The organism is Desulfurobacterium crinifex (assembly GCF_054656775.1).
This window is the reverse complement of sequence record NZ_BAAHXO010000004.1, coordinates 1,009,438-1,066,467: the sequence shown is the minus strand read 5'-3', so window position 1 is coordinate 1,066,467 and position 57,030 is coordinate 1,009,438. Positions and strand designations below refer to the sequence as shown.

The window sequence follows — 57,030 nt, the reverse complement described above, 5'->3', positions numbered from 1 at the left end:
TACCTGCTGGTTGTAAACAAGCCTCCATTTATAAACAGTAACAGAAATGCTCCGGACATTGAAACGATTCTGAGAAAGAGATTTAAAAACGCCTGGGCAGTTCACAGGCTGGACAAACAGACAACGGGAGCTCTTATCGTTGCAAAATCAAAGGAGGTTTTTGAGCTCTTTATAGAAAATTTCAGGAGACGTGAGATAAAGAAAAGCTACTTGGTTCTTACAGCTGGAAATTTGAGGAAAAAATCGGGAAAAATAACTATCCCAATTGATGGAAAAGAAGCCATATCGATCTACAGAGTTGTTAAACAAACAGGAAAGACAGATCTTCTGGATGTTGAGATTCCAACAGGCAGGAAGCATCAGATTCGAAGGCACTTTGCTTTTTTAAGCCATCCAGTAGTTGGAGAATTTATCTACTGGAAAAGGAAATTTCCTGAAGAGATTCATCTCTTCGCACCGAGAATAATGCTCCATGCGGAAAAACTGGTATTCAAGCATCCTGTCAAAGGAAAGAAAATAGAAATCAAAGCTCCATTATTTGAGGACTTTAAAAACTACATTGAAATTCTGGAGGGTAAGAAACCCCTCCAGATATTAACGCTCTAAGAATATACTTAAATCAATGTCAAGGCCACAATTCTTGAGCTTTCTGAGAGCTTTTGATTCTATTTGCCTTATCCTTTCCCTTGTAACCTTAAGTTCTTTTCCAACCTGCTCTAAGGTATGTTCTGGATAACCATCAAGTCCAAAACGAAGCTTTAAAACAAGGGCTTCTCTCTCGTTGAGCTGCGAGAGCAACTGGGAAACCTTCTCTTGAAGATCTCTTTTGATCACTTCATGCTCAGGAATTGGACTCTTAGAATCCTCTATGAAGTTTCCAAGAGTGCTGTCCTCATCATCTCCTATTGGTGTTTCAAGGGAAACAGGCTCCTGGGCAAGCTGCATTATTGAGCGAACCTTCGAAGCAGGCATTCTGAGTCTCTCTGCAATCTCTTCTGGCTTAGGTTCTCTTCCCATTTCAAGAAACATTTGCCTTGAGGTCTTGATTACCTTATTGATGGTCTCAATCATGTGAACGGGAATTCTGATAGTCCTTGCCTGATCTGCAATTGCCCTTGTGATTGCCTGCCTAATCCACCAGGTAGCATAAGTGCTGAACTTATATCCTCTTCTATACTCAAATTTATCAACAGCTTTCATAAGGCCTATGTTCCCTTCCTGAATCAGGTCAAGGAAGTGAAGTCCCCTGTTTATGTACTTTTTAGCAATACTTACAACAAGCCTGAGGTTTGAACGAACCAAAATCTGCTTTGCTTCTTGAGAGTCTTTTTTGTAGAAGTAGATCTTTTCCGCCAGTTTGTAGAAAGTGTTCCTTGGCATTTGAAGGGAATCAACAACTTGCTTGTAGGTCTCTTTAGTATCAAGGTATTTTTTGACCATTTTCTTTATTTCTCTTGTTGTGTACTTTGAAGCATCGATCTTTTCTCTTATTTCGTCATCGTCCAGTTTCTGACAGATTTCCTCTATTGAAATACCGAGGAAAGAAAGCTTTCCACTCAACTTCTGAAGGCTTCTTTCGCTCTTTTTGAGAATCTTGTACTTACGATAAATATCATCTGCCATGAGTTCATAAATAGAGTAGGAAAGGGGAAGCTGTCTCAAGAGTGAATTTATCTTAGCCCATACCTTCAAATACTCTCTCTTCAACTGTGCATTTTTTTTGTTTCTCTGATACTGCTTCTGGAGTTTCTCAAACTGAGGAAGTAATTCCTTGATTTCATCCACTATTGCAAAGAACTTCTTCTTTCTCTGAGCTTCTCCTCCCTCTGCAAAGTCATCGGGAGAACGCATAATATCTCTTACCTTTACCTCTCCATTTTTGATTTTTTCTTCCATTTCCAGAATGTAATCCAGAACAACCCTTGTTTTTAGGAGATACCTTAAAAGAGCCTTTCTTCCAAGTTCTACCCTCTTTGCGAGAGCTATCTCCTCGTGCCTTTTGAGTAGAGATATACCGCTCATCTCCCGCAAGTACAGTCTTATAGGATCATCAGATCGGGGCATAGTATCAGGAGCAATGGTGATCTGGAGCTTGGAAAGATCTACGTGGTCTTCACCCTCTTTTGGTATAATGTGGATATCGAACTCGTCAAGTTGGGTTATAAGCTCTTCAATGAGCTCCGGTGTGAGTACCTCTTCGTCGAGGTGCTCCATTAGCTCATCAAATGTGATGTAACCTTTGTCCCTTCCTAAGGCAATTATCTCTTCAAAGTTAGGCCTTTCCAAGGCTTCCTCCTTTAACCGGTTATTTTAAGGACAGCACTGTTAAGCTTTTCAAGATTTCCTCTTTTTAAATCAAAAACCAACCTTTTAAGTTCTTTTTTCTCATGAAGCTCCTGAGTTCTTTTTATTCTTCTCTCAATTTCTTTGCTAAGTGTTCTACACACTGCCATTTTTAACTCTTCCTCTGAGAACTCAGAGATAAGGACTTCTGCCAGAAAATCGGAAAGCTCAGGAAACTGGAGCTGGATAATTCCTGGATCTCTTCTGTCCATTGTCCTCAATACGGAGTAAATACGGGAAACCTCTTCGGAAACAAATATGTTGGGAGAAATCTCAATTGGAAGAGGAAAACGGTTCTCAATGAACGCCCTTAAAAACGCTTTCTCATAATGTGGAATAGGAGAAAATTTCTCATCTTGCTTATCTTTTCTATATCCTACAACGTTAAGACGAATCCAATTTTCATCGATCTCAAACTCAGCAGCTAATTTAGAAACAAAAGATTTATACTTGAAAGGATCCACCATTTTAAGCGGTGAAATGGCATGAATGACTTCCTTCAGAACTACCGATTTCTCTTCATCAGGAAGTTCCTTAACTGTTCTTATGCTCCACTCTATGAAACGTAGAGGATTAGATAGCAAATCATTCAGGAGCTCTGGATTTTTTCTTGCCATTGAGTCTGGATCTTCCCCTGATGGTAACTGTACAACAAGAGGCTCTATTCCTTTAGAAAGGAAAAACCCTGCACTCCTTATCGTTGCTTTCTTTCCTGCACTATCTCCGTCAAACATCAGAATTGGAGAAGAAGAGTATCTCTTTACAATCTTTACATGGTTCTCAGTAAGGGACGTTCCCATAGGAGCTACAGCATTTCTTATTCCAGCCTGATGAAGAGATATAACATCAAAATAACCCTCAACTAGGACTACTTTCTTCTCTTTCAGAATTGTTTCCCTTGACTGATAAAATCCGTAGAGGATAGAGTTCTTCTTGAAAAGCTCGCTCTCCGGACTGTTTATGTACTTGGGAATGGATTTGTCATCCTTTAAAGTTCTTCCTGCAAAAGCCACAACCTTTCCAGAGTGGCTAAATATAGGAATCATTAACCTTCCAGCAAAGAACTCTTTTCCTTTGCTATTTATTAAACCCAGTTCTTTTGCAGCGAAAGAGTTGATATTTAGTTCTTTTGAGTATCCCGATGGAGCATACCCAATCAAAAACCTTTCAATAGAACTCTCTGTTACTCCTCTGCTTTCAAGGTAGTCTCTTATGTGAGAAATCTTTGAATTAAAGTATCTTGCAGTCTTATAACCTGCTTCCTCAACTAAAGAGATCTTCCTCTCTTCCTTAAACTCAGATGGAACTTCTATACCGGCAAGCTCGGCAATTCTCCTTACAGCCTCAGGAAAGCTTAAGTTTTCATACTTTTCAACAAAGGTAATTGCATTCCCCCCTACACCACACCCAAAACACTTAAATATCTGCTTTTCAGGGCTTACAACGAAGGAGGGAGTTTTTTCGGGATGGAAGGGACAAAGAGCTGTATAGTTCCTGCCTACTTGCTTTAGCTGGACATAATTTGATACTATATCTACGATGTCAACTCTTGAAAGAAGCTCCTGAACAAAAGAGTAGGGGATTTTTGAGCTCCCCAATTATATCACCTCTTGTCAATGGTCTGAGTGCCTACCTAAAAATTATTCACGATCAGAACAAAGTCAACTTGAGACTGTTTGAAAAATAGCTATGAACTTTAAGAGATCCTTCGGGTTTCACCCTCAGGATGACTTTCTTCGTCATTCTGAGGCTGCTTTACAGCCAAAGAATCTCAATATCTTTTAGAGCCAAAATAAGAATTTTCAAACACCATCAGTCAACTTATCTTCTGGAATAGGAAAAGAGGACAAGAAGGCAACCCAGAAAAACAGAAACATCTGCGACGTTAAATGTAGGCCAGTGGTAGGAAGCGATATAAAAATCCAGAAAATCGATAACCTTTCCGTAAACAATCCTATCGTAGAGGTTTCCTGCTGCTCCGCCAAGTATTAATCCTAATCCCAAGCCAAAAAGTTTGTTGTTCATAGGTTTAAAGAGAATGTAGTAGAGAATCCAAACAGCAACTATGGCCGGTATAACTAGAAGAAACAGTTTTCTAACTACATCATTACTGCCGGAAAAGATACTGAATGCAGCTCCCCGGTTTTCTGCATATCTGAGATCAAACAAACCGGGAATTACAGAAAGAACTTTTCCAAACAGGAACTTCTCCGCTGCCAATTTAGTTACTCTATCCAAGATAAATGATAAAACAGCAACCATCAAAGCCTGAGATCTCACAAGGCCTCCTTAGCAATAAACAAATTGATAGACAACATCAGAGATCCAGTGAAAAATTATAGGAGCCAATATAGAACCGCTTCTTTCGTAAAGGTATCCCATTATAAGAGAAGGAAAGAAAACTTTAAACATAACAGGGTTGAAGTAGATAAGGGCATGAGCAGTAGCAAAGAAAAAGCTGGAGACGAAATTGGCCTTTGAAATAGGCCCCAGAAAAGGTTCATTCTCCATTTCCGAGTAGAAATATCCCCTAAAAAAGGTCTCTTCAGCAACAGCGACCGTAAGGTAAAAAAGAACGATATTTAAGGAATTTTCAAATGACAAGAGAGAGGTATTTCCTATCTTACTGCAAACTACAGCATAGAGAGGAAGAATCAGGAGAGAAATACCGATTCCCCAGATAAGTCCTTTGAGAAAGTTTCTGTAACCCAATTCTTCTGGAGTCTTTTTTAGAATCAAAACAGGAATGCCAACCATTAGAAAAAGGTTGATCATAGCTGAATACTCTTTGAAAAATTTTATCGTTATAGCTGATACGATAATCACCGCAAAGTAGAGTTTCACAAAACCGCAGCTTTTACACTTCTTCAAATTCAAATTGAGGCACTCCTTTTGCTAAAATTCCCAGAGTAGATTATGCAACAAAGAGGTGAAAAATGGCAAACTACTTTGTGAAGATTTTTGTTACCTACAGGAAAGGAGTTCTTGACCCACAGGGAGTGGCAGTAGAAAAGGCAGCCCATAGCCTTGGTTTTGAAAAGGTTGGGAACGTCAGAGTCGGGAAGTACATAACCATGAACATTGAAGCAGGATCTCCTGAAGAGGTCAAAAGAGAAATTGAGGAGATGGCAAAGAAGTTCTTGGTAAACCCTGTAATAGAGGAATACACCTACGAAATTGAAGAGGTGAAAGAATGAAATTTGGAATCCCTGTCTACCCCGGCAGTAACTGTGACAGAGACGTAGGATGGGTTATTGAAAAGGTTTTAGGACACGAGGTAAGGTACCTGTGGCATAAAGAGAGAGACCTATCCGGTATTGACTGTATCATCGTACCTGGAGGATTCTCTTACGGCGACTATTTAAGAGCAGGTGCAATGGCAAAGCTCTCTCCTGTTACAGAAGCCATCTGTGAATTTGCAGAGAGAGGCGGCCTTGTAATGGGAATCTGCAACGGATTCCAGATTCTATTAGAAGCTGGCTTGCTACCAGGCGCAATGTTGCCCAACAAGACACTCTCCTTTATATGCGAGTTTGTCTATCTGAAGGTTGAAAATAACGAAATTCCCTTTACTCATCTCTATGAAAAAGGAGAAATCCTGAGAATTCCAATAGCCCATGCAGAAGGAAACTATACTTGTACTCCTGAAACGTTGAAAGAACTTGAAGAGAATGGACAGGTAGTTGTTAGATACTGTTCACCTGAAGGAATTGTTTCGGAAGAGTTCAATCCTAACGGTTCTCTCAACAACATAGCCGGTATTTGTAATAAGAAAGGAAACGTTTTTGGATTGATGCCCCACCCGGAAAGAGCCTCTGAGGCTATTCTGGAAAGTGTAGATGGTTATAGAATGTTTGAATCTATAGTGAGGTCTGTTCTTGTTTAATTGGTTGCGGGGGCGGGATTTGAACCCGCGACCTTCGGGTTATGAGCCCGACGAGCTACCGGACTGCTCTACCCCGCGTCATTCTACCTGAGAAGTTAGTAATATTGACAAAATTTTCAATTGTTTGTTCTGGTTCAGTTGGTAAACTTTTTAAAGTTGCAAATCAGTATCTATTCCCAAAATTTCCCGATTATATCCGATATCCCTTCATAGTAACTTGTTTTGAGCACCTTCTCAAGGTGCTTTAATCTTAACTTTAGGATGTTATCAACTATAGTATAGTTATAACGTATAATTTCCCTCTCCATACTTTAAAAGGAGTTTAACAATGAAAGTTCTTCTACTTTCAGAAAACATACCCCAACTGAATGAAAGTAAAGAAACACTCTTGAGACACGCTCACTTTACGTTCTTAGTTGATGGAATATCAAGAGCTTGCTCCCATCAGCTTGTGAGACATAGACCAGCATCTTACAGCCAGCAATCCCAGAGATATGTCGCGATGAAAAACTTTCCCTACGTTACCCCAGATTCTGTTAAAGAGAAAACGGTTGAGATAGAGGGTAAAAAGTACAGTTACGATGACCTCATGGCTTTCATTGGCAGATTTTATGAGGCCTTGGTTGAGGAAGGTGTTCCAAAAGAGGATGCAAGGTTCGTTCTCCCCAATGCTTGCACAACAAGAATCGTTTTCACAATGAACGGTGAAGAACTGGTTCACTTCCTGAGACTGAGAACCTGCACACGAGCTCAGTGGGAAATCAGGAAAATGGCCATAGAAATGCTTAAATTATTACAGAGCAAATATCCAGAACTTTTTAAAGATGTGGGACCGAACTGCTACCATCTTGGTTATTGCACAGAAGGGAAAAAGAGCTGTGGCAGACCAGAAGAGGTAAGAGCTTACTTTGCCTCTCTTTGTAAGGAGGAAAAATGATAAAACTGATAGAGAAAACAGCAGGGATACTGAAGAAACAGGATGTTGAAAACTTTGACATCTACGCTGTTGAATCTTCAGGTTTTACAGTCGAAGTGAAGGAAGGAAAAGTCGAGAAGATAAAAGTTCCCGTAAAAAAAGGACTGGCCATAAGAGCTGTTGTAAACGGAAAGTTGGGTTTTGCCTACACAACTGATGTTTCAGATGAAGGCATAAGAATTGCTATTGAATGCGCAAGAGAGAATGCTAAAAGTGCTTCTCCAGATGATTATTCATTTTCCATGCCTGTCAGTAATTCCCTCGATTTTCTTCTCTATGATGAACGGTACGAAGAAATCCCAACTGAAAAAAAGATAGACCTTGCGCTGGAACTGGAATCCAAGGTCTATTCTTTCGATCCAAGGGTTAAAAGGGTAAGAAAAGCTTCTTACAGTGACTCCATTTCAACGGTTTACTACTACAACTCAAATGATCACAGTTTCAGTTACACAAATTCAAGCTTTGCTTTAAGTGTTCTTCTTGCAGCAGAAGAGAATGGCGAATCACAAATGGGCTGGGACTATGACGTTAAAAGGTACTTTACCGATCTCAATGTGGATCTTGTAGCAGTCAGGGCAGCAGAGAATGCTGTAGAGCTCCTTGGAGCAAAACCTTTAAAGACAAAGAAAATTTCCGTAATTTTCAAAAACACGGTATTTGCAGAGATCATAGAGGCTCTATCTCCTGTATTCCTTGGGAATAACGTCCTGAGAGGAAAATCCCTTTTTGCAGATAAGCTTGGATACGAAATAGCAAACCATGTACTTAACCTTTACGATGACCCCACCCAGAAAGACGGAATGGGAACAATGCCTTTTGATGATGAAGGAGTTGCTACCAGAAAAAAAGCAATCATTGAAAGGGGTACTCTGAAAAACTTTCTTTTAGATATCTATTCGGCAAAGAAACTTGGTATGAAGCCAACCGGAAATGGAATAAGAGCTTCTTTATCGTCACTTCCTCAACCCGGAATTACAAACTTAGTTGTTGAAAAGGGAGCTTTAGGACTGGAAGAGCTGATAAAAACTCCTGAAGAGGTTCTGTTAATAACAGATGCCATGGGAATTCACACAATAAATCCTATATCTGGCGAGTTCTCCATCGGTATAAGCGGTATATACTTCAAGGACGGTGAAAAAGTTCAACCTGTTACAGGAATGACCGTTGCTGGAAACATTAAGGAGCTTCTTAATGGCATAACAGAAATTGGAAGAGACCAGAGGTGGCTTGGAAACATTTGCAGCCCCTCAGTACTTGTTAAATCACTAACTGTGAGTGGAGAATGAAAGAGAGAAGAAGAGAGAGGCTAAGATCCCTCTTAATAAGGGAGCTTTCAGACATCATAAGAACTGAAATTGATTTGCCGGACAACGTTTTTGTTACAGTTCATGACGTCCATCTCTCAAAAGATGGTAGCAGAGCAACAGTTTTCATTTCCGCTCTGAGAAAAGAGGATGCATTAAAAGCACTTGAGATACTCAACAGAGCTGCCGGTTATATCCACCATATTCTTGGCAAGAGATTAAAATTGAGAGTTGTTCCAAGACCAGAGTTTGTCATATCCTTAGGAGATCTACTATGAACCTATCAAGAGAAGAGATTGCAAATCTTATAAGGGATCTACAGGGAAAAATTTTGATAACAACTCACAAAAACCCTGACGGAGATGCAATAGGAAGTTCCCTTGGCTGGTACAACTATCTAAAACGGCTGGGAAAAAACGTAAAGGTAATATACAGGGACAGGATACCTTTCTTTTTCGACTTCCTTCCCGGCATTGAAGAAATAGATGTAGCTGAGGAAATAACAGAAGAGTTCGACTGGGTTATCATTACAGACGTTTCCGAACCCAAAAGAACGGGCTTTGAAAATATACCGGCAAGGAAATCGATAGTAATTGATCATCACATAACAGCAGAGCCTTTCACTGATTACTCAATTGTCGAACCAGAAATATCCAGTACCTGTGAACTCTCTTACGAGATAATGAAACTGATCGATCCAGCTCTCATAGGATATCCGGTCGCCCTTCCCATATACACAGGAATCGTTACAGATACAGGGGGGTTCAGTTACAACAACACATCTCCAAGAACTCACACAGTTGCTGCTGAACTGATAGAAAAAGGAATCAATCCCTATTTAGTGACAAAGAAAATCTATGAGAGAAACAGAATAAATAGGTTTAAACTTTTAGAGCTCGTGCTGAAAACACTTGACTTTGCCGTCGGAAATAAAGTTGCCCATATAACACTTTTTAAACGATTCTTAGAAGAGACAGGTGCTTATCCTGAAGAATCTGAAGGATTCATAAACTATCCCCGCTCCATAATGGGTGTTGAAGTTGCAGTATTCTTCAAAGAGATAGAACAGGATAACTGGAAAGTATCTCTCCGTTCCAAAGGAAACGTAAATGTGGCGGAAGTTGCTAAAAAGCTTGGTGGAGGGGGACACAAAATGGCAGCAGGTTTCGAGGCAAAAGGCTCATTAAAAGATATAAAGGAGAAACTCTTCCAGGAATTAGAGTTAGCCCTTGAGTCTGCAGAGTTCGAAAAAATCAAAAGTTGATTTTAAGATACATTAAAGTGCCTGCTCTTTAAGAGCAGGCAACGTTAGATTTCTGTAATTTCATCCTTGAAGTCTTCATATTCTTTGTAATTTTCGTTCTTCAGTACAGATGAAATGAACTTATCGATGTCCTCTTTCTCGAGAAATGTTCCCGTTAGAAGCCTACCGGTGTACTTGTTGTCCTTTATTTCCCAGAACATATAAAAATCAGGATAAAGCTTCTTGAGTTCTTTATAAGCAACTCCATACTTACTCGGTTTTTCAGGATTCTGTTCTAAGAAGAAATGGCTGGGAGAAATAACTATTCTCCACAGCTCCACTCCACTTTTGGTTACAACTTTTTGAAGCCTAAGTTCTGTGCTTTCCTTCACTTTCATTTTTTGCAACCTTTGCAGAGGAAATAATCAGTAGCTGTTTTAGGAACTTCCTCTGCTTTAACTGGTCCTACTTTCTTCGGTTTTACTCCAAGAGGTGGAGGAGTTTTTAGAGCTTTTCTTCTGGCTTCTATGATATCCTGACAGGTAATGTCTCTTGGTATTTTGAGGTTCTGCCTTGGGAATATAAGATGCGGATTCTTGATCTTGTCTCTGTTCGCCTTAAATATGAGAGGCCATTGCCATGGGTCGCCATAAATGAAGTCTTTTGCAGCAATTCCCCAGAGAGTATCCCCTTTCTTAACAATGTAGTTCTTGGGAAGTGCTTCCCATTTCTGGAGGAGCTCTTCACATTTTCCGACTTTCGATCTTGCCATTTCTTCAAGTCTGCGAAGCTTTTCAAGGAGAGCTTCCCTTTCTGCAATTTCTCTTCTAAGCTGTTCAACTTCTGAAGAAAGAGCTCCATAACGTTCTCTCAACTCAGTCTCTTTGGCTTTGAGAAGAGACAATTCCTTCTTGCATTTTTCCAGTTTCGCCAGTAATTCTTCGTGCTCTGCTTTTGCTTTTTTATACGCTTTTATCAAGGACTCTGGATAGAACGCAAAATCAGGTGGATAGAGGACATACTCTTCAGTTGGAGAAGGACACCCAGCTTGTACACCAGAAATATTAACAAATAAAGCTATAGATAAAGCTGTTATCAATTTTCTCATTATTCCCTCCCTAAGTCATTCTCTAAATTTTGAATTTTAATCAAGAGTTCCTCTTTCGATGGATAAGATCTCAGCTTATTCTGGAGCTCTACCTTTATCATTTCAAGCTGATCTATTTCTGATTCCAGTCTGGAAATCTCTGCTCTTACAGTTTCCTTTTCTTCCATGCAGTTTTGGAGTTTTTCTTTAAGTTCTTCATTTTCTGCTTTTAGCTTCTTGTACTTTACAGGAAGCGTTTCTGTCTTTGACTCAGCTTCAGGTTTTGTACTGCAAACACCCGCGAAAGTAGTTGAAGAAGATAGGGATATGCCTAAGATGATTACACCCATTATCAATTTTTTCATAGCTCCTCCCAGCTTAATTCTTTGGAAAAATTATAACATAATTAAAATTAAGATATATATCCGGAAAATTAAAGGATACTCAGTTCAAGGGTATTCAGTTCAAAAGTTGTTAAATTTCCCGTTCGTAACTGTGAATGGTGAACTGTGAACAGTAACTTCTCACCACTTACTCTGCTTACCATTCACTACTTACTGTTCATTAAAATTCCTTGTTTAAAGAAGTAGGAAACGTTTTAGCAGTTTTTGAAGAGGAATACCGAGTGATGAGTAACAGGTAACAAGTAACGAGGATTGATTTCAAAGACGAATTCGCCCCACAAGGGGCGAAAAAAATTAAAGTCTCTCCCAGTTTCTCTTCTCAAGCATGTAGTATATTACCGGAATTACAATCAGTGTTAGCGTTGTTGAAGCAAAAACACCAAAAAGAAGGGATACTGCCAGTCCCTGGAAGATAGGATCCAGCAGGATAACAGCTGCACCAACCATAGCAGCAGCTGCTGTAAGTACAATTGGCCTGAATCTAACTGCTCCAGCTTCGATTATGGAATCTTTCAGAGGAGCTCCCTCTCGTTTTTTCATCAGAATAAAGTCAACAAGGATGATGGAGTTTCTAACGACGATACCGGCAAGTGCAATGAAACCTATCATTGAAGTTGCAGTAAAGTATGTAGTCTTTCCAAGTATCTGTGTCATTAGCCAGTGTCCGGGAACAATACCAATCATCGTCAGAGGAATAGGAATCATGATCACCATTGGAATAATAAAGGACTGAAACTGCCCTACTATCAGGAGATAGATGAGAATCAGAGCAACCATAAAGGCTGCTCCCATATCTCTAAAGGTCTCATAGGTAATCTGCCACTCTCCATCCCACTTCATCATAGGTTTAAAGTCACTCTTTGGCATTGATGGAGGTATAAATGTGTATTCGATCTTATAACCTTCTGGTAGAGGATTTTCAGAAAGGTATTTGTTGATTGCAAGTATTGGGTATATTGGAGCTTCATACTTCCCAGCCACATCTCCAATAACGTAGGAGACTGGGTGGAGATTCTTATGGTAGATAGTCTTATCTGCAGGCACTTTAACTACTGTAGCTATTTCTCTGAGAGGAATTAGTTTTCCCTCCCTGTTCATTACAGAAAGGTTAAGAATATCCTCTACTTTTTCCCTTTGATGTCTGGGTAGCCTAACGAAGATGGAGACTGGGTCGGAGTCATAGTCTGTGTGAGCAACACTAACAGAAGCTCCTTGCAGAGCAATACTTATTGTTTGAGCTATTTGCTCTTCTGTTATGCCAGATTCCCTCGCCTTTTTCTTGTTTATTTTTACCTCATATTTGTAGTGGTCTGCATCCACAAGAGTATCTACGTCAACTACTCCCGGAGTTTCTCTGAATATTTGAGCAATCTGTTCAGCAATTCTTCTTCTGACATCATCATCTTTGCCGTAAATCTCCGCAACTAAGGTTGAAAGGACTGGAGGTCCTGGAGGGACTTCAACTATCTTTACATTGGCATCTGGATTAACGGCTTTTGCAACTTCTTGGATTTTTGGCCTTTCCTCTTTGGCAATGTCATGAGATTGACGTTTTCTTTCGTGCTTATCGATGAGATTGATCCTTATGTCAGCTACGTATCCACCCTGTCTGAGGTAGTAGTGTCTGACAAGACCGTTGAAATCAAACGGTGAAGCTGTACCTATGTACATTTCGTAATCTGTAACCTCTGGAATTGTTGCAATGTAGTTGGCAATTGCCTTTGTAACTCTTGCAGTCTCCTCAAGGGATGTTCCCTCAGGCATATCGACCACAACTTGAAATTCACTCTTGTTGTCGAAAGGTAAAAGCTTAACAACTACAGCTTTTGTGTAGAACATAAAAACTGAACCGGCCATGAGAAGGAGAACTCCTAAAAGAAAAGCCCATCTTTTAACTGCAGAATCCAGGAGTGGTCTAACGAGCTTGTTGTAGATCCTGTAAGTAGGAGTTTTCTCGAGTTCAAACTTTTCTTCTTCCTTCTCTGCTTCTTTTCTGAGAAGGTAGTAAGCTGCCCATGGGGATATGACAAAGGCAACTATTAGTGAAAAGAACATTGCAATTGAAGCGTTAACTGGAATTGGCCTCATGTATGGTCCCATGAGACCGCTAACAAATGCCATTGGAAGAAGGGCAGCAATAACTGTAAAGGTTGCAAGGATTGTAGGGTTACCAACTTCTGCTACAGCATAGATTGCGGCCTGCAGCGGAGGCATCTGCTTGAGCTTTAGGTGTCTATGGATGTTCTCAACAACAACAATGGCATCGTCAACCAAGAGACCAAGGGTGAAGATAAGGGCAAAGAGAGTAACCCTGTTTAGTGTGTATCCTGTTAACAGGTCAACAAAAAGCGTTAGTGCAAGGGTTGTTGGAATGGCGATCGATACAACGAAAGCCTCTTTTATACCAAGGGTGAGTCCGATGAAGATAACAACTGCGAAAATGGCAACTCCGAGGTGGAACATAAGTTCATCAAACTTATCCTGAGCAGTTTTACCGTAATTTCTCGTAACTGTAACGTGAACGTCTGAAGGAAGGATTTTGGATTTAATATCTTCAAATTTTTCTAAGATCTCTTCTGCTACAGTAACTGCGTTTGTCCCTTTCTTTTTGGCAATAGCAATGGTTACTGCTGGGAACTGGTTACCATGTTCTTTTATAAACTCTCTGCTAACTTCTTGCTTTTCTGCATGGGGTCCAAATCCAATGAAGACGTAGTTTTCAGGGTCAATTGGAGCGTCAACAACTTTAGCAACGTCTTTAAGGTAAACGGGTTTTCCATTGTAAACTGCTACAACTACGTTTTTCAGGTCGTCTATGGTTTTTATGAACTCTCCTGCTTCTACAGGAAACTCTGTGTTGTTTTCAACAATATTTCCTGCTGGAAGCTTTAGGTTTGCAGATCTTATTGCCTGAACCACCTGAAGGAGAGAGAGATGGTAGTTTTTAAGCTTATCTCTATCTATCAAAACCTTGTATCTTCTTGTATCTCCACCAATTATCCATGTTTTTGAGACGTCTTCCACCTGTTTAAGCTGGAGGCAGAGCTCCTTTGCTATCTGTCTGAGTTCATAAGGAGTCTTTTTATCGCTCCAGAGAGTAAGAGAGATAATCGGAACATCGTTAATATCCATAGGTTTAACCAGAGGTTGCCTCGCCCCCGGAGGGAGTTTATCCATGTTTGACATTAACTTGTTGTAAAGCCTAACGAGAGCATCCTCCATATCCTCGCCAACTTTAAACCTTGCAATAATGAGAGACATACCCGGCTTGGATATGGAGTAGACATAATCCATTCCCTTTATTTCCCAGATGAGTTTTTCAAATTCTGTAGATACCTTTTTTTCCACTTCCTTAGCAGAAGCTCCTGGGTAGGGAATGAAGACGTCAACCATTGGAACAACTATTTGAGGCTCTTCTTCCTTAGGAGTCAAAACAATTGCCGCAAGCCCTATAAGAATTGAAGCTAAGAGAAATAGAGGCGTTAGTTTCGATGTTATGAACTTCCTAGCTATGTTTCCTGCTATTCCAAGATCAATGTTTTTCATTTCTTACCCCTCTACTCTTGCTCCGTCGCAGAGTTTATTGATGCCAGAAGTAGCAATCCTTTCTCCTCTATGGAGTCCAGAGAGAACTACAACCTTGTCTCCAATTCTTTCTCCTGTTTTAATAACTCTAAGATTGGCAATACCATCCTTAACCACAAAGACATATTCAATTGCTCCAACCCTGTAAATAGCAGAGATTGGAATTACCAATTCTTCCTCTGTTTTTATAGGGATTTCAACAACCGCGTAAGTTCCTGGAATAGCGTCAGCAGAGCCTATTTCCACTTTTATCCCAAACTTGTGAGAAAGTGGATCAGCGCTTCTATCAACTTCTGTCACTTTTCCACTGAACTCTTTGCCACCGATCTTTACCTTCAAAATATCTCCAGTTTTAATCTTTCCAGCGTAAGAGTTATCTATGAATGCACGAACTTTTAAAGGATAGGATCCCACTTGAAATACAGGTGTTTGCGGGGTAACCAAGTTGCCTTTATCAATTAACTTCTGAAGAACAACACCGTTTACTGGAGATTTAAGATAGGTATATGCAAGGTGGGCAGAGGCTTTCGCCAGGTCAGCCCTTACCTGTTCTTTTTTCGCCAAAAGCCCGTTCTTCTTCTCAAGAAGCTGTGCTTCTTTTGCTTCAATTGCTTTCAGGTTTGATTTTGCAGCTTCAAACTTTGTTTTCACTTCATCAAACTGTTGTTCTGAAACAGCATCAGCCTCGTGAAGTTTCCGGAATCTTTCATAGGTTCTTTTCGCAAACTCGTAGTTGGCCTCCGCAGCTGATTTTAAGGCTTTAACTTCTTCTATAGCCTTCTCTATTTCTTTTAAAGCAGCATCTATCTCTTTCAGACCTGCTTTTGCTTTCTCAACATCAGGTCTAATGTCAGAACTTTCAATTACAGCAAGGATTTCTCCTTTTTTCACCTTATCACCAGCTTTCACCCTTATTTCTTTCAGGTAACCGACAACTTTTGGAGAAATCATTATTTGCTTGTCAGGGATTACCGTTCCTGAAAAGGAGTCTGTTTTTTCCAGCTTAAGCGTTTCAACGGTGGAAACTTTTACCCCCTGGACTGTTTTAATTTCCACAGGCTGAACTTTTTCTTCTTCTTTACCGCATGAAACAGTGAGGGTAAGTACTGTCATGGCCAAGATCAACTTTCTTACCATTTTGCTACCTCTCTATCCCGGTTATGGTAGGAATCATTATCTTATTAGAATTTATTACCATGTCAAGTATCAGATGAACTTTATCTTTTCGGAGACAGGAAGACCCCTCCCGTATAAAAGAGGAGATGAAAGCCCGTATATCTGAAGTATAATACACTTCAAACACACCCTGCGTTCCCGATAAAGCTCACCGATAGGAAAAACGTTGCTATTTGAACAATGTCCCTTAAGTTACTCATAACAGAGTGGGTATTTCGGCAATGACAAACAAACCCAAAGAAAGTGGAGAATAAGGTAGGGTACGCAAGCGAAGAGAGGAAGCAGTTAGCAGGATAATAACTTGTTACAGCTTTAAGAAGTAATCAACAAAAACGTCAGTATAGAGTTTCAACCTTTTCCACTTTCTTTCATCTGCCATGAGCTCTTCTGGAGGAATCTTTTCGGTTTCGAGTTCTTCTCTGTATGCATCAATCCACTTTTCCAGATCCTCAGGTGTTATCTCTAAGTGGAACTGAAGTCCTACTACCTGGTTGCCAATTCTGAAAGCCTGATTTCTATACTTTACTGAGGAAGCCATTCTCACAGCACATTCTGGAAGGTCAAAGGTATCTCCGTGCCAGTGGAAGACCTCTATTTCGTTCTGGTAGATTATTTCAAGGTGATCCTGAGGATAGATAAAGTCCCAGCCTATCTCTTTTCCAAACTTACCTTTGTAAACGTTTGCTCCAAATGTGTTTGCAATCAGTTGAGCTCCAAGACACACTCCCAAAACTTTCTTACCTGACTTGTAAAACTGCTCTATTAGTTCTTTCTCGTACTTCAGGAATGGATACTTTCCCTCTTCATAGACCCCCATAGGGCCACCAAGAATAACCAGAATATCAAACTTCTCTGGATCTGCTGTTTCTCCTTTAAAAGCTTCTATTTCGTAAACCTCGACTCCCCTTTTTTCAAAGCTCTCTTTGAAACTTCCCAAACCTTCAATTTCTATGTTTTTAACAGCAAGGACTTTCATTTCGTTCCCCCGACTGTAATCTCTGGAATTCTAATTGTGGGTAGCCCGTCCGAAACAGGAACTCCCTGACCGTCCTTGCCACACGTACCGATGGCAAATCCAAGATCGTTACCTACGGCATCTATTTGTTGTAACACTTTTGGACCGTTTCCTATGAGAGAAACTCCTCTTATAGGTTCTGTCACTTCACCATTCTCAATCAAATACCCTTCCGAAACCTCAAATATGAAATCACCATTGACGGTGTTTACCTGACCTCCACCCATTTTCACAACAAGTATTCCATTTTTTGTATCCCTTATTATTTCCTCTGGATCGGTATCACCGGGAGCTATGTAAGTATTTGTCATTCTTGGAATCGGAACGTGCATATAGGATTGCCTTCTACCATTACCTGTGGAGAACTCTCCTGATTTCATTGCTTCTGTTAGGTCGCACATGAAACCTCTGAGGATGCCGTTTTCTATCAGAATATTTTTCTGTGTAGGAACCCCTTCGTCGTCATATCCAGAAGAACCATATTTCTCAGGCATTGTTCCATCATCAATTACAGTTATAAGTTCAGAAGCTACCTTCTGTCCGATCTTACCTGAGTAAACTGATAAACCCTGATTTGCAAGATCTGCCTCAAGACCGTGTCCCACAGCTTCATGAATCATTGTTCCACCAGCTTTTGAGGAGATTACCACTGTAAACTTTCCTGCTGGTGCAGGTTTTGCTTTGAGCATTTTTAAAGCTCTTTCTGCAGCTAATTTTGCTATCTTTTCAGGTGGATACTTCTCAAAAAGGGAATAGTCTCCCAAATGTCCTACTGGCTCATAACCTGTTTGGAGAATCCTTCCATCTGAAGCAACTACAAGAGTGTAAAAGACTACTCTCGGTCTTACGTCTTCAACAATATCTCCGTTTGTATTAACAATTGTTACTTCCTGTATAGAATCCCTTAGAACAACGGTAACCTGCTTTATTCTATCTCCGTGAGATCTTGCCTCTTCGTTTGCCCTTAAAAGAAGCTCTATCTTTTTCTCAACAGGAACATCAAAATCCATACTGTTAACGAGCTTTGAATAGCGCTGTTCCTTCATGTTGAAATCAAGAACAACCTCTTTTTCGGATGAGGATGCAGAAGCAAGGTTTTCAATTACTTCTCTTATTGATTCTTCTGTAAGTTTATTTGTAAAACCATAGTAGGTTTTAAAGTTTTTGACATACCTTATTCCCACTCCAATTTCTATTCCGCAGGAGACGTTTTCTATTTTGTTTTCTTCGCATCTGGCTGAAAAAGTAAATCTCTTTTCAAAGAAGAGGTCACCGTAGTCTGCACCCTTTTTCTTCAGCTCCCTTGCTCCGAAAACTCCAAGCTCCTTGAAATCCAGAACCATTTACAGCCCCCAGTCTCTAAAATAGAGGAAATCTTTATCAACAGTCCTCTGGGCAATTTTGCAAATTATAGGCACTTTTCTCTTATACTGAGATCTTTGAACCATCTTTAAGACTTTCTTCACAACCTGTTCACTGTATCCGGCTTTGATGAGTTCCTCTTCCCTTAGTCTAAGATCAACGTATCCCACAAGAATCTGGTCAAGAAGGTGGTAGGAAAGGCCAATTTCTCCTTCATCTGTTTGTCCAGGCCAGAGATCAGCAGAAGGTTTTTTCTTTACTATCCTTTCAGGAACTCCAACAAACTCGGCCATTTCCCAGACCTGAGTCTTATAGAGATCCCCAAGGGGGTTGATATCGTGGGCACCATCTCCCCAGCGGGTGGAGTATCCTATGAGAAGTTCACTCTTGTTACTCGTTCCAAGAACTAAAGCTCCTTTCCAGTGGGCAAAATCGTAGAGGATGCTCATCCTTTCTCTTGCCATCTTGTTGCCACGTCTTATGTTGTCTGCGTCTGGAAATCTTTCATAGTAGGCGTCTACCTGGGGAGTTATGTCTATTTCGTGAAACTCAATTCCCAGAACTTCTGCCACAAGCCTTGCATCCTCTATGGAGATTTGAGAACTGGTCTTGTAAGGCATGGATATTCCAATTACGTTCTCCTTTCCCAGAGCCATAACTGCCAGGAAAGCGGAAAGAGCAGAGTCAACACCGCCAGATATACCTATAACTGCCTTTCTGAATCCCGCTTTGTGAAACTCTTCCCGGATGAAGTGGATTAAGACGTTTCTTATGAACTCTTTATCTTCTATCTTCAGGAGTTCAATCAATCTATCCTTCATTGAGAATTCTCCGCAGATTTTCTAATACAATTTCAGGTTTTTCATCCCTTAGAAGAGGCAGATTGATGCGAGCAGATCTTATGAGGGATTCATCGACATCAACAGTTAAGATCTCTTCCTCAAAGCTTGAAGCTTCAGCAATTATCCTTCCATAAGGATCGGTAATAAAAGATTTACCAGAAAATACAAATCCGTCTTCAACACCAACCCTGTTGGCATAGAAGAAGTAAGTTCCCATCATTCTTGAGTAGAATTCTCCCATATTCATCCAGACTTCTGCATTACCGAACATCCTTGCGTCCTTGTAACCCCTCCCCGGGCTCGAGGAAAGAGCGAAGACAAACTTCACTCCCTGAAGAAATGCGAGATAAAGATTTGAAAAGTGCCAGAGATCTTCACAGATAAGTACTGAACCTTTTCCATATCCTGTTTCAAATGAGTCAACCTTTCTTCCGCACCCTGTAAATCTTCCCTCGTCAAACATCCCATAAGTGGGAAGATAGACCTTTCTATGAATGTGTTTGATTTCACCGTCTTTTAAGTAGAAAGCTGAGTTGTAAAAAACGTGGTTTTCATCTTCTTCTATTAAACCAACTATGATTCCAGCTTTTCTGCTGAGCTCCAGAAGTGGTATCAGCCTCTTATCATCTCTTTTCAAGGCAACTTCAAAAGTAAGATCCTGCAGGTTGTAGCCTGTCAGGGAAAGTTCTGGGAAAAGGCAAAGCTCAGCTCCTTCCTTTATTGCATCCTTCACAAAAGCTACTGTCTTTTCAAGGTTTGTATCTACGTCACCCAGCCGGGATTTGAACTGGACTACAGAGACCCTCATACTACCACCTGAAGCCAAATTTTAGAGAGGTTTGAGTATCACTTCCATTCCCGATACCCTTAAAAATTCTAAACCTAATGATACCATCTACTAACTTTGCCCAGAAAGCCTCTATCTCTATTCCAGGACTGAGGAGAAGATCATCTGGTTTATTACTGAACGCATCTCCACCGGCAATGGTAGGTTTTAAAAATACCGATTTACCGACAACAGCCATTCGATAGGAAATGTTGAAAGAGAGAAATCTTCTCCCTCCCACTTTTTCTGATGTATAGCCGGGGATTCCTGCGTTTAGAATAAATCCGTTTCCTGAATATCCAACCTTTGTGCCAGCAGAAACCCCGTAGGTAATGGTGTCAACCTCTCTTCTCCTGACGGAGTTACTGTATGAAGCTATTAGCCTTCCGGTAAAAACCGAGGATAGAATTGGCTGTGCAAGTTCAGCATAGACATAGAAAAGACTACCCTTAGTGTAGTAAACCATATCTGTGGTTTTGTCTACAGTGTAACTGAAATCTACGTAGTATTCGTCAATATCTCTTATCCAGTCAGAATACCGGATGAATTCCGGTCTTAAGCCAGCGGTTATTCTGTGAATTTTTTCTGCATCCAGATACTTTGTAAGATAAAAATTTGTTCTCAGGATTTTCAGATCATATTCTCCAATGGTTGTTCCATCCTTTACAAAATCGTTGTTATGGCTTTCGAAAAAATTAACACCCGCACCGATATCAATCTTATCTTCTAAAACTTTGTAAAATTTGCTGTACAGATAAGCATTTTTTTCTCCGTTTTCATTCCTGAACCATCTGGTATAACCAACAAATAGGTGATGCCCCATCCCTCCAAGGTTGTAATCTCTTACCTCAACTCCTGTTCTGAAAGATTCATCAGTTTTAATTCTGAATTTTGGAATCGGAACAATGGGAAAACGTTCTTTTATTTTCAATTTGACTGTGACTTTTTCATCTTTTTTATTTATTTCCGGAATAATCCTATAGAAAAGGTGGGTGTTTAATAGGTTCCTTATAGATTTTTTAAGTTTTTCCTCTGAAAATTCATCTCCTTCCTTGAGAAGGAGTTCTCTTCTTACAAATTTTTCTTTTGTCCACTTAAGGCCATAAATTTCAATCTTTTCAATGGTTTCAGAGTGACTGCTAACTGGAATCAGAAGGAAAAGGAGAAGAAAGATTAACTTTCTCATTGTTTCCTCGCCAATAGGAAGAGAAGGAAGGTAAAGAAAGAGAGAAGCAGACTTATGAGGATGCTTGTCCCAAGGGGAAAGTAGAATACAAAGTTATCCTTCTTTATGTAAATATCTCCCGGTAGTTTTCCGATAGGTATGGAACCTCCGAATTTTGATATACCAATTACTAAAATCCCTACAGTGATCAAAATTACACCAGCATATATGAGTAATTTTCCAATTTCTTCCATTATAACTCCTGATTATAACTTTTCGATAATTGCCGGTAATAAAAAGATTATATCAACAATAATGGCAAAAAGTCCTATGGTCAGTACAGCAGAAGAAGCAACATCTTTGGCTGCCTTTGCCATTGGATGAAACTTGTCTGTGGCTGTATCAACTGCCCTTTCTATGGCAGTGTTTATAAGTTCTACAACGAGAATAAGGTAGTTTATTAGTGCAATCAGCAAGGCTTTACAACCTGAAAGGAGGAGAAGAGAAAGAACTGTTCCAAGAAGACTTAAGGCTAAGTTTATTCTAAAGTGCTGATCGTTTCTAAGAGCGAAACTCCAGCCTTCCAGGGCATATCTAATCCCTCTTATTATTCTCTTTATCGCTTTTATCATCGGGGTACTCTATTCGGTTATGATATACACCTGAGAGAACTTTCCTGAAAACTTTTTCTATCATAGCAATGTCCTTTAGTGAAAGACCACTCTGGTTAAGCTGACCATCTTCAACTGTTTCCATTATCAGTTTGTGAATGAACTCATCAAGGTTAATGTCTTTATCTTTCATCGATCTTACAGCAGCCTCCACGGTATCTGCAACCATAACGATTCCAGCTTCTTTGAACTGAGGTTTAGGTCCCGGATATCTGAACTTTTTCTCGTCAACCTTTTCCTCTCCGTAGAGCTCCTTTGCTTTGTGGTAAAAGTACCTCATCAACTTTGTTCCATGATGTTGTTTTATTATGTCAATGATCTTTTCCGGTAGTCCATACTTTTTCCCGAGCTCCTCTCCATACTCAACATGAGATTTCAGAATAGTGGCACTCTTTTCTGGAGGAAGTTTGTCGTGTATGTTAACGCCGTTTATCTGATTCTCTATGAAACCTTGCGGATTTTTAAGCTTTCCAATGTCGTGGAATAGACCACCAGCTTTTGCAAGTAGTGCGTTTGCTCCTATTGTTTCTGCTGCTGCTTCTGCCAGTGTTGCAACCATAACAGAGTGGCTATATGTTCCAGGAGCTTTCAGTATCAATTTTCTGAGAAGAGGATGGTTAAGGTTTATCAGTTCCATGTAGACCATATCGGTTGTAAATTTAAAGATGTTGATGAAAAGGGGACTTAAACCGTTGACTACAACGGCAGTTACCAGAGCTCCAAACAGAGTCAAAACAAGCTGAACAACCATTTCAAGACTGAACTGGAACCCCCTATAGTAGATAAGAACTATCAACTGAAGCACAGCTATTGCTATGCCTGCAGTGAAGGCGCTTTTGTAGATCATTTCTCTGCTTCTGTACTTCCTTGAGTCAAAACAGGAGAAAATAGCACCAATTGAGATTGGAATTATGAAGAACTCCGGTTTTGAGAATAGAAATGAGGGAATTATTGAAATGGGAAGAATGTGAAGCGTTGCGACTTTTTTTGTTATGAACATAGATGCAAAAATGGTAGAAGTGATTATGGGGACGTAAAGAAGGTTTTCATCTACCGGCATGTTAAGGGTTTCAAACAGGAGTTTTGAGAAGAAGGTAAGGATTCTCATCAGGAAGATATCGAGAACCACTACAGAGAAAGAGAAGATGATATTTTTCATCTCGACAGCAGATGGACTGATTACCCTGTAGAGCTTTACCATTACATAAAAAAGGAGCAAAGAAAGGAAGAAAAGGGATACGTATTTATTGAGATCTTTCCCTTTACTGTTTTCCTTTCTGATCAATTCTATTTTCTCTACTTCCGCAGGAGTAATTTTCTCGCCTTTTTTTACTATTACTTCACCTTTTTGGAGTTTAATGTAAATTGGCTTTACCTTTGACTCAGCCTCTTTTCTCAGGGCTTCTGTCTCTTTCTGACTATAGATGTAGTTGGGCTGAATTGCAGGGAGAAGCTCTTTGATGAGTTGATTTGTCTTTTCTCTATCCTTTATGAGCAGAAAAAGATCTTTCTCCAGTTGGTCTTCCAGTTTTTCCTTAGTAAGAAAGTCTTCTATTCTCCTTTCAGTTCTTCCTTCAGGAGTGATGACAACGATCTTCTCATAGCCTTCAGGTGTTTCGGAAAGAATTCCTCTTTTGTAGTAGGAGAAAAGGAGCTTTCTAATGATTTTCTTCTCTTCTGGAGAAGCGTTTTTTAACCCTTCGGTGAGATTATCTACCTTTTTTTCTACATCAGGACTGTAAACGAATATAGGTCTAACACTTTTTCTTGCCTTTTCTCTTGCCTTTTCAGTCGCTTTTTTATTCTCAACTTCAACGCTTATCGGAGAACGAATATCTACAGGACTGATGTCTCCGGGCTTCAGTTTTGGAACGTTGACAAAACTAATAGGCAACATAACAAATGTAATGAAAATGCCACAGAGGAAAATAAGCCCGTATAGATACCAGTTAGCTACCTTGTCTGTTTTCATACTCTTCATAAGCTCTAATTATCTCCTGAACCAGTCTGTGTCTCACAACGTCTTCTCGGGAAAACTCGACAATTTCTATTCCTTTTATTCCTCTTAATATTTTAAGCGCTTCGACAAGACCCGATTTCTCCTTTGAAGGTAAGTCAATCTGGGTGATGTCACCGGTAATGACAACTTTTGAGCCAAATCCAAGCCTTGTGAGGAACATCTTCATCTGTTCTCTTGTTGTGTTCTGGGCTTCATCAAGGATGATAAAGGCATCGTTAAGGGTTCTTCCTCTCATGTAGGCAAGAGGAGCTATCTCGAAAATGTTTCTCTCTAAGAAGGAGTTGACTTTTTCAGGCTCAATCATCTCAAACAGAGCATCGTAGAGGGGTTTAAGATACGGATCTATCTTTTCCTGAAGAGTTCCGGGGAGAAATCCCAGCTTTTCGCCAGCTTCAACTGCAGGCCTTGTGAGGATTACTCTATTAATCTTTCCCTTCTTAAAGTGAGCTACTGCTGCAGCAACTGCTAAGTAAGTTTTTCCTGTTCCAGCAGGTCCTACCCCAAATACAATGTCATTTTCTCTGATTGCCTGAATATATTTTCGCTGAGTAGGTGTCTTTGCAACTATTTTCTTTCCTCTGTAGGTTGTAACTATCTCCTCCGCACTCTCTTTTATCTTTGCATTTCTACCTGCCGAAAGCTGTGTCATATACATATCGACGTCAGCCTTTGTAAGCTTGTGACCGGACTTTACCAGATCCTCAAGCTCCTTAAAAAACTGCTTTGCTCTTTCCTCATTCTCTATGCTGCCGCTTATCATTATCTCGTTGCCACGAGAACCAAGCTTAACGTTAAGAATTTCTGCAATTTTTTTCAGGTTCTCCTCGTGGTGACCAACTATTGTGTAGAAATCCTCAGGACTCAGTTCAAGGGTTACCTTTATCAACGATACCTCCTTTATTCAACTGTAACCTCAGAAATTCCGTTTACATTCCTGACCTTTATAACCCTATCTCCAACAACCTCCAGCTCTGGATCATGGGTAACAATTATCATCTGGGGTATCTTCGCTTTAAGTTTTATGAGAAGGTCTGTTAAGCTTTGACGCCTTTGCTGGTCAAGGTGAATTGTTGGCTCGTCAAGTATAAGAAGCTCAAAATTCTGTGCAAAATAGCGGGCCATTGCAAATCTCAAAGAAAGGGCAAAAGCTATCTGCTGACCCCCTGAAAACTCCTCAACCTGCATCGTTCCCTTTCCAGGGATACCAAAGGTTACGGTCAGGTCTTCAGATATGTCAATGTCTCCAAATTCAAAGTCAAACTCATCAAAGAACTCCTTGCAGTAGATGGTAATTCGAGGAAGGAGGGATCTCCTTACCTTCTGGAGAAAACCCTTTTCTGGATGTATCGCTTGTGCAATTGCATTGACTATCCTAATTGAGTCCTCTACTTTTCCAAGAAGTTTGAGATCATTTTCTTTTCTCTTTAACTTTTCAAGGTCTACATGGAGTTGCTTTTTCAGGGTTTCCAGTTTGCCCGATTCCTTAGAGAGCTCTTTCTGTAGGAGCTCAACTTTCTCCTTTTGCTTCTGATAGGTCTTTTCTACGGTTAAGAACTCCTCTTCACTATACCCGAGTTGCTCAATTTTCTCTTTCAATCTGGAAATTTCATCATTCAAGTTTTTGATCATTTCCTCTTTTTTTCTCTTTTCATCATGGTAGAAATCAAGGTTCTCTACCTCTCCCTGAATTTTGTTGAGCTTTTCTTTTATCCTTTCAAGCCTTGATATTTCTTCTTCAACCTTTTTTGCAGAGGAGACAGAAAGGTTATTGACATCTTTTATAAGCTTTATTTCATTCAGAAGAGTTTCTATTTCGTTTCTAAGTTCTTCCAACTTTTTCAGGAGCTTTTCTTTTTCCCCACTGTTAAATCTGCTGGAAAGGTTCTTAAGTTTTGTTTCTACCTCATTTATTTCTTTCAGGAAACCTTTCTCTCTCTCCTCAGCTGCTACAACCTGTTCTCTCAGAGAGGTGAAGAACTCTTCAATCTTTTTCAGATTTTCGGGATCAAAGTGAAGGTTTTTCAGCGAATCTTTTAAGTTTTCAATCTCTAATAGTGTCTTTTCTCTATCTCTTCCAAGTTGTTCTCTCCTTTCTTCTATCTGAAGTGATTCCTGGAGCTTCTTTTCAAGAGAGTTAAAAAGTTTTTTGAGTTCCGCTTTTTTAGCTTCAAGATTTTTTAGAGTTACCGTTCCTATCCTTATCTCCTCTTCACTCTGTAGAAGTACTTTTTCCTTTTCTTCTTTGTCCATAGAGGATCCGCAGACTGGACAGTTGGGATTCTCACAAGCTTTGAGAATCCTGATCCTTTCCTCAGCTTCTTTTATTTTGCTTTTCAGAAGTACAATTTCGCTTTCAACTTTCTCGGTTTCCTTCAGAATTTCTTCTCTCTTTTCTCTCAGACTTTCAGGATCTGCTGGATGGATCAGCTTTTCTATCTCCTTTTCTAAGGAATTGAGAAACCTTTCCCTTTCTGAGAGTTTAATCTGGAGTTCTTTATAAATCCTTTCGGTTTCTTTCGTTTCTTTGAGTTGTTTTTCTGTCTCTTTTAACTCTTTGATCTTTTCTTTTAGAAAAGCCTGAAGTTCACCACAAGACTTCTTAAGCTCCGGCAGTTTTTCTTCAAGTTCTTTTATTTCTTTTTCTACACTTTCCAATTCTCTCAATTTTGCTTCTACTTCCTTTTTGTCGAGTCGCTTTTCGTTTATCCTGTCAACGATTGACCTTATCTGTTTCAAGGGTTTAAGAGTCTTTATTTCCTTTTCCATCTGGGGAATCAAAGTTTTCTGTTTCTCAATCTCTCCTATCTTTCGATTTAGCCTTTCTATTTCCTTAGAGGAGTTTTTAAGGTGTTCTTCAACTCTTCCAAGAGTCTCTGTTAACCGTTTAAACTCCTCTCTCTTTTCCAGATATCTCTTGTAGAGCTTTTCCTGACTTTCAAGGAGCTCTTTTTCCTTCTGGTATTCTTTTTCCAGTTTTTTCAGTTTCGTTTCTGTTCCTTCAATTTCCCTTTCCAGCTCTTTCACTTCTGACTCGAGCTCCTGAAAGCTCCTCTGTCTCTCAAGAAGGCTTTCTCTCAGGGTTTTCATTCTGCTGATAAAGACTTTCACTTTTTCGTGTTTCTGTCCAATCTCTTCCAGCCCTAAAAGCCTGTTCAGTATCTGTCTCTTTTCCTTTCTTGCTATTTCAAAGAGAGTCAGAATCTCTCCCTGTGGAATGTAAACTGTGTTTCTGAAGATGTTTGGATCAAGACCGAGCTCTTTCTCTATGAAATCGTTAACATTTCTTACGCCTGCAGCATGGAGTTTACCGTTCTTTTCCAGTTCTGCTTCGCTTTTCTTTCTAATGGCAGAAAATTTTCTATTTATTGTGTAGAGGTTTCCTCTGTGGATAAAAGAAAGTGAAACTGAAAGCTTGTTACTTTCTCTGTTGACAATCCTTTCCAGTTTATCTGAGGAGAAATCCTTTCCAAAGAGGGCAAAGAAGATACCTCTCAGGATCGAAGTTTTCCCAGAGGCGTTTTCCCCTAAGATTACATAGGCTTCGTCGTCAAATTCCAGTTCGGTCTGTCTGTGTGACAGAAAACCCTCTAATTTCAGACTTCTCAGTCTGATCATCTAAGTGATTTCCTTTCTCTCAAAATCAAAATCCTTTTCTGTTCTTTCCTTCTTTTGCTCTCCTTCCCTCAATATAACCGTAAAACAGAAAACAACAAACCCAACGATTACCATCCAGGAAAAGGCCATAAAGAGAAGAGAATCCCCTTTCATGCTGTATCTCCATTCCTTTTATTAGCAAGATAAACCATAAATAACAGAAGGAAGAGGATGAAGATCATTACAATCCTTGCTATCCAGGCTTCCATGCTTGTTGTGATCAGAACTTTCGGAAGTATTTCAATACTCCACGCAACAAGTATAAGGAAGAGTGCAATAGGTGTTACGAACTTAAGGACGTAATAGTAAAAACGGGGAACTCTAAATAGTCCTCCTCTGTTGATTTCTTCCCATGCTTTTTTACTTTCAAATAGCCAGAAGAAGACTACAACTTCAAGCAGTGCAAAGAGAACTACAAAAAAGGTTCCTGCCCAGAAATCCATTTCGTCCAGAGCTTTTGGCAGAAAAATAGGTAGCTGTGCTACTAAAAAGGTAAAGATAACTGTCGCTGTTACTGCAACTTTTCTACTCAATCTAAATTCATCTTGAAAGAAAGTAATAACCGGCATGCTTATTGCAACAGATGAAGTTGCTCCAGCAAAAAAGAGGAGGAAAAACCAGAAGAATCCCAAGATACCTCCTCCAGTAAGGTTCGAAAAGATTGCTGGCAGACTTACAAATGCAAGGTTGAAAGCTCCACTTTCAGCGACGTTCTGAGCATTCATAACTCCAAAGAAGGCAACAGCAGCAGGAATCGCTATTGAGCCTCCAAGAATGACTTCTGCAAGTTCGTTTAATGAAGCCGATGAAAGACCTGAAGCAACAATATCATCATCTTTTTTAATGTAGGAAGCGTAAGTGATAATTGCTCCAAAGCCAAGACTCAGCGTAAAGAAAACCTGCCCTGCGGCAGCAAGCCATACCTGTGGATTAAGAAGCTGGGAGAAATCTGGATGCCAGAGAAAGTCTAATCCCTGAACGGCTGTTCCGTTAGGTGTTTCTATCAGAATTACCCTTATCATCAGAATAGTTGCAAGGATGAATAGCGTCGGTATTGCGACTTTTGCAAACTTTTCAATACCTCCACTTATTCCTTTGTAGAGAATAAAAGCGTTAAAAGCCATAGTAATCAAAAAGAAGAAATAAGCTACAAAGGATGGTTTTGTGTACCAGCTTAAAAAATCAGCAAACGGTTTCAGGTACTGATCCTGAGGTAAAGATGGATCTGGATGGGGAAGCACTCCGAATAGAGAAAAAATTGCGTAGCCGAGGGTCCACGATTCAATGTAAATGTAGTAGCAGAGGACAACGAATGGGACAAAGAGTCCAAGGACTCCAATGTACTTTGAAATGGGATTTTTCCAGAGGAACTTGAAGATTCCAGGGGTTGCTCCGTGTCCTTTTGCTCCTCCATATCTCCCTATTGCCCATTCGGTCCACATTAGGGGTATGGCAATCAGTAGCATGGCAATCATGTAAGGAATCATAAAAGCACCGCCACCATTTTCCGCTGCCTGTGTGGGAAATCTTAGAAAATTACCAAGTCCTACAGCATTTCCAGCCATTGCAAGGATAAGTCCGAGCTTTGTACTCCACTGCTCTCTAAACTTCGGAGTTCCAGTCATTTCGTTCTCCGCACGAAATTTTGTATAAATTTTGAAATATCTATTTTATCACCAGGAGGAATTTATGAAATACGTTTTCGGTCCAGTTTTTTCAAGACGTCTGGGATTATCTCTTGGGGTTGATCTGGTTCCACATAAGGTCTGCAGTATGGATTGTCTCTACTGTGAAGTTGGAAAAACTACAGAAAAAACGTTAAAGAGAGCGGAATACGTTCCTTTTGATGCAGTAAAGGCAGAACTGGAAGAATTTTTAAGTTATGAACCTGATATTGATTACATAACTTTTTCTGGATACGGAGAGCCAACTCTCTTTTCAAGGCTTGGAGAACTGGTGAATTACATCAAAGCAAACTATCCATACAAACTTGCTCTTCTTACCAATGGTTCGCTTCTCCACAGGGATGAAGTTCTTGAGGAGATAAAAAAAGTGGATGTGGTTCTTCCTTCACTTGACGCCGTAACTCAGGAAGTTTTTGAGAAGATCAACAGACCTGTTTCTGGTTTAACCACTGAAATGGTAATTGAAGGTATAGAAAAGCTTATCAAAATGAGAACTTCAGAGGTCTGGATAGAGACCCTTTTTGTAAAAGGGGTAAATGATACTGAAGAGGAGATTGAGAAACTTGGAGAGGTAATTCATAGGTTAAAACCCCATAGGTGGCAGCTCAATACAGTTGCAAGACCACCGGCTTACGATGTTAGAGGTTTGAGTTTTGAAGAGCTGGAAAGAATAAAGGAAAAGGTCGGTTACCCTGCGACAGAGATCATTGCTCATTCCAAAGCCAAAAGAAAGAAAATGCCGATTTCAGAGATAAAAAAAGAGATATACAACCTTGTTACAAGGCGTCCCTGTCCTGTCGATGAGATTGCATCAGCTCTTGGAATTCTTGATGAGGAAGCTGAAAGAGTTGTTGAGGAGCTTCTTCAGGAAAAAAAGGTAGAAGAGATATTCTTTGGAAGCACACCCTATATAAAAGGTAAAGTATGAGGAAGTTACTTTTTCTTTTACTTATCTTGTTGCCTTTACACGCTTTTTCTCTGGAAATTGTTACTGATAAAAATGTCTACCTTGAAAAGTCTCTTATTAAACAGATTGAGAAACAGTCTCAGGAACTGTGTAAATTCACAGACTGTATGGAAGTTACCTCCTCTCTCCTCAACTACCTTGGATACAAAACTTCTGTAAAAGGGGATAAGATCTTTGTCGAGAGCTGTGAAACTATCAGGAAGGTGATTTTAAAAGGAGTCCCGGAAGAGATATCCGATTCTCTCGAGACCATCAGGATTATCCTTCTGAAGAAAAGGTTGAGCAAGGAGCTCCTTGAGAACGTCAGGCAACTGCTCCTTCTAAAGCTCCGTTCTCTCGGTTATCGTTCTTGTGAAGTTGAGTTTTTAAAAGAAGCAACTCCTACTGGTTATATTCTCACAGTTGAAGTTAATACGGGTCCTCTATTTGTTGTGAATAAGATTGAGATTGTTGCTCCAGATGAGTTTAAACCGTTTGTGAAAGAGATCTTTCATGGCTTCTACAGGGAACCGGTAAATATCAACAGGATAAAATCTGCTGTAGAAAAGGTGGAAGATTTTTTTGTGGAAAAAGGATACTATAACATCTCTATCAAGTATTCTCTAATTCCGATAAAAGAAAAAAGATACTTCATCGAAGAAAAGAAATCTGTAGTGCTTTTTATTAAAGTAAAACCTGGAAAACAGTACGAAATCAGATTTAAAGGCAATAGGAATTTCTCAACAGAAGAACTTAAAAAGCTTTTAACTTTCAAAACTGCAAAATCGGTAGATGAGTTTGAAATTGAAAATTCAGTTGAAAACATAGAAAACTTCTACAAAAATAATGGCTATCCCTACGTAAAGGTAACTGCTGAAACAGAAGAAAAAGAGAAAAAAGCTGTTTTGACATTTGTCATAAACGAAGGGAAATATGTAGTTGTCAAGGATGTTAAAGCCATTCCTGAAAGCTTTGAAATACCCGAAATAAAACTCCTTTTGGGAAAACCTTTTTCCTTGGAGAAGATAAATCGGGTTGTTACTGGTATAAAGCTTGAGCTGATGAAAAAAGGTTATAAAGATGTAAAGGTACTTTACCAACTAAAAGAAGGAACCCTTATCTTAAAGGTAGTGCCAGGAAAGAAATATATGATTGAAAGTTTTTCTATATCCGGAGATGTAATTTCCTGTTATAGGAAGTTGAAATTGAAACTTCCTATTCCCTATTCTAAAAAAGTTGCTGAAAAGTTAAAGGAACAACTGCTGACGTGTTATGTTGAAAAAGGCTATCCAAGCGCTTCTGTGAAAATAGAAGAAAGAATAGAAGAAAATGAAGAGAAAAATTCTGTTCACTTAATGATTTCAGTCAGCCCTGATAAAAGATGCAGGTTCGGTTATGTTCTTGTGGATGGTTTAAAGAGAACTCGTTTAAAAACTGTTAAAAATCTGTTCATTTTAAGACCTGGAGAGATCTATTCCAGAAAAAAAGTGGTGGAACAGTACACTATCCTATCAGAAAGTCGTCTCTTTTCAAAGGTTAATATTGATAGTTTTAAAACAGATGGATGTATCAGTGAAATAATAATGCCGAGAGAAGGACAAAGACTTCACATTAAGGGTTTTGCCGGTTATGGTACGGATTCTGGGTACGTATTGAATGGACTTTTGTCAAGTACATCTCCTTTAGGACTTGGAATTAAGTATTCTCTTTTCGGAAACTATAGACAAAAAGAAGGTTATGATGCTGTATTGCGTTTAACAAAACCAGCCTTTCCTTCTAAGGATTATGAGATTTCCTATGCTATTGTAAAAAAAGAGCAGATCTATGAAAGTTTTACAACTGATAGGATTATCTACAACTTTGCAATTAGTCGTTCAAGATTAAAGTACCTGAAGCAGACATGGGGAATGGAAGTTGCAAGGGAAAAAGTTACAGAAACTTCCATCAAGACTGAAAAAAACTTTGTAAAAAGAACTATCTATTACGCTCAAATCTACGACAGGAGAAACAATGTCTCTAATCCTTCAAAAGGATACATGATAGGACTCAAGTTTTCCTTGTCTGGATGGGTGTTAGGAGGAAATACCGACTACTACATGACTAAGCTAAAAGCCCTTTATTTGCTACCTCTGTTTAGAAAATCTGTTGTTGCACTGAGAGCTGGAATAGGAATAATGGAACCAATAAGAGGTAGCAGCATTCCTATACAAGATCGTTTTTACCTTGGTGGAGCTGAAAGTGTTAGAGGCTACAAGTACGGAACCATTTCTCCTATGGATGAAAAGGGAAACTTTATAGGTGGTAATGCCTATGGTGTCTTGAGCGTAGAGGAGAGGTTTAACTTTAAGAAAAATCTTCAATTTGCCATTTTCTACGATTCTGGTAATGTTTTTCCACGAACTAAAGATTTTAAACTCAATCTATCAGACTGGTACTCTTCTGTAGGTTTTGGTTTGAGGTACATAACTCCAGTAGGTCCCCTCAGGTTTGACTATGGATATAAGCTGAAAAAAATTCCTGGGCAGGGAAAAGGAAGAATCCACATATCCTTTGGCTTCCCGTTCTAAAGAGAGCTTCTTGCAACTGCGTTTATATCCAGGCTATCTCCTCCTTCTATCAGAAACTTTCTATAACCTGTGTATGCAACCATTGCCCCGTTGTCAGAAGTAAATTCCATTTCAGGTAAGAAGATCTCCAGACCTTCTTCAATTTCCATTTTCTTTAAATTTTGTCTTAAAAAGGAATTGGCAGATACCCCTCCAGCAATTGCCACCCGTTTGACCTGAAATTCTCTAATTGCTCTTTTAAGCTTTTCAATCAGATATTCCATTGCAGTTTTCTGAAAAGATGCAGCTATTTGCTCACAAACGTAACCTTTCTCTATCAATCTTCTAACTGCAGTCTTTAATCCACTAAAACTGAAGTTGAAATCAGGAACCTTTGGTTTTGGAAGAAGCAGAAAATCTCCGTCATAGTTTTTGTAAATTCTGTCTATTACAGGACCACCCGGATAACCCAGTCCAAGCATCTTTGCTACTTTGTCGTAAGCCTCTCCAACAGCATCATCTAAAGTTTTTCCAATGATTCTGTACTTTCCAAAACTCTCCACAAGAACGATCAGAGTATGACCTCCGCTTACTATCAGAGAGAGAAAAGGGAATTGTGGTAACGTTCCTATGAATGAGGAAAAAATATGGGCTTCTATGTGGTGAACACCCTTTAGAGGAATACCCTTCCAGCAGGCTATTCCCTTTCCAAATGTGAGTCCCACCAGCAGGGCCGGAAGAAGTCCGGGAGTTCTTGTTACGGCAACAAGTTCTACATCCTCAGCTGTTACACCTGCAACTTTCAAAGCTTCATTAAAAACTATATCTATGTTCTCGGCATGTTTTCTTGCTGCAATTTCAGGAACAACTCCTCCAAATTCCTGATGAAACTGGTACTGGGAGGAGACGATGTTGGAGAGGACCTTGTTTTCTCTGCCATCATAGACTGCTATAGAGGTATCATCGCAGGAAGTATCTATTCCAAGAACTATCATTAAGGCTCAACCTCCACATCCCAATAGATCTCTGGGTATTTTCCCAGTCTTTCCTGCTCTTCTATTGCAACTTCTGTTATTGCATTAGCTACTTTCATTCTTGTCTCTTTGGAATTGTCTTTAACTACCACTTTCAAACAGGTATCTATGTAAATTTCACAGACAGGAACTATCTCCACTCTTTTAACTTCAGGAATTCTCTCTAAGTTCTCTACAAGCTTTGTTGTTAAATCCTTTTCTCTCATTGCTTTTTCCTCTTTAGAACAACTATCTGGTTTCTTAATGTTTTAACTGTAGTGTTGAACAGTTCTCTCAGATCCCTGTATTCCTCGGGAGGAACTACGTTTTTGTTGAGAACCATTTTAGAGGAAAACCTTAGGGTTCTACCATCAACTTTCCACTTGATTTCAAGAGAACCAACTCTGTTTTTAAAGTAGAAGTTTTCAGGTTTCAGGTATAGTTCAAACCCTTCTGGAAGTTTCAGTTCTACATTTGATTTTTTCGACATCATGTAGCCGACAACGTAAGGATATTTCCTTTCCTTCGAAGCAACAAGGGAGACTACCCTGCTGTAATCCGGTGTAGGAAACTTTGCAAGGAGAAAGTGAGAGGTAAGAGTTCCATAGTTCATGTCTTCGCCATCGACTTCAATCCATACATCTGGAACGTTCAGATCTTTGTAGTTTGAGAGAGCGAACTTTTCCACGTCAAATCCGGGAGAAATTTTTGATGCAAGTTCATCAACGTGTCTTTTGATTGAATCTGAGGTTGAAGATAGAAGTCTACTTCTCTCAAAACTGCTGTAAACTCCTTTGTAAATGAATTTGAAGTTGCCGGTGAGTTTTCCGAAAGGTGATAGCTTAAATTCTCCTTCGAATCCTTCAACGTTCTTTTCTGGTGGGGCAACGGGAGTTTTAGAAACAATTCCTTTCTCTTTTTCCACATCAACAACTAAAACTCTCCTTCCTTGATCTCCCGCTGGAAGATACGTAAAAGGAGTATTGTCTGAAGTTGTATCCATATAGAGAAAACCATTCTCTGTCTTTATGGCTGCTATTTCGTGGTTGAATGCAGTTGGAACAGGAACTTCAGGATCCATGTTGGGAGCACTAAGTGTAGGTATCAGAACCGGGTACCCTTTCATACCTATGACTTTAAGCATTGCTATCAGGAGAGTGGCATGATCTTTACAGTCTCCATATCTGCTCTTTAAGACTTCAGTGGCTTTATGGGGTTTGTAACCGTTTATTCCAAACTCCATCCCCACGTACCTTATGTTCTGTGCGACAAAGTTGTAGATGGCTCTTATCTTCTCTTCTTGCGTCTTTTTCCCAGCAGTTATCTTTTTAACGGTTTCTACAATTGTTTCGTCAGGTTCAAGGGCTTCCTTCGCAAGATCTGAGTACCATTTGGCAACCTGATCCCAGTTTTTGAGAGAAGTGATTACAACCTTCTTTGCTAACTCTCCCATGGGCGGCATGTTGGGTTCTCTCTCTATGGGAGGAACGTCAGTCAATTTCCAGCTGAGAACAATATAACCGTTCTCTTTTTTTATTTCAGGCTTTTCTGTCATGTTGTACTCTTTGTACCTGTAGTACTTGTCTTCAGGAATGTAAGCTTTAAACGTGGCTTCTTTAACAGGATATTTGTCCTGGAAATAGTTTGTGCTCCAGAACTGGTCTTCCATGTAAGGCTTTACTGTTTCCAGCTCAAAGGCGTACTTTATCACTGCTCCTTTAGTTACGGCAGGCATAGAAATGGTCTGATATTTCAGGTCTGAATAGATTGGAGCTTCTGATACAAACGGAGGATATACAATGTTAAAAGCCTTTTTGTCGGGTTTCACTACTTTACCATCAGGCAAAACTGTATAAGCATAGAGAATTCTCAGTTTTTGGTGTTCAGACGAAAATGGAATAACTATCTCTCCAAAGTCCTTAATTCCCTTCTTGTCAAGGATTTTAACTGCCCTTTCTTCTCTCCGGATTTTCCTTCCGTCCGGGAAAAACTTGACGGATGAGTGATCGTAGAGGATTTCTGCTCCGTAGGTTGACGCTAAAACCTGAATTGGGAATAAGACAATAGTTAAAACGGCGGTTAGAAGTTGCTTCATTGTTAGCCTCCTCTTATTCCGGCTTTTCAAATAACTCCTTTGCAAGAGTTGAGATAACTCCAACGTTTACTTTTTCTGCTAATTTAAAGATATAAGAAAATTCTTGCTTCAATTCTACATTTTTTAGCTCTTCTTTTTTCTACTTTGTGTAGTACTCTAATTTATTTCAGTTCAACAATCGTTACGCCATCTCCACCCTCTTCAATTTTTCCAGGTCTGAAGCTTTTGACGTAAGGAGACTCTTTTAGATACTCTCTTACAAGCCTTTTCAGGATTCCTGTTCCATAGCCGTGGACAATCTTGACCCTCTTTATTCCAACAAGATTTGCATCGTCTAAGAACTGTTCAACCGCTGCGAGAGCTTCTTCTCCCCTCATTCCAAGGAGCTTAAGCTCAGGGAAAAACGTTGATGGTTTCTTTACGTTGACCTTTACAATCTCCTCCTGCTTTACTGTCTCTTCAACTGGCTCAATCTGAGAAAGCTTAACGTCTACCTTCAAGCCACCAACCAAAACCTTTGCCACTTTTCTCTCTTTATCGACTTCAAGGACTTTTCCTTTCCTTCCAGACTTGAGAAGCTTTACAGTATCACCGGGCTTGACTTCTCTTACCTCTTTGATTTCTGTGAGGGCTTCAGCTCTGTTCTTTGCGGTAATTACGATCTGCCTTATTTCCTGTTTTGCTTTTTCAGATTTTGCCTTTTTGAAGACTTCTTCGCTCTTTTTCTTTAATTCCTCTATGAATTTTTCAATTTCTCTTGCCGATTTTTCCTTGAGTTCCTTTTCTCTATTCTGGAGCTCCTCTTCTTTTTTCTTCAATGCCTCTTTTAGCTTTTCAACGGCTTCTTTCTCTTCTGTCAGTTTCCTGTATTCCTTCTCAAGGGCAGCTATTATGTCCTCGGCAAGTCTGTCTTCTGCCGTCATGAGAGACCTTGCGGTTTCAATAACCTCTTCGGGCATTCCATACCTTCTTGCAATCTCAAGGGCGTAACTTCTTCCAATTATTCCGTAGGCAAGTTTGTAGAGGGGCTTTAAGGTTTCTTCATCAAACATTACTGAGGCAACATCGTAATAGTCATCCTTGTAGGCAAAGAGTTTAACAGGCGTGAAGTGGGTTGTTGCTATAACCTTTGCGTTCTTTTCTTTTAAATATTTGAGGATTCCGATTGCAAGGGTTGAACCCTCTATCGGGTCTGTTCCGGCTCCCAGCTCGTCAAGAAGAACAAGGGAATCCTTATCAGCTTCCCTTAGAATTTCAGAGATGTTCTTGACGTGAGCACTGAAGGTTGAAAGGCTCTGTTCGATGCTCTGCTCATCGCCAATATCTGCCATCCACCTCTTAAAGAGTCTCAGTTTGCTTCCTTCACTGACAGGAATGAGGAACCCAGACTGTGCCATCATTGAGAGAAGTCCAACGGTTTTAAGAGTAACTGTTTTTCCACCTGTGTTGGGACCTGTTATAACAAGTCCACTCTTTAGCTTTATATCAACGGGAACTACTTCTTTTTCGGAAAGGAGTATTAAAGGGTGCTTTGCCTCTTTTAGGTCTATCTCTTCAGAGAAGTCAGGAAGAGTGCCTTTCAGTTTCAGAGAGAGAAGTGCAGTTGCATAGCGCCTGTCAAGCTCAATGAGGGTTCTGAAACTCGTTAGTAGTTCCTCTCTCCTTTCACTCACTTTCCAGGAGAGTTCAATCAGAATCCTCTTTATCTCTTCTTTTTCTTCAGCTTTTAGCTCCCTCAATCTATTGTTATCTTCAATGACAGAAGCTGGTTCAACGTAAAGTGTCTGACCCGATGAGGATCGATCATGGACTATTCCTGAGAATTTCTTTCTAAAGTGAGGTTTTACCAAGATGACGTAACGTCCTTCTCTTTCGGTTACTATCCTGTCTGGACAGAGGTCTTCGTAGCGGTTTACCAGAGATTCCAGCTTTTCTCTTATCCGTGAGGTGGTTACTCTGATGTTTTTCCTTATACTTTTGAGCCTTGGTGAAGCGGTATCAAGGATCTCTCCTGTATCGTCTATCGACCTTTCAAGGACTTCTCTCAACCCTTCAAATCTGGAAAGCCTTTCCCCGAAGTATTTGATCCGTGAAAACCGCTCATCCAAACTGGAGAAGAAGTTCTTCAAGATGGAGGATTGTCTTATAACTTTTAAAATCGATACAAGTTCTTCGACGCTTAAGATAGCACCTTCAACAGAAAGTTTATTTATCGTTTTTGAGATATCAGGAAAGGACTCTAAGGGAAGTTGTTTTTCCGATAAAAGTTTAACCAGAGTATCTGTTATCCGGAGATTTCGTTCGACCTCTTCTCTTTTTGTAAGTGGAACAAGCGACAACGTTGCAGATTTACCTGGCTCGCTTTTTGCGAGTTCAGAAGTAGCTTTAAGAATTTTGTTGAATTCTAAGTGGTACCCCACTCCTTTGAACATTAGTATAAATACCCCCTCCAATTACCCAAAGGAGTGGAAGTACCACGATTATTATCCATCCAATATCTATTATACAAAATCATCAGCCGTTTGCAAGCATCTCTCTAACGATTTTATTAACAACAGAGCCGTCAGCTCTACCTTTGACTTTGGGCATAATGTGTTGCATCACTTTTCCGATATCTTTCGGTGAAGAAGCTCCTGTAGCTTCGATGGCTTCCTTAACGAGCTCTCTTATCTCCTCTTCGCTCATCTGCTTTGGAAGATAAGACTCAACTACAGCCAATTCAGCCTTCTCTTTCTCTACCAGATCCTGCCTTCCACCCTTTTCGTACATCTCAATGGCTTCTTTTCTCTGCTTTGCGTACTTCATGAGGAGCTGGATGATCTCGTCGTCTGTGAGCTCTCCTCTCTTCTCAATTTCAGCGTTCTTTATCAGAGAGTTAATCATTCTGATCGTAGAGAGCCTTACTTTATCCTTGGCTCTCATAGCCTCTTTCATATCCTGAAGGAGCTGCGCTTTCAGTCCCATTAATTACCTCTATTAACCTCGTATTACTTTTTCTTCTTGCCTTTTGGTGGAAGAAGACCGCGTTTCTTGAGAGCCTTGATGAGTCTCTTCCTTGCAGCCATTGCCTTTCTTTTTCTCTTCTCGCTTGGCTTTTCGTAGTACTCTCTTCTCTTGATTTCTGTAAGGATTCCTTCCTTTTCGCAGAGTTTCTTGAACCTCTTCAATGCTTTTTCAAATGGCTCTCCATCGCGGACGTAAACTGTTGCCATTAAGCATCGCCTCCTTTTATTTTGGTTTTCGTTGCCGAATTATATTCCTCAAAAGGAAGAATTGCAAGTTTCTTCTTAACCTTCCGAGGAAATAGGGAAGGTTAAGGGCATTTTTCTCAAAAGAGGAAATCGACTAACCTTCTTTTAACCATCTTGCTGCATCCTTAGCATGGTAAGTAAGAATGAGGTCTGCACCTGCTCTTTTCATTGACAGAAGTGTTTCGAGAACGATCCTCTTTTCGTCTATCCAGCCTTTCATGGCTGCAGCTTTTACCATTGAGTATTCACCGCTTACGTTGTAGGCTGCAACTGGATATTTGAATATCTCCTTAACCCTTCTTATGATGTCCATGTAGGAGAGGGCTGGCTTGACCATTACAATGTCTGCGCCTTCCTGAATGTCAAGGGCAACTTCCCTTAGGGCTTCATCAGAGTTGGCAGGATCCATCTGATAAGAGCGTCTATCCCCAAAGGCAGGAGTAGATTCTGCTGCGTCTCTAAAAGGACCATAGTAAGCTGAAGCGTACTTGGCAGCATAGGACATTATTGGAATATCTGTGAATCCTGCTGAATCAAGGGCTTCTCTAATTGCTTTTATCATTCCATCCATCATCCCAGAAGGTGCAACCATATCAGCTCCAGCCTGTGCGTGGGAAACGACCTGCTTTTTCAGGAGCTCTAAGGTTTTATCATTGTCAACGTCGCAAGTCTCTCCATGACACTTCAAGTAACCACAGTGGCCATGGGATGTGTACTCACAGAAGCACACATCTGTAATAACATACATGTCTGGTACTTCTTTCTTTATAGCCCTCAAAGCTCTCTGAATGATTCCTTCCTCTGAATAGGAATCTGTACCGAGCTCATCCTTATGGCCGGGAATTCCAAAGAGGATCACGGCTGGAATACCGAGCTCCTTAACTTCCTGAACTTCCTCAACAACCCTATCAATTGAATACCTGTACTGTCCAGGCATTGATGGAATTTCTTCTTTTACTCCTTTTCCTTCAACGATGAAGAGAGGATATATAAAATCATCAACAGAGAGATGGGTTTCCCTGACCATCCTTCTGATGTTTTCGTTCTTTCTTAATCTTCTAAGCCTCAGTTCCGGAAATTTCCCTGTCAGCATCACTGCCTCCCTGAAGAATTAAATTTACAATGCCATCGATAGTGTAGTTTGATGGAACTTTCCAGACCTTGAATCCCTCTTTCTCTATTGCTTTCTGGGTTACATGGCCTATGGGAATTATTTTTCCTTTGCTTAGAATTCCCTTTCCCTTTTCGCCGGAGAGTTTTTGAAATGACTTAAATGTTGAGGGACTCGTAAACGCCAATATGTCAAAGCCCTTTACAATCTCTCTGATTAATTCTTCTCTGGCATCCTCGTTTGTTACGGTTTCATAGACAATGACCTCTTTTACTTCTGCTCCCTTCTCTCTCAGGAATTCTGAAACAACTTTTCTGGCAACCTTAGGCCTTACAATAAGGAATTTTTTGCTTGTTAAGTCTATAGTTTTGAGGAGCTCTACAAGTCCTTCACCGCTGAAGTTTTCAGGAATCAGAGGTTCAATACCTAACTCTTCAAGCTTTTTTGCAGTTGAGCTTCCAACAGCGATAAACCTTGAACTTTTAAGTTTTTCGGGAGGAATCCTTGAAAAGAAATGTTTGACTCCGTTCTTGCTGGAAATAATCACAAAATTGGGTGAAAAAGCTAAAACTTCTTCTGTTGAAAACTCAACAGGAATAGTTTTTATAAGAGGAATTGAGACAGGCTCAAAGCCTGCCTTTCTGAGAATATCTTTCTGGTTTTCTTTCAGTTCTGCTGAAAAGAATACCCTTACTGGCATTTCATCAGCTCATCAAGAATTCTCTTTCCGCCTGCAGAGAGAAGCCTTTCGGCTATTCCAACTCCAACTTCTTCGGGATTTTCTATCGGGAAGACACCTTCCTCTTTGTAAAAGAACTTTCCATTCAGGTCTGCAATGAAAGCCCTTACATGGATAGTATCTCCTTTAACTTCTGCGTAACAGCCAAGGGGAACCTGACAGCCACCTTCAACAGTTCTCAAGAAGGCCCTTTCAACTGTTGCAGCTATTTCTGACTCTCTCGAGTTTATCGCTTCCTTGACAATCTTTTCTATCTCTTCATCATTTTCTCTTCCTTCGATCCCAAGAATTCCCTGAGAAACTGAGGGAATCATTTTGTCTGGAGAAAGGATTTCATCGATTTCATTTCCCCAGCCAAGTCTTTTTACTCCTGCTGCTGCAAGGATTATTGCATCGTACTGTCCTTCTTTGAGTTTTCTAATTCTCGTATCAACGTTTCCTCTTAGGTCTCTTATCTCAAGGTCTGGACGCAAAATTCTGAGTTGAGCTTTCCTTCTGAGAGAGCTTGTTCCAACAACTGCTCCCTCTGGAAGCGTATCGAGTGTATATTTTCCGCAGGAGAGTAGCGCATCCCTTGGATCTTCTCTATCTGAAAATGCTATGAGTTTTAACCCTTCAGGAAGTTTGCTTGGAACGTCTTTCAGACTGTGAACAGCTATATCAACTTCTCCTCTCAGCATTGCATCTTCTATTTCTTTTGTAAAGAGTCCTTTGTCTCCAATCTTTGCAAGTGGAACGTCCAAAATTTTGTCCCCTTTCGTTGTTATTTTGACGAGCTCAACTTCAACCTCTGGGAATTTCTTCTCTATTTGCTCTTTTACCCACTCAGACTGCCAGAGGGCCAACTTACTTTTTCTTGTTCCTATTCTTATTTTCATTTTCTACTCCTTTCCAAGTCCGAAAATTTCCCTGAATATCTGAACAACCTGATGTCTTTCTTCTTCTGCGGCCTTTTTCTTTACGCTTGTAATAGGTTCGTGGAGGAGCTTGTTTATGATAATTCTTGTCAGGTTGTCTATTTCCTGCGCCTGTTCGGGCGTCAGGTTGAGTTTCGACAATCTCTTCTGAAGTTCAGCCTTTCTGATAGCTTCGGCTTTTTCTTTCAACTCTGCTATCAGTGGAGCAATCTCCAGTTCTCTTAACCACTTGATAAACCTGTTTACGTACTCTTCAATTATCTCCTTTGCAATCTCTGCAGCTCTTAGCCTTTCCTCTATGTTTGCTTTTACAACCTCGTTGAGATCGTCAATATCGTAAACGTAAAGTTCTTCTACCTCATTAAGAGCTGGATCGATATCCCTCGGAACTGCAATGTCTATGAGGAACATAGGATTGTTTTTCCTCTTCTCAACTGCCGGAATCACGTTTTCCGGAGTAAGGACGTAGCCCGGAGCTCCTGTAGAACTTATAACGATATCTGCCATCTGAAGTACCGTACTGAGCTCCGTAAGAGGAAATGGTTTACCTCCAAATTCCTCTGCCAGTTTGACTGCCCTTTCGAAGGTTCTGTTGACAACAAAAACCTCGGACACTCCGTTAGAGATGAGGTGCTTTACAGCGAGCTCTGCCATCTCCCCGGCACCTATGATTGCGACCCTCTTTCCTGAGAGGGTTCCAAATATCTTCTTTGCCAGCTCAACCGCAGCAAAACTGATAGAAACTGCATTCTTTGAAATCCCTGTCTCTGTCCTTACTCTCTTTGAAACCTTAAAAGCGGTTTCGCAGAATCGGCACATTACAGTTCCGATAGTTCCGAGATCCTTGGCTGTTGAGAATGCATCTTTAAATTGACCAACGATTTGAGGCTCTCCAACCACCATTGAATCAAGACTGGACGCAACATAAAAACCGTGCCTTACAGCTTCTTTTTGTTCCTTTTTGTAGAAAAACTGATTGATTTCCTCTACAGTGGCGGATTTATTTTCTGTGAGGAAGTCGTAGACTTCCTTGAAGGGATTGGAAGCCCTTGAGGTGAAGTAGATTTCAACCCGGTTGCAGGTTGATAGGATCATACATTCTTCAACAGAGGGAAGCGCGTTGAGCTGCAGGAGAGAGGTTTCCAGTTCCTCCCCTTTAAATGAGTATTTTTCTCTTACTTCAACCGGAGCCGTTTTGTGGCTCACCCCCAGACAGCATAGTTTGAGTTCTCCCATCTCTACCCCTTAAATGAGTGGACGTCCTTGGAGGAAAAGAAATTTATCCCTACAAAGTTTAACATTATTAGCAGAAATCCGAGCATTGACATATAGCAAAGTCGTTTCCCTCTCCAGTTACTATAAATGTAAAGGTGGATAATTCCGGCATAGATAAACCAGGTAATGAGGGTTGCTACCTGTTTGGGATGCCATGACCAGTAGGAACCGAATACCTGCTCTGACCAGATCGCTCCTGAGAACATTGAGAGGGTTATGAACATGAATCCCACCGCTAAGGAGTGATATACAGTGGATTCAAGTAGGGAAAGGGAAGGAAGTTTATGATAGAAGACAGAAAACTTCTTTTTCTTCAGATGTCTGTCAAATATGAGATATAGGAGGGAGATAACGGCTGAGAAGATAAAAGCACTATATCCTAAGAAAGCTGAAATTATATGAATAACTCCTGCTGTTCCAACAGGGAAAATGTTTTTGGGGATTCCTGAAGTGATAGAGGCGACAATTAAAGAAACTGCAGCCCAGGGCATGAGAAATGCCCCGGATATTGAGAGTTTGTGTTTTGTTGAGAAGTAAAGAAAGACGGAAACGACACTGATCCCGAGAAGCAGAAATGCTCCCCTTTCTGTAAAAAGGGACGATCCTCCGCCTGTTCCTATGAAAAGGATAACTGATATCAGGTTCGTCAGAAAACCAATTCTTGCTCCGTAGAGGCCAACTGTTGCCAGTTTGTCTTTTCTTAGAATGAGAAACAGCAAATAGTGGAGCGCTGATAGTATGTACAGAATAGCTGTTGTATATACAAAGCTGTCTATATTCATGGGTACAGATTATACCTTATCTAAGAATTTACCCTTTTCTTTCTCAAACTCAGGGTAAAACTCACAGAGCAGTTTAACGAGTTTTTCAGCTTCTATCTGTCCTGGAGCTACAGGTTTTCCAAAGAATGTGTAGGTTAAAAGTGAACCGAAGGAGAATCCAACTACCCTTGTAAACTTTCCTTCTTCTCCCATTACCATGAAGATTTTTGGATGGTTGAATTTACTCAAGGTGCAGCAAACTCTTGCTGCATCCTCTTTTTTCCTTCCAGTGAAAGCCAGTTTAACTATGTCAGCACCTGATTCAACAGCTCTATTGAAAATTTCTTCGATTTCCTTTTCTGTTGGTGTCTTTTCAAAGTCGTGGTAGGAGACAATTAAAATTTTGTGCTCTTCTCTAACAAGATTCCTTATGTCCGGCAAAATTTCGGAGCGGAGCTCAACATCAACAGCACCTGTAGCAGGGTGTTTTACAATCTCTTTAAAAAGCTCAAGCCTTATATGTTCGCTCTTCTTAAATTTACCACCTTCCCAGTCTGGTCTGAGAGTTGATACTGTATAAAATCCAAAATCGGCTATCAGATCCAGAAAGTTTTTGATAGATTCTCTACTTACTTCACTTAGTAGATCTACTCTTGCTTCAATAAGGTCAATTTTCAACTCTCTCGCTTTCTCAAGGTTCTCCTTCAGCCTTGTGTCGTTCAGTGCAACGATCACCCTTGGAATACTACCCAGCTCTACAGTTCCTATTTGCATCTTAGCTCCTGTGTCTGTAGGCTATTACTTCCACGTCTTCAAGGACTACAAGTCCTTCTTCAATTATTCTATCAAGAACTTTCAAAAACTCCCTAATTTTTTCTTCTCTATCTATTATTTCAATAACCACTGGCAAGTTTTGGGAAAGACGCCAGACCGAGAAAGTTTTAAACTCGGAGTGACTTCCTATTCCAGCAACAGCTTTTAAAACAGTAGCTCCGGCAATGTTGTTCTCTTTAACGAGTTCCAGTATGTATTCCCAGAGGGGTTTTCCTTCAAACTTATCCTCAAGACTGATGAATATTCTCAGTAGCTTTCTCTTCCCTGCCAGCCCTTTCATATCAATAGTTCCTTGTAACCCGAAGAACTTCTTCTGGTGTTGTTATTCCTTTGGCAATCTTAATTCTTCCAATTTCCCTTAGGGTTCTCATACCATACCTTCTGGCAATTTCTCTTATTTCATCACTGTTTTTTCCTTTGATTACAGCATCTCTTATTTCGGGTAGCATCTCCATAACTTCATAGATAGCCACCCTACCTTTGTAACCGGTATAGTCGCATTTTTCACATCCTCTGCCTTTGAAAGTTTGAAGACCAGCAATCTCTTCATCTGTAAAGCTAACCTCTTTTAGAACCTCAGGGGGATACTGGTGTGGTTCCTTACAATGGGGACATATCTTTCTTGCAAGCCTCTGGGCAATTACCAGAATAACTGAGGAAGAAACCAGAAAGTTCTCAATTCCCATGTCAATAAGTCTTGTTACTGTGCTGGGAGCATCGTTGGTGTGTAGAGTAGAAAGAACAAGGTGTCCCGTTAGAGCAGCTTCAATTGCTATTTCGGCAGTTTCTACATCACGGATCTCTCCCACCATTATGACATCTGGATCCTGACGCAGGAAAGCCCTCAGGACTCTGGCAAAAGTCAGCCCAATTTCTGGTTTAACCTGAACTTGATTGATTCCGTAAAGATTGTATTCAACAGGATCCTCAACAGTCATTATGTTAACTTCTGGAGTGTTTATCGTAAGAAGTGAAGAATAGAGCGTTGTGGTTTTACCAGAACCGGTTGGACCTGTTACGAGAACCATTCCGTATGGAGAATGGATCGCTTTATCGAGAAGCTTATATTCCCGTTCTTCCAGTCCCAGTTCAGAAAGGTCAAGCTTCAAACTCTCTCTATCGAGAATCCTTAGAACAATTTTCTCCCCGTAAATCGTAGGAACAGTTGAAACTCTGAAGTCGATTTCCCTCCCTCTAAACTTAACTTTCATCCTTCCGTCTTGAGGAAGTCTCTTTTCAGCTATGTCAAGATTACTCAACACTTTAAACCTTGCTGTAACAGCATCTTTTATCTCTACTGGATATTTTGCAACTAACTGAAGAACTCCATCAATCCTGTATCTTATCCGGAGTTCTTTTTCGAAAGGCTCGACGTGAATGTCACTGGCACCTTTCCTTAGTGCTTCTATAATAATTGCATTAACCAGTTTTACTATTGGAGCTTGTGTTGCAAGCTGTTTGAGGTCATCGAGAGATATTACATTTGATTTGGTATCTACCTCTTCAGTTTCCAGTTCCTTCTCAGTACTCTCTTTCAGAAATTCACTTTTAAGTCTTGAGAAAAACTCCTCTTCAGTCTTACCATAAACTTCCTGGAGTTTCTCTTTAATTCTAAAAGGTAAAGCAACATAAGGTTGTATTCTGTATCCGGTTGAAAATCGAACTCTCTCCCTAATCTGAACATCGGAAGGATCTGCCATTGCTAAGCGTAGTGTAGGACCGGATTTTGCAAATGGAATAAGGACAGCTTTTTCTGCAGTTGCTCTTGGAACAATTTTTACAATTTCAGGGGAAATAGAAACCTCTCTTAGATCAACATAGGGTACCCCGAAAAACTCTGAAAGAAGGGAAAGAAGTTTTTCTTCTGTAATAACCTTTGAATCAATGAGATATTTAAGCCACTCTTCTTTTCCTTTTTCTATCAAATTTTGGGGAATTCCCAGCCGTTCTACGATAAATTCTTTAAGTTTTATCTCGTCAGCTTTGTTCATTCCTTGATCCTAAGTTCTTTTTTAACCTTTTACAGCTTCGCTCAACTTATGAAGGAGATCAGATGGACTCTTAATTGGAAACTCCAATCTATCAACAAGTTCTACCGCTGGTAAATCTTTTACCTTTATACCAGAAAGTCTGCTCTTAAGTGCTTCTTTTTCTGCTTCCTCTATTGGGAAATGCATACCTTTAATGGCAGTTAAAACTTCCACCGGCCATACAATCCCTAAGAGTTTCGAAAGGTATGTTTCACATACAGAAACTACAAACGGAACATAGTCTCTTCCAGCTTTTACTTCCTGGTAGGCAAGTTTTGCAAGTCCACCAGCAGTATGAACCTTAATTTCTTTGCTTTCAAGCTCTCCGTGGAGTTTCATCATAACAAGTTCAGGATCTGCAGAAAGCATGTTTCTTACGGTCTGTTTTGTTATTCCTATAAATTCTGCAATTTCATCTTCCGTTTTCATTCCTTCTTCTTTTAAAACAACAGCATAAGCAGCTTCCATAAGGCTGGGGATCCATGTAAGATTCCTGTATTCAAAAAGTTTCCTGGGTCCCCCTATAATTTCGAGAGCTTTCAAAAATACTCTCAGTGCAAGGGTATCGTAATCAACTTCTTTGGGTTCTACCTGAATAACCACGACAGCCTCCCTTTTGGTATTTTCGATTATTATATAATTTCGCTCAAAGTCACAAGACTTAGTAATTCAAGAGTGGGAGATAGGTCATGAGAAGAGTCGTAATTACAGGATTGGGTGTAGTTTCACCTGTTGGAAGTGAGCTAAAGACCTTCTGGGAAAACATTACAGCTGGCAAGTCAGGAGTGTCAAAAATATCAAAATTTGATATCTCAGATTTCCCTGTTCAGATAGCAGCAGAAGTTAAAGACTTTGATCCTCTTGAGTACTTTGACAAGAAGGAAGTAAGGAGAACTGATCCCTTTATTCAATATGCGATGGGAGCTGCTGTTCAGGCTGTGAAGAATGCAGGACTCGACACTGATAAAGTTGATCCAGAGAGAGTAGGCGTTTTAATAGGTTCAGGAATTGGAGGAATTAAAACTATTGAAGAACAACATACCATTCTCCTCAATAAAGGACCTAAGAGAGTTTCTCCTTACTGTGTTCCAATGGAGATTATAAACATGGCTTCTGGTCTCGTTTCAATCAGGTTCGGCTTTAAGGGACCAAACATCTCTGTTGTAACGGCCTGTGCAACGGGAACCCATGCTATTGGAGAGGCTTACAGAACTATTCAATACGGTGATGCTGACGTTATGGTGGCCGGCGGTGCAGAAAGTGCTATTACTCCCCTAAGTATTGCAGGATTCGCTGCTGCAAGAGCCCTCTCCACAAGGAATGATGAACCAGAAAAGGCAAGCAGACCTTTTGAGAAGAACAGGGATGGTTTTGTAATGGGAGAAGGTGCAGGCGTTGTTGTTCTTGAGGAATATGAACATGCAAAGAGAAGGGGAGCTCCAATCTTAGCAGAGATTGTGGGATACGGAACAAGTGGTGATGCATACCACATGACAGCTCCAGCCCCCGGCGGTGAGGGTGCAGCAAGGGCTATAAGAAACGCTCTAAAAGATGCAAAAATCTCCTCAGATATGATTGACTATGTCAATGCTCATGGAACCTCAACGAAGTTTAACGATCTTTACGAAACGATGGCCATAAAGAGTGTTTTTGGAGACCACGCTTACAAGCTGAAAGTAAGCAGTATAAAATCAATGATAGGCCACCTCCTTGGTGCTGCTGGAGGAGTTGAAATCGTCGCTTCAGTCTTAACTCTTCAAACAGGTGTTATTCCTCCAACTATCAATTATGAAGAACCCGATCCAGAATGTGACCTTGATTATGTTCCAAACGAAGCTATTGAGATGGACGTTAACTACGTCCTGAAGAACTCCTTTGGATTCGGTGGAACTAACGCCTGTCTCGTGCTTAAGAGGGTATAGGCTTGGATGAAAGAAGGTTTGAAGAGCTCGAAAGAAAGATAGGTTATTTCTTTAAGGATAAAGAGTTCCTCAGGAAGGCATTGACACATAAATCCTTTTCCTTTGAGAAGGATAGGAAAGAAAATTACGAAGTCCTTGAGTTTCTTGGAGATGCAGTTATAGGACTCATTGTGAGTGAGGAGCTCATAAAACGGTTCCCAACAAAGTCAGAGGGAGAGCTCTCCCAAATAAGGGCATATCTTGTTAGTGAACCTTCTCTTTCAGAGCTTGCAAAAACCGTTGATTTAGGAAGTTATATCTACCTTGGAAAGGGAGAGCACCTTTCTGGAGGAAGGAAGAAGAGTTCCATACTCTGTGATGTTTTTGAATCTCTCTTTGGCGCTATTCATCTTGACAGTGATTTTGAAACTGCAAGGGAAGTTTTCAAGAAAAACTTCCTTAGTAAGATGTGGGAAATACTCGAAAAAGCTGTTACCTATAAGGATTTTAAGAGCCTTCTTCAGGAAGTTACTCAGAAAGAGTTCAAAGTTGTTCCTAACTATAGAGTCATTAAATCGGAGGGACCTGAACACGAAAAGGTTTTTACCGTTGAGTGCAGAGTAAGAGATTTAAAGACTGTTTCTACAGGAAGGTCAAAGAAAAGTGCTGAGCAGCAGGCTGCAAAAGAGATGTTAAAAGTTTTAGGAGTTATAGATGAGAATAAGTGATATTAAGATACTTCTTGTTTCTTCTTCTCCCAGAAGAAGAGAGATCCTTTCAATGGTTGGTATTCCCTTTAGGGTTTTAAAGGCTTCTGTTGAGGAAGAAATACTTCTTTCACCTATTGAAACAGCGGTGAAAAATGCTGAGAAGAAAGTACTTAGTGTAAAAGATGAACAGAAAGAAGAAATTGCACTTGCTGCCGATACAATAGTTGTTCTTGACAATAAAATCCTTGGAAAACCAAAAAGTGAAAAGGAAGCCATAGAATTCCTAAAACGGCTCTCAGGAAGATGGCATACAGTTATAACAGGTTTTTCTCTTCGTTTTCCAAATGGAAAATTAGTAAGTTCCTATGAAGAGAGCAAAGTTAAGTTCAAGAGGTTATCTCTTTCTGAAATAGAGTGGTACGTTTCTACAGGAGAACCTCTTGACAAAGCTGGTGCTTATGGAATTCAGGGAATTGGTGCTCTGTTTATTGAGAAAATAGAGGGAGACTTCTTTAATGTCATGGGGTTACCCATAAATCGTATTTACGATATAATTAGTTTAGAAACTTAAACTTAAAGGGTGGGGATATGGATTTAGGAGTTATAACACTTATTGTTGCTGTAAGCTTTGGAGCAGTAGGTATCTTGATAGGCTTTTTCATTGGCAAATCATCCCATAAAGGAGAGGATAAAAAGGAGGCAATAGAAAATATAAAAGTTGATGAAAAAATTTCCCTCCTTTCCTCAAAGATAGAAGGATTGACAGAAGAAGTTAAGACCAAATTCTCTGAATTTTCAAAAGCTTCTATTAGTGAAATAGAAAGAAAAGTAAATGAACTATATAAAGAGCTGGATAGTCTACAACAGGAATTAAATGGACTTCAACTTTCAAATGGTAGTATTCAAGCTTTTGAAAAAGCCAAACAGTCTTTAAAAGGCATCAAACTTTCTTTACCTTCCATTGACCAATCACTTTTAACCCAAGTTAAGGATAACCTAATCATTATTAGAACAGACATTCAGTCTTTAATGCAGAATGAAAAAGAAAAAAAAGAAGTAAAAGTTGATTTGACACATCTAATCGATGCTATTAATTCAGCTATAACCTTAGCTAAGGAAATCAATGCAAGGGCTGTAAAAGACGAACTTATAGCTTTCGCTAACTCTCTCCAAGAAAAAGATAAAAACGAACTACTGAAAGATCTTGATAAGCAAGCGCTTACATCTAAGGAACTGGTACTTGTACTTTCTACTATTAGAAAGGAAATAGAAGGAGCTAAGAGATGAAAATTCTTTTCGCTGATGACAAGAAGAACTGGCACATTCTTTTTGAAAATGTTTTAAAAGAAAGGAATATCAAGGTTCTACACGCTTACACACCAAAAGATGCTGTTGAAAAAATTTCCCAAGAAAGACCGAATGTAGTTATCCTTGATATGACACTTCGGGATGGTAGTGCTTTGGATGTTTTACCAAGTATAGTAAAGGAAAGACTTCCTGTCATAGTTATAGGCTACAAAGGTGAAGGTTTAGATGAGGAAAAGTTAAAATCATACGGAGCAAGTAGGGTTCTTCAAAAACCCTTTACTGTTAATGAACTGTTGTCAGTTCTCGAAGAACTTGGAGAAAGGACTGTAGAGCATGAGGAGGAAGAAAAACTGGAAATTGTTCTTCCAGAAGAAGCTACTATTTCTCCTTCCGAACCGGAAGAGTTAGAAATCATAGAGCTTGAACCAGAAGAAGAAATAGAGGTACAACCAGAGCAACTATCACAAGTACAAGAAGAGCAACCAGTAAAAGAAGAAATTTTATCTACTTCAACAGTAGCAACATCAACAGAAATCAGTAAAGAAGAATTAAAGGAATTACTCAAACCAGAAATAGAGAACATAATTCGCGAAATCGTCTGGGAAGTGGTTCCAGAAATTGCAGAAAAGGTAATAAGAGAGGAGATAGAAAGGCTCATAAAAAGCAGGCTTGCGTAGATGTTCAGGATTGGCATAGGCTACGATGTCCACAGACTTGAAGAAGGTTATTCTCTCATAATTGGTGGTGTTAAAATTCCGTTTGAAAAAGGTTTGAAAGGACATTCTGATGCAGATGTTCTTGTTCACGCAATATGTGATGCAATCCTTGGTGCTTTAGCATTTGGAGATATAGGAGAACACTTTCCAGACAGTGATGAAAGATACAGAGGAATATCCAGTTTAGTACTTCTAAGTAAAGTAAATGAAAAAATCAAAAGTTCTGGTTATAGAGTTGAGAATGTTGATTCAATAGTGGTGGCACAAAAGCCCAAGCTGAGTCCTTATAAGTTTCAAATGAGAAAGAATATAGCTGAGGTGCTGGAGATCCCCGTGGATAGAGTTTCGGTGAAAGCTACAACAACAGAGAAGCTGGGTTTTGAGGGAAGAGGTGAAGGAATATCTGCTCAAGCTGTGGTCCTTCTAAGAAAGATAGAGGAATGAGATAGGAGGAATTGGTATGGAAATGGACATAATGGAAATTATGAAGATTGTTCCGCACAGATATCCTTTTCTCCTTGTGGACAAAATCATTGAGTTTGAACCGAAGAAAAGGATCGTTGGAATTAAGAATGTAACCATGAATGAACCTTTCTTTCAGGGACACTTTCCAGGGCATCCAATAATGCCGGGAGCTCTTCTCATTGAGGCAATGGCTCAGGTGGGCTGTGTTCTAATGTTTAAGTCCTTTGACTTAACTCCTGAAGAGTATGTTGTCTATTTCATGGGAATAGACAAGGCACGTTTCAGGAAGCCTGTAAGACCTGGAGATACTGTAAAATTTGTCTTAGAACCAAAAACCATTAAGAAAAAGCTTTCAAAAATGGTAGGTATAGCTTACGTTGGAGAAGACGTTGTGTGCGAAGCTGAAATAATGGCAATGATAGCGAGGAAGTAATGGTTACCATTCATCCTACTGCTGTTGTTGAAAAAGGTGCTGAGTTAGATGAAGGTGTTATTATAGGTCCTTTTTCTTACATAGGAAGTCAGGTAAAGATCGGTAAGAATACCGTCATAAAACAGGGTGCCGTAATTGAAGGGGATACGGTAATAGGAGAGGAGTGCACGATATTTGGTGCAAGTATAGGCGTAGAACCTCAGGATCTCAAGTATAAAGGTGAACCCTCAAAAGTAGTAATCGGTAACAGGGTTAAGATCAGGGAATATGTAACCATCCACAAGGGAACTGAAGGCGGTGGAATGGTGACTAAAATTGGAGATAATGTTCTCCTCATGGCTTACTCTCACATTGCCCACGATTGTTTGATTGGCAACAACGTTATTGTGGCAAATGCTGTTCAGGTTGCAGGCCATGTAACCATTGAGGATTTTGCAATTGTTGGAGGACTCTCCGGAATTCACCAGTTTGTAAGGATTGGGAAACACGCAATGGTTGGTGGAGCTTCAGCTGTTCACAGAGACGTTCCACCCTTTACAGTTGCTCAGGGAAATAGAGCAAAACTTGAGGGAATAAACATTATTGGTCTTAAAAGAAGAGGATTTTCAAGAGAAACGATAAGGGCACTTACTACCGTTTTTGAGATGGTTTTCAAGACTGATGAGCCGCTCCAGGTTTCCTTGAACAGAGTGGAGGAGGAGTTTGGGGACATTCCAGAAGTTATTGATTTTGTCAATTCCATCAGAAATAGCAAGAGAGGAATCTGTCCGGCTTGAAGTTAACAAAGGAAACGGTTCTAAACAAGCTTGTTTTCCTTGGAACTGCTGGAGCCAGATACGTAGCTTTTGGGTTTCAGAGACAGGCTGGTGGACTCTGGTTTAACTTTGAAGGGATCAATATTCACGTTGATCCTGGTCCTGGAGCCTTCATTCACTCTCATAAAAAAGGTCTTGAGCCAAACTGGGTTGATGTTGTTATCCTCTCTCACAGGCACCTTGACCATTGTGCCGACGTTAACCACATCCTTGAAGCAATGACTCTTGGAGGAAAGAAGAAGAGGGGGATCCTGTTCTGTCCTGAGGATGCAATTGAAATAGATCCTGTTGTACTTCAATTCACAAGAGGAAATATTGAAGAAACAGTAATAATAAGAGAAGGGATGGGATTTTCGATTTCGGATAACTTAAAAGTTGTTTTCCCTGTCCGTAATGTTCACGGAGTTGAGACTTATGGAATGGTTTTTTATTGGAAGAAGAAAGTCGGATACATATCCGATACAGCCTACTTTGAAGGAATAGAGGAAAAGTACAAAGATGCAGAAGATCTGTTGATTTTAAACGTTACAATGAAAGAACCCAATCCGAGGATAAGCCATCTTTCTGCCGTTGATGCAGAGAAAATAATTGGTGAGATAAAGCCTAAGGTCGCCATTCTCACTCACTTTGGAAGAACCATGCTAAAGGTAAAGCCATGGGAAGTTGCCCTTGAGATTTCAAAGAAGACAGGAGTAAATGTGATTGCAGCTTATGACAACATGGTTTTTGACCTTGAAACGTTAACTGTGATTAAGCAGAGATGAGTGTCAGGATTGCTTTAACTGGAAGACCAGGAATTGGAAAGACTACAGCCATTAAAAAAATAGTGGAAAAGTCAAAAGATAAAGTAGTCGGTTTCTGGACAGAAGAAATCCGAAATGGAAATAAAAGAGAAGGTTTTGAAATTGTGAGAACAGATGAGAAAAGGGAACTCCTTGCCTCTGTTAATATCAAAACTCCACATCGAGTTGGAAAATACAAAGTAAACGTTGGAGGTTTTGAAAAATTTGTTGTTCCCTTCCTCAAAGAAGCTTTAAAGAGTGACAAAATCCTTGTGATAGACGAGATAGGAAAGATGGAGCTCTTCTCGAAAGAATTTGAAAAGCTGATTCAGACAATTCTGAAGTCTAAGAAAAGTTTTGTAATAACTATTCCAATTAGGGATATTCACCCTGTTGTGAAGAAGCTGAAAAACTTTTCTGATGTTATAGTTTTAATTCTTACAGAGGAAAACAGAAATGAAATTCCCGATAAAGTAATGAAACTGCTGGAGGAAAAGAATGGAAGATAGGAAAAAGAATATTGGAATTCCAGATAGGGAAAGACTTATGAAAGAGCTTACCTCTCAGGTCAAGGACGACCTGAAGAATTACTTTCAGGAGAGAGACTACGGAGTAATTGCTGTTACAAAAGAGGACGCACTGAGGGCTTTTGTTGTAAAGACAACAACCTTGTGCGAGATAGCAAGACTCAGGCATAAAACCTCTCCAATTGCGACTGCAATCCTTGGGAGAGCTTTAACTGGAGCTATCTTATTGACTTCTCTTCTAAAACACGGGACAGAGCAGAGGATTCTTTTGAGAATAGAGGGAGATGGTCCAGTAGGTCTTGTTGTTGCTGAAGCCAATGCTAAAGGAGAGGTTAGGGGATTTGTCCAGAACCCTGACGTTCCAACCTTTGTTAAGGAGGTAAACGGGAAAAAGAAGTTTGACATAGCGAAAGCTGTGGGAAAAGGAACGTTAACCGTTGTGAAGGATTTTGGATTTGGAACACCTTATGAAAGTACTGTTCCTCTTGTTTCTGGAGAGATTGCAGAGGATATTGCCTACTACCTTCTAAAGTCTGAGCAGATACCATCTGCCGTTTCCCTCGGTGTTCTGGTTGGGGAGACAGGAAAGGTTGAAGCTGCTGGAGGATTCTTTGCCCAACCTCTACCTGGTGCAACAGACACGGCAATAGCAAAGCTTGAAGAAAACGTTAAAAAGATGCCATCTGTCAGTTCGTTGATAAAAGATGGTAAAAGACCAGAAGAGATTGTGGAAATGCTCTTTGAAGGCTTTACTCCAAATCTTCTTGCTCTTAAGGAGCTTTCTTTCAGGTGTAAGTGTTCAAAGGAGGTTGCGGAGGGAGGTATTATGGTGTTCCCAGAGAGTGAAATTAAGGAGCTCATAAAGGAGGGAGGAGTTACTATAAAGTGCAACTTCTGTAACGAAGAGTACTTCTTCAGCAAGGAGGAACTTGAGAAGATTTTAGAGGAAAGGAAAAAGCAGTCCAACTAAAGGTTTTGAGATGACAAAATGTTCAATTTTTCCAATTGGTGAAATCCTTGGTGTAATTCTATATGAGGCGGGAAAAGCATTGAGGAAGAAATTTCACTTAGAACCTGTTTCCCCGGGAACCCTTCCACCGGTAGCCTATGGGATTAGAGATGGACAGCTCCTTGCTGATGCTCTGCTTCAGGAGGTTTTGAACGCAAAACCGAAAGATCATCTCTTTGCAGCTGGAATTACACCTTACGATATTTACTCTGATAACTTGAACTTTGTCTTTGGTATTGGCCTGCCCTTTAAAGGTTGTATCGTTTCGTATGCACGTCTTTATTCAGAAGATGAAGAACTTTTCCTTTTGAGGTTTAGAAAGGAAATTACCCACGAGATGGGACACGTTTTTGGTCTTTCCCACTGTTCAAACTCTTACTGTGTTATGCATTTTTCAAACTCGCTTGCCGATACTGATAGAAAGAGTGAAGACTTCTGTCCTTTTTGTCAGAAAAAACTGAACACTGTGATGGAAGAGTTTGGCTTAATGTAGAATTTCCCAAACAAATTTGATGGAGGTTTTGATGATACCAAGGTACACTCTTCCAGAAATGGGAGCTATCTGGGATGAGCAGAACAAATTGAGAAACTGGTTGAAGGTTGAAGTTGCAGCAGCTGAAAGCTGGGCAGAGCTTGGAAAGATTCCAAAAGAGGCCGTTGAGAAAATTAAAGAAAAAGTTAAACCTTATCTTGAAGGAGAGAAGGATTTTGACATAGAGAGAATCAATGAGATTGAAGCAGTTACAAACCACGACGTTATCGCCTTTCTTACCTACATAAAAGAGATAGTTGGAGATGAAGCAAAGTACCTCCACTTTGGAATGACCTCTTCCGATATGCTCGACACAGCCTTTGCCCTTCAGATAAAGCAGGCAGGTGAACTTCTCCTAAAAGACATTGAAAAAGTTATGGAAGCCATAAAGAAGCGTGCCTTTGAGCACAAGATGACAGTTATGATAGGTAGAACTCACGGAATTCACGCCGAGCCAATCACTTTTGGTTTAAAGCTTGCCATCTGGTATGACGAAATGAAAAGAAATTACGAAAGATTAAAGGCTGCTGTGATGAGAGCAGCAGTTGGAAAGATCTCAGGGGCTGTTGGAACGTTTGCAAACATTGACCCAAGAGTTGAAGAGATGACCTGTGAAAGGCTTGGAATTGGATACGCAAAGGCTTCAAACCAGGTAGTTCAGAGGGATAGACACGCTGAATTCCTGACTGCAATGGCTTTAACCGCCTCTTCAATTGAAAAGTTTGCAACTGAAATTAGACACCTTCAAAGAACTGAAGTTAGGGAAGTTGAAGAACCATTTAGAAAAGGACAGAAAGGTTCATCAGCTATGCCTCACAAGAGAAATCCAATTCTGTCTGAAAGACTCTGCGGACTTGCGAGGGTTGTAAGGAGTGCTTCCATTGTTGGAATGGAAAACATAGCATTATGGCACGAAAGGGACATTTCCCACTCCTCAACAGAGAGAACAATCTTTCCAGATGCATGCATAGCCCTTGACTACATGCTTCAGAAGTTTGCGAATCTTATGGAGAACCTTGTAGTTTATCCTGAAAACATGATGAAGAACTTAAATCTTTTAAGAGGACTTG

58 protein-coding genes and 1 tRNA gene (2 of these 59 cut by a window edge) are annotated in these 57,030 nt (G+C 40.1%); 22 read left to right on the top strand and 37 right to left on the bottom strand.

The features are described from left to right. Positions 1-606, top strand: partial view of an RluA family pseudouridine synthase gene (locus ACYQ3A_RS07585; RefSeq protein WP_459896617.1) — the 3' portion only. It extends 237 nt beyond the left edge of the window; 606 of the gene's 843 nt are visible here — the last part of the coding sequence; the start codon falls outside the window, past its left edge; its stop codon occupies positions 604-606. On the opposite strand, the gene rpoD is transcribed toward ACYQ3A_RS07585, so the two are convergent. The 4 genes from rpoD to ACYQ3A_RS07565 form a co-directional block, all read right to left on the bottom strand. Continuing rightward, positions 595-2,286 carry an RNA polymerase sigma factor RpoD gene (gene rpoD, locus ACYQ3A_RS07580; protein ID WP_459896616.1) on the bottom strand — a complete coding sequence of 564 codons (1,692 nt, stop codon included), beginning with the start codon at positions 2,284-2,286 and terminating at the stop codon, positions 595-597. The two genes, ACYQ3A_RS07585 and rpoD, sit on opposite strands and share 12 nt — an antisense overlap. 11 nt (positions 2,287-2,297) lie before the next feature. Continuing rightward, positions 2,298-3,941 carry a DNA primase gene (dnaG, locus tag ACYQ3A_RS07575; protein WP_459896615.1) on the bottom strand — a complete coding sequence of 548 codons (1,644 nt, stop codon included), beginning with the start codon at positions 3,939-3,941 and terminating at the stop codon, positions 2,298-2,300. A gap of 223 nt (positions 3,942-4,164) precedes the next feature. After that, positions 4,165-4,623 carry a signal peptidase II gene (gene lspA, locus ACYQ3A_RS07570; RefSeq protein ID WP_459896614.1) on the bottom strand — a complete coding sequence of 153 codons (459 nt, stop codon included), beginning with the start codon at positions 4,621-4,623 and terminating at the stop codon, positions 4,165-4,167. Positions 4,624-4,632: 9 nt separating this feature from the next. Further along, positions 4,633-5,220: a CPBP family glutamic-type intramembrane protease gene (locus ACYQ3A_RS07565; protein ID WP_459896612.1), complete on the bottom strand. Its 588-nt coding sequence runs from the start codon at positions 5,218-5,220 to the stop codon at positions 4,633-4,635. A 59-nt stretch (positions 5,221-5,279) separates the two neighbouring features. On the opposite strand from ACYQ3A_RS07565, the gene purS reads away from it, so the two are divergent. Both purS and purQ read left to right on the top strand, forming a co-directional pair. Next, positions 5,280-5,540: a phosphoribosylformylglycinamidine synthase subunit PurS gene (gene purS / locus ACYQ3A_RS07560; RefSeq protein WP_459896610.1), complete on the top strand. Its 261-nt coding sequence runs from the start codon at positions 5,280-5,282 to the stop codon at positions 5,538-5,540. After that, positions 5,537-6,229, top strand: a complete 693-nt coding sequence (gene purQ / locus ACYQ3A_RS07555; RefSeq protein ID WP_459896609.1) for a phosphoribosylformylglycinamidine synthase subunit PurQ — start codon at positions 5,537-5,539, stop codon at positions 6,227-6,229. Before purS ends, purQ begins: the two co-directional genes overlap by 4 nt. Before the next feature lies 1 nt (position 6,230). Here the strand turns inward: purQ and ACYQ3A_RS07550 are convergent. Then, positions 6,231-6,307 (bottom strand) — tRNA-Met (locus ACYQ3A_RS07550). A gap of 250 nt (positions 6,308-6,557) precedes the next feature. On the opposite strand from ACYQ3A_RS07550, the gene thyX reads away from it, so the two are divergent. Genes thyX through ACYQ3A_RS07530 form a run of 4 tightly spaced genes read left to right on the top strand, consistent with a single transcriptional unit; the run spans position 6,558 to position 9,773 of the window. Further along, positions 6,558-7,166: an FAD-dependent thymidylate synthase gene (gene thyX, locus ACYQ3A_RS07545; RefSeq protein ID WP_459896607.1), complete on the top strand. Its 609-nt coding sequence runs from the start codon at positions 6,558-6,560 to the stop codon at positions 7,164-7,166. Further along, the gene (locus ACYQ3A_RS07540; protein WP_459896606.1) at positions 7,163-8,491 is read left to right on the top strand and encodes a TldD/PmbA family protein; all 1,329 of its coding nucleotides are present in this window, start codon (positions 7,163-7,165) and stop codon (positions 8,489-8,491) included. Before thyX ends, ACYQ3A_RS07540 begins: the two co-directional genes overlap by 4 nt. Then, positions 8,488-8,787: a 30S ribosome-binding factor RbfA gene (rbfA, locus tag ACYQ3A_RS07535; protein WP_459896605.1), complete on the top strand. Its 300-nt coding sequence runs from the start codon at positions 8,488-8,490 to the stop codon at positions 8,785-8,787. The genes ACYQ3A_RS07540 and rbfA overlap by 4 nt, the downstream gene beginning before the upstream one ends. Beyond that, a complete protein-coding gene (locus ACYQ3A_RS07530; RefSeq protein WP_459896604.1) occupies positions 8,784-9,773 on the top strand; it encodes a DHH family phosphoesterase in 990 nt (329 codons plus the stop codon). The genes rbfA and ACYQ3A_RS07530 overlap by 4 nt, the downstream gene beginning before the upstream one ends. A gap of 44 nt (positions 9,774-9,817) precedes the next feature. Here the strand turns inward: ACYQ3A_RS07530 and ACYQ3A_RS07525 are convergent, their stop codons facing one another. From ACYQ3A_RS07525 to ACYQ3A_RS07445, 17 genes are all read right to left on the bottom strand, one after another. After that, on the bottom strand, positions 9,818-10,150 hold the full coding sequence (locus tag ACYQ3A_RS07525; RefSeq protein WP_459896603.1) for a DUF7132 family protein: 333 nt from the start codon (positions 10,148-10,150) through the stop codon (positions 9,818-9,820). Further along, positions 10,147-10,860, bottom strand: coding sequence for a LysM peptidoglycan-binding domain-containing protein (locus tag ACYQ3A_RS07520; protein WP_459896602.1), 714 nt, complete (start codon positions 10,858-10,860; stop codon positions 10,147-10,149). Before ACYQ3A_RS07520 ends, ACYQ3A_RS07525 begins: the two co-directional genes overlap by 4 nt. After that, positions 10,860-11,204 (bottom strand): hypothetical protein, encoded by a 345-nt coding sequence (locus ACYQ3A_RS07515; RefSeq protein WP_459896601.1) that lies wholly within the window; start codon positions 11,202-11,204, stop codon positions 10,860-10,862. Before ACYQ3A_RS07515 ends, ACYQ3A_RS07520 begins: the two co-directional genes overlap by 1 nt. A gap of 333 nt (positions 11,205-11,537) precedes the next feature. Then, positions 11,538-14,789, bottom strand: coding sequence for an efflux RND transporter permease subunit (locus ACYQ3A_RS07510; protein ID WP_459896600.1), 3,252 nt, complete (start codon positions 14,787-14,789; stop codon positions 11,538-11,540). A gap of 3 nt (positions 14,790-14,792) precedes the next feature. After that, positions 14,793-15,965: an efflux RND transporter periplasmic adaptor subunit gene (locus ACYQ3A_RS07505; RefSeq protein WP_459896599.1), complete on the bottom strand. Its 1,173-nt coding sequence runs from the start codon at positions 15,963-15,965 to the stop codon at positions 14,793-14,795. Positions 15,966-16,308: 343 nt separating this feature from the next. Next, positions 16,309-16,980: a glutamine amidotransferase-related protein gene (locus tag ACYQ3A_RS07500; protein ID WP_459896598.1), complete on the bottom strand. Its 672-nt coding sequence runs from the start codon at positions 16,978-16,980 to the stop codon at positions 16,309-16,311. Beyond that, positions 16,977-18,362, bottom strand: coding sequence for a TldD/PmbA family protein (locus ACYQ3A_RS07495; RefSeq protein WP_459896597.1), 1,386 nt, complete (start codon positions 18,360-18,362; stop codon positions 16,977-16,979). Before ACYQ3A_RS07495 ends, ACYQ3A_RS07500 begins: the two co-directional genes overlap by 4 nt. Further along, positions 18,363-19,202, bottom strand: coding sequence for an NAD+ synthase (locus ACYQ3A_RS07490; RefSeq protein ID WP_459896596.1), 840 nt, complete (start codon positions 19,200-19,202; stop codon positions 18,363-18,365). It lies immediately after the preceding gene. Next, the gene (locus ACYQ3A_RS07485) at positions 19,192-20,031 is read right to left on the bottom strand and encodes a nitrilase-related carbon-nitrogen hydrolase (protein ID WP_459896595.1); all 840 of its coding nucleotides are present in this window, start codon (positions 20,029-20,031) and stop codon (positions 19,192-19,194) included. Before ACYQ3A_RS07485 ends, ACYQ3A_RS07490 begins: the two co-directional genes overlap by 11 nt. A gap of 1 nt (position 20,032) precedes the next feature. Beyond that, the gene (locus tag ACYQ3A_RS07480; protein ID WP_459896594.1) at positions 20,033-21,235 is read right to left on the bottom strand and encodes a POTRA domain-containing protein; all 1,203 of its coding nucleotides are present in this window, start codon (positions 21,233-21,235) and stop codon (positions 20,033-20,035) included. Beyond that, positions 21,232-21,468 carry a DUF2905 domain-containing protein gene (locus ACYQ3A_RS07475; RefSeq protein WP_459896593.1) on the bottom strand — a complete coding sequence of 79 codons (237 nt, stop codon included), beginning with the start codon at positions 21,466-21,468 and terminating at the stop codon, positions 21,232-21,234. The genes ACYQ3A_RS07480 and ACYQ3A_RS07475 overlap by 4 nt, the downstream gene beginning before the upstream one ends. 12 nt (positions 21,469-21,480) lie before the next feature. Next, complete coding sequence (locus ACYQ3A_RS07470) at positions 21,481-21,846, bottom strand: diacylglycerol kinase (protein ID WP_459896592.1); 366 nt, start codon at positions 21,844-21,846, stop codon at positions 21,481-21,483. Then, entirely contained in the window at positions 21,809-23,866 is a 2,058-nt protein-coding gene (locus tag ACYQ3A_RS07465) for an HD family phosphohydrolase (protein WP_459896591.1), read from the bottom strand. The genes ACYQ3A_RS07470 and ACYQ3A_RS07465 overlap by 38 nt, the downstream gene beginning before the upstream one ends. Further along, a complete protein-coding gene (locus tag ACYQ3A_RS07460; RefSeq protein WP_459896589.1) occupies positions 23,835-24,791 on the bottom strand; it encodes a PhoH family protein in 957 nt (318 codons plus the stop codon). Before ACYQ3A_RS07460 ends, ACYQ3A_RS07465 begins: the two co-directional genes overlap by 32 nt. A gap of 11 nt (positions 24,792-24,802) precedes the next feature. Further along, the gene (locus ACYQ3A_RS07455; RefSeq protein ID WP_459896588.1) at positions 24,803-27,520 is read right to left on the bottom strand and encodes an AAA family ATPase; all 2,718 of its coding nucleotides are present in this window, start codon (positions 27,518-27,520) and stop codon (positions 24,803-24,805) included. Further along, complete coding sequence (locus ACYQ3A_RS07450) at positions 27,521-27,673, bottom strand: hypothetical protein (protein ID WP_459896587.1); 153 nt, start codon at positions 27,671-27,673, stop codon at positions 27,521-27,523. Then, entirely contained in the window at positions 27,670-29,184 is a 1,515-nt protein-coding gene (locus tag ACYQ3A_RS07445) for a sodium:neurotransmitter symporter family protein (protein ID WP_459896586.1), read from the bottom strand. Before ACYQ3A_RS07445 ends, ACYQ3A_RS07450 begins: the two co-directional genes overlap by 4 nt. Positions 29,185-29,248: 64 nt before the next feature. Here ACYQ3A_RS07445 and ACYQ3A_RS07440 point away from each other — a divergent pair, with 64 nt between their 5' ends. Then, positions 29,249-30,172, top strand: coding sequence for a radical SAM protein (locus ACYQ3A_RS07440; protein WP_459896585.1), 924 nt, complete (start codon positions 29,249-29,251; stop codon positions 30,170-30,172). Continuing rightward, positions 30,169-32,757 (top strand): BamA/OMP85 family outer membrane protein, encoded by a 2,589-nt coding sequence (locus tag ACYQ3A_RS07435; RefSeq protein WP_459896584.1) that lies wholly within the window; start codon positions 30,169-30,171, stop codon positions 32,755-32,757. The genes ACYQ3A_RS07440 and ACYQ3A_RS07435 overlap by 4 nt, the downstream gene beginning before the upstream one ends. Here ACYQ3A_RS07435 and tsaD read toward each other — a convergent pair. The 15 genes from tsaD to ACYQ3A_RS07360 form a co-directional block, all read right to left on the bottom strand. After that, positions 32,754-33,731: a tRNA (adenosine(37)-N6)-threonylcarbamoyltransferase complex transferase subunit TsaD gene (tsaD, locus tag ACYQ3A_RS07430; RefSeq protein ID WP_459896583.1), complete on the bottom strand. Its 978-nt coding sequence runs from the start codon at positions 33,729-33,731 to the stop codon at positions 32,754-32,756. The two genes, ACYQ3A_RS07435 and tsaD, sit on opposite strands and share 4 nt — an antisense overlap. Further along, entirely contained in the window at positions 33,731-33,976 is a 246-nt protein-coding gene (locus tag ACYQ3A_RS07425; RefSeq protein WP_459896582.1) for a hypothetical protein, read from the bottom strand. The genes tsaD and ACYQ3A_RS07425 overlap by 1 nt, the downstream gene beginning before the upstream one ends. Next, on the bottom strand, positions 33,973-35,844 hold the full coding sequence (locus tag ACYQ3A_RS07420; RefSeq protein ID WP_459896580.1) for a DUF3857 domain-containing protein: 1,872 nt from the start codon (positions 35,842-35,844) through the stop codon (positions 33,973-33,975). The genes ACYQ3A_RS07425 and ACYQ3A_RS07420 overlap by 4 nt, the downstream gene beginning before the upstream one ends. A gap of 161 nt (positions 35,845-36,005) precedes the next feature. After that, positions 36,006-38,276 (bottom strand): endonuclease MutS2, encoded by a 2,271-nt coding sequence (locus ACYQ3A_RS07415; protein WP_459896579.1) that lies wholly within the window; start codon positions 38,274-38,276, stop codon positions 36,006-36,008. A gap of 82 nt (positions 38,277-38,358) precedes the next feature. After that, positions 38,359-38,808, bottom strand: a complete 450-nt coding sequence (locus tag ACYQ3A_RS07410; protein ID WP_459896578.1) for a GatB/YqeY domain-containing protein — start codon at positions 38,806-38,808, stop codon at positions 38,359-38,361. A 23-nt stretch (positions 38,809-38,831) separates the two neighbouring features. Continuing rightward, on the bottom strand, positions 38,832-39,056 hold the full coding sequence (gene rpsU / locus ACYQ3A_RS07405; protein ID WP_013638392.1) for a 30S ribosomal protein S21: 225 nt from the start codon (positions 39,054-39,056) through the stop codon (positions 38,832-38,834). Positions 39,057-39,189: 133 nt separating this feature from the next. Next, positions 39,190-40,188, bottom strand: coding sequence for a porphobilinogen synthase (gene hemB / locus ACYQ3A_RS07400; RefSeq protein WP_459896577.1), 999 nt, complete (start codon positions 40,186-40,188; stop codon positions 39,190-39,192). After that, a complete protein-coding gene (locus ACYQ3A_RS07395; RefSeq protein ID WP_459896575.1) occupies positions 40,154-40,906 on the bottom strand; it encodes a uroporphyrinogen-III synthase in 753 nt (250 codons plus the stop codon). The genes hemB and ACYQ3A_RS07395 overlap by 35 nt, the downstream gene beginning before the upstream one ends. Next, positions 40,897-41,823: a hydroxymethylbilane synthase gene (gene hemC, locus ACYQ3A_RS07390; RefSeq protein WP_459896573.1), complete on the bottom strand. Its 927-nt coding sequence runs from the start codon at positions 41,821-41,823 to the stop codon at positions 40,897-40,899. The genes ACYQ3A_RS07395 and hemC overlap by 10 nt, the downstream gene beginning before the upstream one ends. Positions 41,824-41,826: 3 nt before the next feature. After that, on the bottom strand, positions 41,827-43,098 hold the full coding sequence (gene hemA / locus ACYQ3A_RS07385) for a glutamyl-tRNA reductase (protein WP_459896572.1): 1,272 nt from the start codon (positions 43,096-43,098) through the stop codon (positions 41,827-41,829). Between the two features lie 2 nt (positions 43,099-43,100). After that, positions 43,101-43,919, bottom strand: coding sequence for a cytochrome C assembly family protein (locus tag ACYQ3A_RS07380; RefSeq protein WP_459896571.1), 819 nt, complete (start codon positions 43,917-43,919; stop codon positions 43,101-43,103). 9 nt (positions 43,920-43,928) lie between these two features. Continuing rightward, complete coding sequence (gene aroD / locus ACYQ3A_RS07375; protein ID WP_459896569.1) at positions 43,929-44,672, bottom strand: type I 3-dehydroquinate dehydratase; 744 nt, start codon at positions 44,670-44,672, stop codon at positions 43,929-43,931. Position 44,673: 1 nt separating this feature from the next. Next, entirely contained in the window at positions 44,674-45,012 is a 339-nt protein-coding gene (locus tag ACYQ3A_RS07370) for a DUF190 domain-containing protein (protein WP_459896568.1), read from the bottom strand. A 1-nt stretch (position 45,013) separates the two neighbouring features. Next, entirely contained in the window at positions 45,014-46,723 is a 1,710-nt protein-coding gene (gene pilB, locus ACYQ3A_RS07365; protein WP_459896567.1) for a type IV-A pilus assembly ATPase PilB, read from the bottom strand. A gap of 21 nt (positions 46,724-46,744) precedes the next feature. After that, positions 46,745-47,365: a bacterio-opsin activator gene (locus ACYQ3A_RS07360; protein ID WP_459896566.1), complete on the bottom strand. Its 621-nt coding sequence runs from the start codon at positions 47,363-47,365 to the stop codon at positions 46,745-46,747. An 86-nt stretch (positions 47,366-47,451) separates the two neighbouring features. Between ACYQ3A_RS07360 and fabF the strand changes: the two genes are divergently transcribed. The 13 genes in view from fabF to purB are tightly spaced (at most 31 nt apart) and all read left to right on the top strand, a layout consistent with a single transcriptional unit that may run on beyond the window. Next, positions 47,452-48,684: a beta-ketoacyl-ACP synthase II gene (gene fabF, locus ACYQ3A_RS07355; RefSeq protein ID WP_459896564.1), complete on the top strand. Its 1,233-nt coding sequence runs from the start codon at positions 47,452-47,454 to the stop codon at positions 48,682-48,684. A gap of 2 nt (positions 48,685-48,686) precedes the next feature. Then, a complete protein-coding gene (gene rnc / locus ACYQ3A_RS07350) occupies positions 48,687-49,391 on the top strand; it encodes a ribonuclease III (RefSeq protein ID WP_459896563.1) in 705 nt (234 codons plus the stop codon). 1 nt (position 49,392) lies between these two features. Beyond that, positions 49,393-49,944 (top strand): Maf family protein, encoded by a 552-nt coding sequence (locus ACYQ3A_RS07345; RefSeq protein WP_459897440.1) that lies wholly within the window; start codon positions 49,393-49,395, stop codon positions 49,942-49,944. Between the two features lie 17 nt (positions 49,945-49,961). Further along, positions 49,962-50,660 carry a hypothetical protein gene (locus tag ACYQ3A_RS07340; RefSeq protein ID WP_459896562.1) on the top strand — a complete coding sequence of 233 codons (699 nt, stop codon included), beginning with the start codon at positions 49,962-49,964 and terminating at the stop codon, positions 50,658-50,660. Beyond that, positions 50,657-51,358, top strand: a complete 702-nt coding sequence (locus ACYQ3A_RS07335) for a response regulator (RefSeq protein ID WP_459896561.1) — start codon at positions 50,657-50,659, stop codon at positions 51,356-51,358. The genes ACYQ3A_RS07340 and ACYQ3A_RS07335 overlap by 4 nt, the downstream gene beginning before the upstream one ends. After that, entirely contained in the window at positions 51,359-51,841 is a 483-nt protein-coding gene (gene ispF / locus ACYQ3A_RS07330; protein ID WP_459896560.1) for a 2-C-methyl-D-erythritol 2,4-cyclodiphosphate synthase, read from the top strand. 16 nt (positions 51,842-51,857) lie between these two features. Continuing rightward, positions 51,858-52,295 carry a 3-hydroxyacyl-ACP dehydratase FabZ gene (gene fabZ / locus ACYQ3A_RS07325; protein WP_459896559.1) on the top strand — a complete coding sequence of 146 codons (438 nt, stop codon included), beginning with the start codon at positions 51,858-51,860 and terminating at the stop codon, positions 52,293-52,295. Further along, positions 52,295-53,071 carry an acyl-ACP--UDP-N-acetylglucosamine O-acyltransferase gene (lpxA, locus tag ACYQ3A_RS07320; RefSeq protein ID WP_459896558.1) on the top strand — a complete coding sequence of 259 codons (777 nt, stop codon included), beginning with the start codon at positions 52,295-52,297 and terminating at the stop codon, positions 53,069-53,071. Before fabZ ends, lpxA begins: the two co-directional genes overlap by 1 nt. Beyond that, entirely contained in the window at positions 53,068-53,874 is an 807-nt protein-coding gene (locus ACYQ3A_RS07315; RefSeq protein WP_459896557.1) for an MBL fold metallo-hydrolase, read from the top strand. Before lpxA ends, ACYQ3A_RS07315 begins: the two co-directional genes overlap by 4 nt. After that, a complete protein-coding gene (locus tag ACYQ3A_RS07310) occupies positions 53,871-54,401 on the top strand; it encodes an NTPase (RefSeq protein ID WP_459896556.1) in 531 nt (176 codons plus the stop codon). Before ACYQ3A_RS07315 ends, ACYQ3A_RS07310 begins: the two co-directional genes overlap by 4 nt. Next, positions 54,391-55,389, top strand: a complete 999-nt coding sequence (gene hslO, locus ACYQ3A_RS07305; RefSeq protein ID WP_459896555.1) for an Hsp33 family molecular chaperone HslO — start codon at positions 54,391-54,393, stop codon at positions 55,387-55,389. Before ACYQ3A_RS07310 ends, hslO begins: the two co-directional genes overlap by 11 nt. A gap of 10 nt (positions 55,390-55,399) precedes the next feature. Beyond that, positions 55,400-55,921: an archaemetzincin family Zn-dependent metalloprotease gene (locus ACYQ3A_RS07300; RefSeq protein WP_459896554.1), complete on the top strand. Its 522-nt coding sequence runs from the start codon at positions 55,400-55,402 to the stop codon at positions 55,919-55,921. Positions 55,922-55,952: 31 nt separating this feature from the next. Further along, positions 55,953-57,030, top strand: partial view of an adenylosuccinate lyase gene (purB, locus tag ACYQ3A_RS07295; RefSeq protein ID WP_459896552.1) — the 5' portion only. Its footprint extends 245 nt past the window's final position; 1,078 of the gene's 1,323 nt are visible here — the first part of the coding sequence; its start codon is at positions 55,953-55,955; its stop codon lies off the right edge, out of view.

Bases quoted from the DNA above. Each gene is read 5' to 3' on its own strand.
- ACYQ3A_RS07485 (WP_459896595.1), bottom strand. From the start codon at position 20,031: ATGAGGGTCTCTGTAGTCCAGTTCAAATCCCGGCTGGGTGACGTAGAT.
- ACYQ3A_RS07495 (WP_459896597.1), bottom strand. From the start codon at position 18,362: ATGGTTCTGGATTTCAAGGAGCTTGGAGTTTTCGGAGCAAGGGAGCTG.
- ACYQ3A_RS07530 (WP_459896604.1), top strand. From the start codon at position 8,784: ATGAACCTATCAAGAGAAGAGATTGCAAATCTTATAAGGGATCTACAG.
- purQ (WP_459896609.1), top strand. From the start codon at position 5,537: ATGAAATTTGGAATCCCTGTCTACCCCGGCAGTAACTGTGACAGAGAC.
- ACYQ3A_RS07440 (WP_459896585.1), top strand. From the start codon at position 29,249: ATGAAATACGTTTTCGGTCCAGTTTTTTCAAGACGTCTGGGATTATCT.
- ACYQ3A_RS07465 (WP_459896591.1), bottom strand. From the start codon at position 23,866: ATGAAGAGTATGAAAACAGACAAGGTAGCTAACTGGTATCTATACGGG.
- fabF (WP_459896564.1), top strand. From the start codon at position 47,452: ATGAGAAGAGTCGTAATTACAGGATTGGGTGTAGTTTCACCTGTTGGA.
- hslO (WP_459896555.1), top strand. From the start codon at position 54,391: ATGGAAGATAGGAAAAAGAATATTGGAATTCCAGATAGGGAAAGACTT.
- ACYQ3A_RS07335 (WP_459896561.1), top strand. From the start codon at position 50,657: ATGAAAATTCTTTTCGCTGATGACAAGAAGAACTGGCACATTCTTTTT.
- lpxA (WP_459896558.1), top strand. From the start codon at position 52,295: ATGGTTACCATTCATCCTACTGCTGTTGTTGAAAAAGGTGCTGAGTTA.
- ACYQ3A_RS07370 (WP_459896568.1), bottom strand. From the start codon at position 45,012: ATGAAAGGGCTGGCAGGGAAGAGAAAGCTACTGAGAATATTCATCAGT.
- ACYQ3A_RS07515 (WP_459896601.1), bottom strand. From the start codon at position 11,204: ATGAAAAAATTGATAATGGGTGTAATCATCTTAGGCATATCCCTATCT.
- ACYQ3A_RS07425 (WP_459896582.1), bottom strand. From the start codon at position 33,976: ATGAGAGAAAAGGATTTAACAACAAAGCTTGTAGAGAACTTAGAGAGA.
- rpsU (WP_013638392.1), bottom strand. From the start codon at position 39,056: ATGGCAACAGTTTACGTCCGCGATGGAGAGCCATTTGAAAAAGCATTG.
- aroD (WP_459896569.1), bottom strand. From the start codon at position 44,672: ATGCAAATAGGAACTGTAGAGCTGGGTAGTATTCCAAGGGTGATCGTT.
- ACYQ3A_RS07420 (WP_459896580.1), bottom strand. From the start codon at position 35,844: ATGAAGCAACTTCTAACCGCCGTTTTAACTATTGTCTTATTCCCAATT.
- ACYQ3A_RS07300 (WP_459896554.1), top strand. From the start codon at position 55,400: ATGACAAAATGTTCAATTTTTCCAATTGGTGAAATCCTTGGTGTAATT.
- ACYQ3A_RS07310 (WP_459896556.1), top strand. From the start codon at position 53,871: ATGAGTGTCAGGATTGCTTTAACTGGAAGACCAGGAATTGGAAAGACT.
- ACYQ3A_RS07415 (WP_459896579.1), bottom strand. From the start codon at position 38,276: ATGTTCAAAGGAGTGGGGTACCACTTAGAATTCAACAAAATTCTTAAA.
- ACYQ3A_RS07435 (WP_459896584.1), top strand. From the start codon at position 30,169: ATGAGGAAGTTACTTTTTCTTTTACTTATCTTGTTGCCTTTACACGCT.
- rbfA (WP_459896605.1), top strand. From the start codon at position 8,488: ATGAAAGAGAGAAGAAGAGAGAGGCTAAGATCCCTCTTAATAAGGGAG.
- ACYQ3A_RS07380 (WP_459896571.1), bottom strand. From the start codon at position 43,919: ATGAATATAGACAGCTTTGTATATACAACAGCTATTCTGTACATACTA.
- pilB (WP_459896567.1), bottom strand. From the start codon at position 46,723: ATGAACAAAGCTGACGAGATAAAACTTAAAGAATTTATCGTAGAACGG.
- ispF (WP_459896560.1), top strand. From the start codon at position 51,359: ATGTTCAGGATTGGCATAGGCTACGATGTCCACAGACTTGAAGAAGGT.
- ACYQ3A_RS07490 (WP_459896596.1), bottom strand. From the start codon at position 19,202: ATGAAGGATAGATTGATTGAACTCCTGAAGATAGAAGATAAAGAGTTC.
- hemC (WP_459896573.1), bottom strand. From the start codon at position 41,823: ATGAAAATAAGAATAGGAACAAGAAAAAGTAAGTTGGCCCTCTGGCAG.
- ACYQ3A_RS07475 (WP_459896593.1), bottom strand. From the start codon at position 21,468: ATGGAAGAAATTGGAAAATTACTCATATATGCTGGTGTAATTTTGATC.
- purS (WP_459896610.1), top strand. From the start codon at position 5,280: ATGGCAAACTACTTTGTGAAGATTTTTGTTACCTACAGGAAAGGAGTT.
- fabZ (WP_459896559.1), top strand. From the start codon at position 51,858: ATGGAAATGGACATAATGGAAATTATGAAGATTGTTCCGCACAGATAT.
- ACYQ3A_RS07525 (WP_459896603.1), bottom strand. From the start codon at position 10,150: ATGAAAGTGAAGGAAAGCACAGAACTTAGGCTTCAAAAAGTTGTAACC.
- ACYQ3A_RS07470 (WP_459896592.1), bottom strand. From the start codon at position 21,846: ATGATAAAAGCGATAAAGAGAATAATAAGAGGGATTAGATATGCCCTG.
- ACYQ3A_RS07455 (WP_459896588.1), bottom strand. From the start codon at position 27,520: ATGATCAGACTGAGAAGTCTGAAATTAGAGGGTTTTCTGTCACACAGA.
- hemA (WP_459896572.1), bottom strand. From the start codon at position 43,098: ATGGGAGAACTCAAACTATGCTGTCTGGGGGTGAGCCACAAAACGGCT.
- hemB (WP_459896577.1), bottom strand. From the start codon at position 40,188: ATGCTGACAGGGAAATTTCCGGAACTGAGGCTTAGAAGATTAAGAAAG.
- ACYQ3A_RS07520 (WP_459896602.1), bottom strand. From the start codon at position 10,860: ATGAGAAAATTGATAACAGCTTTATCTATAGCTTTATTTGTTAATATT.
- ACYQ3A_RS07540 (WP_459896606.1), top strand. From the start codon at position 7,163: ATGATAAAACTGATAGAGAAAACAGCAGGGATACTGAAGAAACAGGAT.
- thyX (WP_459896607.1), top strand. From the start codon at position 6,558: ATGAAAGTTCTTCTACTTTCAGAAAACATACCCCAACTGAATGAAAGT.
- ACYQ3A_RS07505 (WP_459896599.1), bottom strand. From the start codon at position 15,965: ATGGTAAGAAAGTTGATCTTGGCCATGACAGTACTTACCCTCACTGTT.
- tsaD (WP_459896583.1), bottom strand. From the start codon at position 33,731: ATGATAGTTCTTGGAATAGATACTTCCTGCGATGATACCTCTATAGCA.
- ACYQ3A_RS07450 (WP_459896587.1), bottom strand. From the start codon at position 27,673: ATGAAAGGGGATTCTCTTCTCTTTATGGCCTTTTCCTGGATGGTAATC.
- ACYQ3A_RS07500 (WP_459896598.1), bottom strand. From the start codon at position 16,980: ATGAAAGTCCTTGCTGTTAAAAACATAGAAATTGAAGGTTTGGGAAGT.
- ACYQ3A_RS07340 (WP_459896562.1), top strand. From the start codon at position 49,962: ATGGATTTAGGAGTTATAACACTTATTGTTGCTGTAAGCTTTGGAGCA.
- ACYQ3A_RS07410 (WP_459896578.1), bottom strand. From the start codon at position 38,808: ATGGGACTGAAAGCGCAGCTCCTTCAGGATATGAAAGAGGCTATGAGA.
- ACYQ3A_RS07395 (WP_459896575.1), bottom strand. From the start codon at position 40,906: ATGCCAGTAAGGGTATTCTTTTCAGCAGAACTGAAAGAAAACCAGAAA.
- ACYQ3A_RS07510 (WP_459896600.1), bottom strand. From the start codon at position 14,789: ATGAAAAACATTGATCTTGGAATAGCAGGAAACATAGCTAGGAAGTTC.
- ACYQ3A_RS07480 (WP_459896594.1), bottom strand. From the start codon at position 21,235: ATGAGAAAGTTAATCTTTCTTCTCCTTTTCCTTCTGATTCCAGTTAGC.
- ACYQ3A_RS07445 (WP_459896586.1), bottom strand. From the start codon at position 29,184: ATGACTGGAACTCCGAAGTTTAGAGAGCAGTGGAGTACAAAGCTCGGA.